Consider the following 57671-nt stretch of genomic DNA (forward strand, 5'->3'; position numbering starts at 1 on the left):
GCCCGTGGCCTGCAGAGCTGGCAGGGCTGATGCGTTTTTCTCCTGCCCTTGAACAAGGTCGGCTGCTGCGCCGGTACAAGCGCTTTCTGGCCGACATCGAACTGCCCACTGGCGAGCAACTGACGATTCATTGCCCCAACACCGGCTCCATGCTCAATTGCATGCACGAGGGTGGCCTGGTGTGGTTCAGTCGCTCCAGCGACCCGAAACGCAAGCTGCCAGGCACCTGGGAAATCAGCGAAACCCCACAAGGGAGGCTGGCCTGCATCAACACCGGCCGTGCCAACGCGTTGGTGGAGGAGGCGCTGCGTGCGGGCATCATCACCGAATTGGCAGGCTTCACCGCACTCAAGCGAGAAGTGGCCTACGGTGAAGAAGGCAGTCGTATCGATTTTCGTCTGGAATTCGACGGTGCACCGGCTTATGTGGAAGTCAAAAGCGTGACCCTGGGCTACGCCGACAGCACCACGGCAGCGTTTCCGGACGCCGTCACCCAGCGCGGTGCCAAGCACCTGCGCGAGCTGGCCAAGCTGGCGCGCCAGGGCATACGGGCGGTTCAGCTGTATTGCGTGAACCTGACGGGTATCGAGGCCGTGCGACCGGCCGACGACATCGATATGGCCTATGCCCAGGCCCTGAAGGCTGCGGCGGCCGAGGGGGTCGAAGTGCTGGCCTATGGGACCCGGCTGGATGCCGAGGGCATCGTCATCGACCGACGGCTGCCGGTGATCCTTACGCCTTGAGCCAGATGCCCTGGCTGTCTTCGAGGCAGTCCAGGGCCTGCAGCGCCTCGCCTTCGCACGGCCCGGACACGCATTCGCCTGTTTCGATCAGAAACAGCGCGCCGTGGTGGCTACAGTGAATAAGGCTGTTGCTGTCGTCCAGAAAACGTTCCTGCGGCCCGTTCAAGGCAATGCCACGGTGCGGGCAGCGGTTGCGGTAGAGATAAACGCTACCTTGGCGGCGAACGCCCAGCAGGAGTACGCCGTCTACGTCGAACGGGCGGCTCTGGCCTTCGGGCAAGCCGTGGGAGGGGCAAAGAAAGTGCATGGCAGGCCTGACTCTGGGTGCGGTGATCGACTTGACGCGTCAATGCGAACAATTATCAAATGGCTGTCATTCGCTGCGCCTGGCTTTGCATGGTGCGCAGTTCTGCCGCCCGCTACAAGGTGTGGGGGCCAAACCGATGAAGGAAATCCAATGATGCGTCGCCTTGCCGCCGTGCTTGTTCTCGCCGCCAGCCCACTGCTCTGCGCCAAGGCCCTGGCAGCCGACCAGCCGAGCCGTTGGGTCAGTGCGGGCGGCGCCTTGAGCGAGTGGGTGGTGGCGTTGGGCGCTGAGCCGCGGCTGGTCGGCGTCGATACCACCAGCCAACACCCAGCCTCATTGAAAGCGCTGCCCAGCATTGGTTATCAGCGCCAGTTGTCCGCTGAAGGCATTCTGAGCCTGCGCCCGGATAGGTTGATAGGTACGGATGAAATGGGCCCGGCGCCGGTGCTGGCACAAATTACCAGGGCCGGCGTGCCCGTCGAGGTGTTCTCCAGCCAGCCCGATATCGATGCCGTCGGACAGAACCTCAAGCGCCTGGGCGAGCTGCTGGGGGCCCAGGCACAGGCTGCACGTGCGACCGCAGACTTTCGCCATCAGCTCGACCAGCTGCACGACAACGTACGCCAGGCACAAGCCGGGCAGCCCGCGCCCGGCGTGGTGTTGCTGGTAGGTCATGCAGGTGCCAGGCCGCTGCTGGCAGGCGCCGGCACGGCAGGGGACTGGGTCTTGAAGCAGGCCGGGGGACGTAACCTTGCAACCCATCAGGGCTACAAGGACTTTTCCAGCGAGGCGCTCGCGGCGTTGGACCCGGATGTCATCGTGTTCTCGGACCGCGTGCTCGCCGATCAAGCCGCCTTGCAGGCGCTGTTGAAAGAAAATCCATCCCTGGCCGCCTCGCGTGCAGTGCGCGATCAGCGCCTGGTTCAGCTCGACCCGACCCTGCTGGTCGGAGGGCTGGGGCCGCGCTTGCCCGCCAGCCTTCAGGTGCTGGCGGCAGCATTCTATCCTTCGGCCAACATCCGCTTCGCGCCATGAGGCCGCGGGTCCGACCGCGCACGTTGTTCATCTGGCTGGGCTTGGCATGCATGCTCGCCATCCTGCTTTCGTTGTCGTTGGGGCCCGTAAGCCTGCCGTTGACCGATACGCTGCAGGCCAGCTTGCGGCTTGTGGGTGTGCCGCTTTCAGCGGAGGGTTTGCAGCAGGCACAGATGATCATTGGCCAGATCCGCCTACCGCGCACGCTGCTGGGGCTGGCTGTAGGCGCAGTGCTGGCCTTGTCCGGGGTGGCCATGCAGGGGTTGTTTCGCAACCCACTGGCAGACCCTGGGCTGGTGGGCGTGGCGGCCGGAGCGGCGGTTGGGGCGGCAGTCGCGATCGTTGGGGCTCGGTGGCTGGGTAACGTCCCCGAGGGTTTGTCACCGTATCTGTTGTCGCTGTGTGCGTTTCTCGGCGGACTGGGTGTGACCGCGCTGGTCTACCGGCTGGGCAGGCGCGACGGGCAAACCAATGTGGCTACCATGCTGCTGGCCGGGGTTGCCATGACCGCACTGGGCGGCGCGACCGTGGGGCTTTTCAGCTACCTGGCCGATGACGCCACCCTGCGCACCCTGACGTTCTGGAACCTTGGCAGCCTCAATGGCGCCAGTTACGCGCGGATCTGGCCTCTGCTGCTGGTCGCGACGGGCATCTCGCTCTGGCTGCCTCGCCGGGCGAGGGCGCTCAATGTGTTGATGCTGGGGGAGTCCGAAGCCCGGCACCTGGGTATCGACGTCGAGCGCTTGAAGCGGGAGTTGGTGTTCTGCACGGCATTGGGCGTCGGGGCGGCAGTGGCTGCAGCCGGCTTGATCGGGTTCGTTGGCCTGGTGGTGCCGCACCTGGTGCGACTGCTGGCCGGCCCTGATCATCGGGTGGTATTGCCTGCCTCGTTGTTGGCAGGGGGCGCTTTGATGCTGATGGCCGATCTGCTAGCGCGGCTGCTGTTGGCGCCTGCCGAACTTCCCATCGGTATCGTCACTGCCTTCATTGGCGCACCGTTTTTCCTGTACCTGCTGATCCGAGGACGCGCGTGATGCTGCAAGCCGAAGGCCTCTACCTGCGCCGTGGTCAACAGGACGTTCTGCGGGGTATCGACCTGCAGCTGGCGCCTGGGCAGATCGTCGGTGTATTGGGCCCTAACGGTGCGGGCAAGAGCAGCCTGCTGGGGGCGCTCAGTGGCGAACTCGTGCCTGCGCAGGGGCGGGTGACGCTGCAAGGGCGTCTGCTGTCGGACTGGGCCGGCCCCGAGCGCGCGCAACGGTTGGCGGTGTTGCCGCAGGTGGCCAGCCTAGGCTTTGCCTTCCAGGTGCAGGACGTCGTGGGCATGGGGCGCATGCCACACGCCACCGGGCGCCAGCGTGACGCGCAGATTGTGGAGGCGGCATTGCAGGCGGCAGACGCGACCCACCTTGCACAACGCAGTTATTTGGCGTTGTCGGGTGGCGAGCGCCAGCGGGTGCACCTGGCACGGGTGATGGCGCAGTTGTGGCCGGGGGGAGAGGGCGTGACGTTGCTGCTCGACGAGCCTACCTCCATGCTCGACCCTCTGCACCAGCATACAACCCTGGAGGCGGTGCGTCGTTTCGCGGACCGTGGCGCTGGCGTTTTGCTCATTCTGCATGACCTTAATCTTGCAGCACGGTACTGCGACCGGATCCTGTTACTGGAACAGGGACGCAGTTACGCCCTGGACAGCCCTGCCAGTGTGCTTACCCCAAAGGCGCTCAAGGCCGTCTTCGGAATCGACGTCATCGTGCAGGCGCATCCTGAGCGGGGGCATCCATTGGTCATCGCCCGCTGAAATAGCAGCAGGGTGTGTTCTTGAAGTCGATCGGACATTCGACCTGAACAGCGAGGCAAAAAAAGACCCGGCAAATTGCCGGGTCAATAACCGTGATTAGCCTGATGAGGAGATAATCTGAGAGTCCGAACCAAGGGCTCTGAGGTTATCCAACCAGTCTGGCGACCAGTTGTGATAATCATAACGATTCTCATTCATGGGTCAATAGCTTATTGCACTTAATTTTTCGCCTCGCGCTGAGTCGCGGATTCCAACTGTTCGAGCAGTGCCGCCTTGCGCGCATGCGGCAGTGCTCTCCAGTTCACATCCAGCAGGGCGCCCTCGATGGCGAACAGCAGGACATTGGTAGCGCGAAAGCCGCGAGCCTTCACCGCCAGGTAGGCCTGAACTGCGCCAAGCCGCCGCAAATCCGACGAGCTTTGCACCCCGGCAGCCCTCAGCCACTGGACTGAAGTCTTGCCAAGGTTTTTCAGGCAGTAAAGATCCTCGCTCATCACGCCTCCTTGCGGTGGTTGAGGAAAGAGCGGATGCCGCTAGAGGAAGTGTAGCGGGGCAGGACACGTGCGCGGCCTTTTAACAAGGCCGCAGGTCGAAGGCGCGTTGCTTGAAATGGCATCCTGCCGTGTCAGGCATCAGAGCCCGGGCAAGCGCTGACGGATTTGCTCGATGACACGGTCCATGCTGCTACTCGCCTGGGTATCTACCAACGTGCTCAACGCGACTTCCTCGGCAGCCAACGGCTCACGGCTTGCCTGCTGAGCCTGGACGACTTCCAGGGTGGCGTCCGACGGGTCCTGGCTTTGCGCCTGGCGTTGCTGCAACCAGCTGCTGATCACGGCATCCGGGGCATGGCAATCGAGGATCAGGAACGGTACGCCAGTTTGGCTGGCGACGTCGGCGGCAGCCTGGCGCTGTGCATGCTTGAGGTAGGTGGCGTCGAGCACCACCGGCAAGCCTGCCCGCAGCACGGTAGCCGCAATGTGATGAAGCCGCTGGTAAGTGGCTGCACTGGCCTCTTGGTCGTAGATGCCTGCGCTCAACTGGCCTGTCGCATCTTGCGCCTGCTCGCCGAACAGACGTTTGCGTTCCACGTCCGAGCGCACGCGCACGGCGCCCAGCGCTTCGACCAGGCGCATGGCCACGTGGCTCTTGCCGACAGCCGAAACCCCATGGGTAATGACCAGCAGGCGTGAAGGGATGGCGCTGTAGCTTTCTGCGAGATTGGCGTAGTTGCGGTAGGTGCGTAGGGTCGTGGCCTTCTGTACGCCATCGGCGTCGGCAGGCATGCTGAACAGCGCGACCTTGGCACGTACCAGTGCGCGGTAGGCCTTGTAGAAGTTGAGCAATTCCAGCCCTTCATAGTCCCCGGTCAGTTCCAGGTACTGGCTGATGAAACGCCGGGCCAGGCACTTGAGCCCACGGTCCTCCAGGTCCATGGCCAGGAAGGCGGTGTCGGCATAGACGTCGGTCAGGCGGAAGGGCTCATTGAACTCGATGCAATCGAAGATCACCACCTGGCCATCAATCAGCGTGGCATTGCCCAGGTGAATGTCACCGTGGCATTCGCGAATGAAACCTTCGGCCTTGCGGCGTTCGAGCAGCCCATGCAAACGGTCAAAACTGCTGCGCGCCCAGGCTTGTAGGGCGTCGAGCTGTTGCAGGTCGGCCTTGTCGCTCAGAAACGGACGGATTTGTTCGAAGTTCTGTTCCACCGGTGCCATCACGCTCTCGGGCGTACCCAGCGGGTGCTCCACGGGGACGCGAGGCGCCTGCAGGTGGAATTCGGCGATCTGGCGGGCCATCTGGTCGACATGGGCAGCGGTCAGCTCACCGTTGGCCTGAAGTGTGGACAGCATCTGTCCCTGTGGGAACTGACGCATTTTCAAGGCGAACTCGATTGCCTGGCCCTCTCCACCGATCTGCGGGGCGTCGGGGCTGCCGGTGATCGGCAGCACCTCCAGGTACAGACCGTCGGTCAGGCGCTGATTCAGGCGCAGTTCTTCGTTGCAGAAGTGCTGGCGCTGATCCAGGTGGGTGAAGTCGAGGAAGCCGAAGTTCATCGGCTTCTTGATCTTGTAGGCATACTCACCCGTGAGCAATACCCAGGAGATATGCGTCTCGATGAGGTGGAACCCATCCACGGGGTGGGGGTACAGGGCAGGGTTCTGCAACGCAGTGATGAGGGCTTGGCTCACGGGAAATCCTTCCGGGGGCAGGGAATTCGAATCGGCCATTATGGTCAATGGTGCCGTCCCTGCCTACCGCCGGGCCGCCTGCCCAGCCTCAGTAAAGTGCGTATAATCCGCCGCCATGACTCGATCTCGAAATTCCCGTACCCCTAAAAAACGCCCGACCGGCCGCTCCCGTGCCTGGCTGGGCTGGGCTTTGAAGCTCAGTCTGGTCGGCTTGGTGATCATCGCCGGCTTCGCGGTCTACCTCGATGCCGTCGTGCAGGAAAAGTTTTCCGGCAAGCGCTGGACCATCCCTGCCAAGGTGTATGCCAGGCCGCTGGAGCTGTTCACCGGCCAGAAACTGAGCAAGGACGATTTCCTCACCGAACTCGACGCGCTGGGTTATCGCCGTGAAAGTGCCGCCAACGGGCCAGGCGCGGCAGCGGTGAACGGCAACACGGTGGACCTCAATACCCGTGGCTTCCAGTTCTATGAGGGCATGGAACCTGCCCAGTTCGTGCGTGTACGGTTTTCCGGTGATTACGTGGCAGGGCTTGCGGGCGCCAATGGCAAGGCCTTGGATGTGGTCCGGCTGGAGCCGCTGATGATCGGCGGCATCTACCCCAAGAACCTCGAGGATCGCATCCTGATCAAGATCGACCAGGTGCCCAAGTACCTGCTCGAAACCCTTGTGGCCACCGAAGACCGTGATTTCTACAGTCACATGGGCGTGTCGCCCAAATCCATCGCGCGGGCCATGTGGGTCAATACCTCATCCGGATCGATGCGCCAGGGCGGCAGTACCCTGACCCAGCAGCTGGTCAAGAACTTCTACCTCACCAGTGAGCGCAGCCTGAGCCGCAAGCTGACCGAGGCGATGATGGCGGTCTTGCTGGAACTGCATTACGACAAGCGCGAGATTCTGGAGGCCTACCTCAACGAGGTGTTCGTCGGCCAGGACGGCCAGCGTGCCGTGCATGGTTTCGGCCTGGCCAGCCAGTTCTTCTTCAGCCAGCCGTTGTCTGAGCTCAAGCTGCACCAGGTCGCATTGTTGGTTGGCATGGTCAAGGGCCCGTCCTACTACAACCCGCGCCGTTACCCGGAACGTGCGTTGGCCAGGCGTAACCTGGTACTGGACCTGGTCGCCGAGCAGGGCGTGGCCAGCCAGGCCGAAGTGGATGCGGCGAAGAAGATGCCCCTGGGCGTCACCAAGCGCGGCAGCTTGGCCGACAGCTCGTTCCCGGCCTTCCTGGACCTGGTCAAGCGCCAGCTGCGCCAGGACTACCGCGACGAAGACTTGACCGAAGAGGGGCTGCGAATTTTCACCAGCTTCGACCCGATCCTGCAGATGAAAGCCGAAACCTCGATGAACGAGACGTTCAAGCGCCTGGCCGGGCGCAAGGGCGCCGACGAGGTGGAATCGGCGATGGTCGTGACCAACCCTGAAACCGGCGAGGTGCAGGCCCTGATCGGCAGCCGCCAGTCGGGCTTCGCCGGTTTCAACCGCGCCATCGATGCCGTGCGCCCGATTGGTTCGCTGGTCAAACCGGCGGTGTACCTGACGGCCCTCGAGCAGCCGAGCAAGTACACCCTGACCAGCTGGGTGCAGGACGAACCGTTCTCGGTCAAGGCTGCCAACGGGCAGGTGTGGCGCCCGCAGAACTACGACAGGCGTTCGCACGGCACCATCTACCTGTACCAGGGGCTGGCGCATTCGTACAACCTCTCCACCGCCAAGCTTGGCCTGGAAGTGGGTGTGCCGAACGTGATCAAGACCATTGGGCGACTGGGTGTGGACGTGGACTGGCCGGCGTTCCCATCGATGTTGCTGGGTGCAGGCGGGATGTCGCCGATGCAGGTCGCGACCATGTACCAGACCCTGGCCAACGGTGGCTTCAACACGCCGATGCGCGGTATTCGCAGCGTACTGACGGCCGAAGGGGAGCCGCTCAAGCGCTATCCGTTCCAGATCCAGCAGACGTTCGACCCTGCGGCCATCTACCTGGTGCAGAACGCCATGCAGCGGGTCATGCGGGAAGGCACCGGGCGCTCGGTGTACAACACCTTGCCGCGTACCCTCACCCTGGCGGGCAAGACCGGTACCAGCAACGATTCGCGTGACAGCTGGTTCTCAGGCTTCAGCCAGGACCTGCTGGCGGTGGTCTGGATGGGCCGCGACGACAACGGTAAAACGCCCTTCACCGGCGCTACCGGCGCGCTGCAGGTGTGGACCAGCTTCATGAAAAAAGCCGACCCACTGCCGCTCGACATGCCCCAGCCCGACAACGTGGTGCAGGCCTGGATTGATCCGTACAGCGGCCAGGGGTCTGACAGCAGCTGTCCGGGCGCCGTGCAGATGCCGTATATTCGCGGGAGTGAACCGCCTGCCGGCGCGACCTGTGGCGGCGAGCAGAATCCAGCTGAATCGGTCATGGACTGGGTCAAGGGCTGGATGAATTAAGCACAGGCTGCATTGAAGAGGTGTGACGTGAACAAGTGGCTGTTTCCTGCCGTGACGGCGCTGGCGGTGCTCCAGGGGTGCTCCAGCGTGCCTCGCGGCAATATCCCGGTGGTCGACTCCAGTACCCGCGTGTCCAACAGCGAGCGCGTCACGGCCAAGCGCCAGGCCCCTGGCATCAATGCCGGCACGCCCCAGGCGCAGACCCTGCCGGAAGACTCCGGCGTTACTGTGATGATTCCCCAGGGGGCCGGGGCGTCCGGCATCCAGACGTTCCCTGCCGGCAATGGCGCGGCGCCTATCAGCACGACGCCGATCACCACCGAGCCAGTCAACACCCAACCGATCACCACCGACCCGAATCCCATTGCCGACGAGCCTTTCGATATTGCGTCGATGAACAGCGCATCGGCCCCCAAGGCCAGCAGCGCGCCAACCGGTATCCCGCGTAGCGGCGCTGGCGGCGGGTTGTCTGCTGACGAACAGCTCGATGGGCCGGTGCTGGCACTGCTGACCACCGCCCAGACGCAGCAGGGCAGCGGCGATTTCAACGGCGCTGCCTCGAGCCTGGAGCGGGCCCAGCGGATCGCGCCGCGGGAGCCGCAGGTACTCTACCGGTTGGCGCAGGTCAGGCTGTCCCAGGGTGACGCCCCGCAGGCCGAGCAGTTGGCGCGTCGTGCGCTGACCTATGCCAATGGGCGGCCGAGTCTTCAGGCCGAGTTGTGGAACACGATCGCCCAGGCGCGTGAAAAGCAAGGCGACAGTGCCGGGGCAGCGCAGGCGCGGCAAAAAGCACGGGTGAGCTCGTGACGGTGCAGCCGCGGGTACTGGCCATTGCCGACCACCTGATGCTGATTGAGCGTGAGTTGCAGGTGCAAGGTTGGTGGGACGACGAGGCGCCTGAGGACGATGCACTGGAGAGCACGGTGCCCTTCGCGGTCGACACCCTGCGTTTCGAGCAGTGGCTGCAGTGGATTTTTCTGCCGCGCATGAAGATCATCATCGAGTTGGGTCACCCATTGCCCAACGCGTCGGGGATTCTCACCATGGCTGAAACCGTATTCGTGGACCGGCCGGAGCAGAGCCGGGAGCTGCGCCGGCTGTTGGCAGCATTCGACCAATTGATCGCCCCGACCGCCTGATTTCTTCCAATTTTCCTTCAAGGGCCGCAGATTGTGGCCCTTTTTTATGGAAATCTTAATTTTTCTGCTGCTTTAGTGATTTTTAGTGGTGCCAGGAATTCATCTTGGCTGAAAATTGGCAATAATTTTTCTTGACTTGTCGCCGCCAAATCACAAGAATCCAACTTCCGCTGTAGTGGGACTGCCAGAAGCAGACCCGCTAAGCAGATCATGAGGCGCACACCCGCGCCGACCTGTTACACCCCGCAACGCGTTACCTCGCGCTGGGTGGGAAACCCCCGCAACACTCTGGGGAGCTCCCAATACTTGCTCAGTCAGTGCTGACGTTCGCTCATGCTCTGCTTGGCAGTAAACCTATTAAGACCCGCCTGTTGGGGCGGTATTCTGGCGTTTTAGAGGTGAACAACGTGGAGCTTTTATCTGGCGCTGAGATGGTCGTCCGCTTCTTGCGTGACGAAGGCGTTAAGCACATCTACGGGTACCCTGGTGGTGCTCTCCTGCACGTTTACGACGCGCTGTTCAAGGAACCGGAAGTCGAGCACATCCTGGTTCGCCACGAACAGGCGGCGACGCACATGGCTGACGGCTACGCCCGCGCTACCGGCAAGGCCGGCGTGGTGCTGGTGACGTCCGGCCCGGGTGCGACCAATGCCATCACGGGCATTGCCACTGCCTACATGGACTCCATTCCGATGGTCATCCTGTCCGGCCAGGTGCCTAGCACCATGGTAGGTACCGATGCCTTCCAGGAAACCGACATGATCGGTATCTCCCGGCCTATCGTGAAGCACAGCTTCATGATCAAGAACCCGACCGAGATTCCGGAAATCCTGAAAAAAGCATTCTACCTGGCGCAATCCGGCCGCCCAGGCCCGGTGGTGGTCGATATCCCCAAGGACATGACCAACCCGGCTGAAAAATTCGAGTACGTGTACCCCAAGAAGGTCAAGCTGCGCTCTTACAGCCCGGCGGTGCGCGGGCATTCCGGGCAGATTCGCAAGGCGGCAGAAATGTTGCTGGCCGCCAAGCGCCCGATCGTCTACGCCGGCGGCGGCGTGATCCTGGGTGGTGGGTCCGAGTCCCTGACCGAGATCGCCAAGTCGCTGAACCTGCCAGTCACCAATACCCTGATGGGGTTGGGCTGCTTCCCGGGTACCGATCGCCAGTTCCTTGGCATGCTGGGTATGCATGGCAGCTTCACTGCCAACATGGCCATGCACAACGCCGATGTCATCTTCGCCGTCGGTGCGCGTTTCGACGACCGTGTGGTCAACGGCCCGGCCAAGTTCTGCCCGAACGCCAAGATCATCCATATCGACATCGACCCGGCTTCGATCTCCAAGATGATCAAGGCCGACGTACCGATCGTTGGCCCAGTGGACAGCGTGTTGTCCGAGATGATCGGCATTCTCAAGGAAATCGGCGAACAGCCTGAGAAGGCGTCGCTAGATGCCTGGTGGAAGCAGATCGATGAATGGCGTGGCGATGGCGAACTGTTCCCTTATGACAAGGGCGACGGCAATGTCATCAAGCCGCAGAAAGTCATCGAGACGCTGTGCGAAGTCACCAACGGCGATGCCTTCGTGACCTCGGACGTGGGCCAGCACCAGATGTTCGCTGCCCAGTACTACCGCTTCAACAAACCCAACCGCTGGATCAACTCCGGTGGCCTGGGCACGATGGGCTTCGGCTTCCCGGCAGCGATGGGCATCAAGCTCAATTTCCCGGATCAGGACGTTGCCTGTGTAACCGGCGAAGGCAGCATCCAGATGAATATCCAGGAGCTGTCGACCTGCATGCAGTACGGCCTGCCGGTCAAGATCGTCAACATGAACAATGGTGTGCTGGGCATGGTTCGCCAGTGGCAGGACATGGCCTACAACGGCCGTCACTCGCACTCTTATGTCGAGTCGCTGCCTGACTTCATCAAGCTGGCCGAGGCCTATGGCCATGTGGGCATCCGCATCACCAGCCTGAAGGACCTCAAGCCCAAGCTTGAAGAGGCCTTCGCGATGAAGGATCGCCTGGTGTTCATCGACATCGCGGTTGACCGCAGCGAGCATGTCTATCCGATGCAGATCAAGGACGGCTCGATGCGTGACATGTGGCTGAGCAAGACGGAGCGTACCTGATATGCGGCACATCATTTCCCTGCTGCTGGAAAACGAACCGGGTGCCTTGTCCCGTGTGGTCGGCCTGTTCTCCCAGCGCAACTACAACATTGAAAGCCTGACCGTGGCGCCGACCGAAGACCCGACCCTGTCGCGCCTGACGTTGACCACCGTTGGCCATGACGAAGTGATCGAACAGATCACCAAGAACCTGAACAAGCTGGTCGAAGTGGTCAAGCTTGTCGACCTGTCGGAAAGCGCTCATATCGAACGCGAGCTGATGCTGGTCAAGGTCAAGGCCACCGGTGCCCAGCGTGCCGAGATCAAGCGCACCACGGATATCTTCCGTGGCCAGATCGTCGATGTGACTGCCAGCGTGTACACCGTGCAACTGAGCGGCACCAGCGACAAGCTGGACAGCTTCATCCAGGCCATCGGCACTGCATCGATTCTCGAAACCGTGCGCAGCGGCGTTACCGGCATTGCCCGTGGCGACAAAGTGCTCAGCATCTGAATTCAACAATAAATTAGCGATGGCTCCATTGGGGCCGGGATATAACCAGGGGTATTTCATGAAAGTTTTCTACGATAAAGACTGCGACCTTTCCATCATCCAGGGTAAGAAAGTCGCCATCATCGGCTACGGCTCCCAGGGCCACGCTCAGGCGTGCAACCTGAAAGACTCCGGTGTGGACGTCACTATCGGTCTGCGTAAAGGTTCGGCCACCGTTGCCAAGGCAGAAGCCCACGGCCTGAAAGTGACCGACGTAGCTTCGGCAGTCGCCGCTGCCGACCTGGTCATGATCCTGACCCCGGACGAATTCCAGGGCCAGCTGTACAAGCAGGAAATCGAACCGAACATCAAGAAGGGCGCTACCCTGGCGTTCTCCCATGGCTTCGCGATCCACTACAACCAAGTGGTTCCACGTGCCGACCTCGACGTGATCATGATCGCGCCGAAAGCCCCGGGTCACACCGTGCGCTCCGAGTTCGTCAAAGGTGGCGGTATCCCTGACCTGATCGCCATCTACCAGGATGCTTCGGGCAACGCCAAGAACGTCGCCTTGTCCTACGCCTCGGGTGTAGGCGGTGGCCGTACCGGCATCATCGAAACCACTTTCAAGGACGAGACCGAAACCGACCTGTTCGGCGAGCAGGCCGTGCTGTGTGGCGGTACCGTCGAACTGGTCAAGGCTGGTTTCGAGACCCTGGTCGAAGCTGGCTATGCCCCGGAAATGGCCTACTTCGAGTGCTTGCACGAGCTGAAGCTGATCGTTGACCTCATGTACGAAGGCGGTATCGCCAACATGAACTACTCGATCTCCAACAACGCCGAATACGGTGAGTACGTGACCGGTCCGGAAGTCATCAACGAAGAATCCCGTAAAGCCATGCGCAATGCACTCAAGCGCATCCAGGACGGCGAGTACGCGAAGATGTTCATCTCCGAAGGCGCTACCAACTACCCATCGATGACCGCCAAGCGCCGTAACAACGCCGCGCACGGCATCGAAGTCATCGGCGAGAAGCTGCGTTCGATGATGCCGTGGATCTCGGCCAACAAGATCGTCGACAAGACCAAGAACTAAGGTTTATCGAACGATGAAAAACGCGGCTTAGGCCGCGTTTTTTCGTTCTGGCAGCCAGCTTCTGGTATAAAGCAGACCAGTGGCCCGCCGTCAGAACCTGTTTAGCGGGCCCGTGTCGAACTTTTTCCATCCTGTTGCAAGGTACCCTCCATGAGCGAACGTCCCGAAGAGCCGAACAAGCCCTCCGACGCCGAAAGCCTGCTACCTGTCGATGAGCACATTGAAGAGGGGCATGACGACGAAGGGCGCAAGGTGCGTCATCGCGGCATTTATCTGCTGCCCAACCTGTTCACCACCGCGAACCTGTTCGCTGGTTTCTATTCCATCATCAGTTCGATGAACGCACAGAGCGCCCTGAGCGCTGGCGACCCGCGCGAAGCGAGCAAGTATTTTGCCTTTGCTGCCATCGCCATCTTCGTGGCCATGGTGCTCGATGGCCTCGATGGCCGGGTAGCGCGCATGACCAATACCCAGAGCGCCTTCGGCGCCGAGTACGATTCGCTGTCGGACATGGTCGCCTTCGGCGTGGCCCCCGCGCTGCTGGCCTTTGGCTGGGCGCTGGGTGACATGGGCAAGGTCGGCTGGATGGTGGCCTTCATTTATGTGGCCGGTGCTGCGCTTCGTCTGGCGCGTTTCAATACACAGGTGGGCACCGCCGACAAACGCTACTTCATCGGCCTGGCCAGCCCGGCTGCAGCCGGCGTGGTGGCCGGTACGGTATGGGCGTTCAGCGACTATGGTATCCAGGGCTCGAAGCTCTCGTTCCTGGTGGCGCTGTTGGTGGCGGCTGCGGGCATGCTGATGGTCAGCAACATCAAGTACAACAGCTTCAAGGAACTTGACCTCAAGGGGCGCGTGCCTTTCGTGGCGATCCTTGCCGTGGTGCTGGTGTTCGCAGTGGTCTTCAGCGATCCACCGCGCATTCTGCTGCTGGCTTTCCTGGCCTATGCGGCTTCCGGCCCTATCCAGTTCCTGCTGCGCTCGCGTCGTCGCAAAGGGTGACAACCCCTTAATTGTGGAATAACCCTCCGGCTCCATAGTCTTACTGGTACATCCGTTACCTAGTGCTATGGAGCCGCTCATGCTTATCAAGCTTCCCAGGTCTTGCGAATGCAAGGCGTCGGAGATCACCCCTGAAGGCCTCTATCTCTCGCGCCGCACCCTGATGGGCGGCTCGCTCGCGGGTCTGGCACTGGGTACGCTGCCGGGCAACGTTCTGGCCGGCGAGCCGTCTCGCTACCCTGAAGTACAGGCTGGCAAGGCGCCTGCCTGGTTTGCCGAAAAGCTGCCCGGTACCCGTTGGCAGGCGGTGACGGTCCAGAACGAAGCCGTGACCCCCTTCAAGGATGCCACCCACTACAACAACTTCTATGAGTTCGGGCCCGACAAGGGCGACCCGGCTGCCAACGCAGGCAGCCTCAAGACCGAACCCTGGAGCGTTGTCATCGATGGGGAAGTGGGTAAACCCGGTCGCTATGCACTGGAGGACTTCGTCAAACCCTACCAACTCGAAGAGCGTGTCTATCGACTTCGCTGCGTGGAAGCGTGGTCGATGGTCATTCCGTGGCTAGGCTTCCCATTGGCGCACGTGCTCAAGCAGGTCGAACCCACCTCCAAGGCCCGTTACGTCCGTTTCGAAACCCTCGAGGATCCCAAGAGCATGCCCGGCCAGCGTTCTGGCTTTGCATTGATCGATTGGCCTTATGAAGAGGGGCTGCGCCTGGACGAGGCGATGCATCCGCTGGCCATCCTGGCAGTCGGTATGTATGGCCGGGAGCTGCCGAACCAGAACGGGGCCCCGCTCAGGTTGGTCGTGCCCTGGAAGTATGGCTTCAAAAGCATCAAGTCGATCGTGCGCATCAGCCTGGTGGCAGAGCAACCGAAAACCACTTGGCAGGGGTTGGCTCCGGATGAGTATGGCTTCTATGCCAACGTGAACCCGACCGTCGACCACCCGCGCTGGAGCCAGGCTCGTGAACGCAGGTTGCCTAGCGGGCTGTTCAGTCCCAATGTGCGAGAGACACAGATGTTCAACGGCTATGCCGATGAGGTGGCGTCGCTGTATGACGGGCTGGATCTGCGGAAGAACTACTGATGAGATATCCCTGGTTTCGTCTAGGTATATTCATGGCAGGCTGCTTATTTCCGGCCTGGTGGCTGTATGAGGCATCGGCCAGCCTGTTGGGCCCTGATCCGGGCAAGGTGTTGATGGACCGGTTGGGGTTGGGCGCCTTGGTGTTTCTGTTAATCAGCCTGTGCATGACGCCATTGCAGCGGGTTACCGGTTGGCCGGGCTGGATCGTGGTGCGACGTCAGCTCGGGCTGTGGGTGTTTGCCTACATCGTGTTGCATGTGCTGGCGTACCTGTTCTTCATCCTGGGGTTGGACTGGGGGCAGTTCACGGTAGAACTGCGCAAGCGACCGTACATCATCGTGGGTGCCCTTGGTTTGCTGGGTTTGCTGGTGTTGGCGGTCACGTCCAATCGCTACAGCCAGCGCCGCCTGGGCGCGCGGTGGAAGAAGCTGCATAGGCTGGTCTACGCAGTACTGGGCCTGGGGCTGCTGCATTTTCTGTGGATCGTGCGATCTGACCTGCGGGAGTGGGCTGTCTATGCCTTTATTGGGATGTTGTTGATGGTGCTGAGGATACCGGCTGTTGCGCGTTCGCTTGCGCGCGTGAACCGCAGCAAGGGGAGGGCGGCTTGAGGTGGCATTGGAAGGTGACAGGCACTTATCTCACGATTTCTGAAATTAATGGTTGACGCGGTTTCGAATCCCCTTATAATGCGCCCCACTTCCAGCGACATCGGAACGCGAAACTCCTTGAAATTCAATGGGTTAGCTAGTTCGGGTGATGCTGTAAAGGCTACGATCGAACAGATCGGCAGCGGTTGAGAAGAAGGTTGACAGCGTGTTGAAATGCTGTAGAATTCGCCTCCCGCTACGAGAGATCGAAGCGAGTCAAGTGTTTGAAGTTGAACGAGTTTCTCGAAACAAACTTCAAAATAAACGCTTGACAGGCAATGAGGAAAGCGTAGAATGCGCGCCTCGGTTGAGACGAAACACGCTCAGCCAAACGCTCTTTAACAAATCGAATCAAGCAATTCGTGTGGGTGCTTGTGAGTACGGACTGATAGTCAAAAAGATTATCAGCATCACAAGTGGCCATGCGAGAAATCACATAGTCATTTGAGATTGCTGAGCCAAGTTTAGGGTTTCTTAAAAACCCAAGCAGTATTGAACTGAAGAGTTTGATCATGGCTCAGATTGAACGCTGGCGGCAGGCCTAACACATGCAAGTCGAGCGGATGACGGGAGCTTGCTCCTGGATTCAGCGGCGGACGGGTGAGTAATGCCTAGGAATCTGCCTGGTAGTGGGGGACAACGTTTCGAAAGGAACGCTAATACCGCATACGTCCTACGGGAGAAAGCAGGGGACCTTCGGGCCTTGCGCTATCAGATGAGCCTAGGTCGGATTAGCTTGTTGGTGAGGTAATGGCTCACCAAGGCGACGATCCGTAACTGGTCTGAGAGGATGATCAGTCACACTGGAACTGAGACACGGTCCAGACTCCTACGGGAGGCAGCAGTGGGGAATATTGGACAATGGGCGAAAGCCTGATCCAGCCATGCCGCGTGTGTGAAGAAGGTCTTCGGATTGTAAAGCACTTTAAGTTGGGAGGAAGGGTTGTAGATTAATACTCTGCAATTTTGACGTTACCGACAGAATAAGCACCGGCTAACTCTGTGCCAGCAGCCGCGGTAATACAGAGGGTGCAAGCGTTAATCGGAATTACTGGGCGTAAAGCGCGCGTAGGTGGTTTGTTAAGTTGGATGTGAAAGCCCCGGGCTCAACCTGGGAACTGCATCCAAAACTGGCAAGCTAGAGTACGGTAGAGGGTGGTGGAATTTCCTGTGTAGCGGTGAAATGCGTAGATATAGGAAGGAACACCAGTGGCGAAGGCGACCACCTGGACTGATACTGACACTGAGGTGCGAAAGCGTGGGGAGCAAACAGGATTAGATACCCTGGTAGTCCACGCCGTAAACGATGTCAACTAGCCGTTGGAATCCTTGAGATTTTAGTGGCGCAGCTAACGCATTAAGTTGACCGCCTGGGGAGTACGGCCGCAAGGTTAAAACTCAAATGAATTGACGGGGGCCCGCACAAGCGGTGGAGCATGTGGTTTAATTCGAAGCAACGCGAAGAACCTTACCAGGCCTTGACATGCAGAGAACTTTCCAGAGATGGATGGGTGCCTTCGGGAACTCTGACACAGGTGCTGCATGGCTGTCGTCAGCTCGTGTCGTGAGATGTTGGGTTAAGTCCCGTAACGAGCGCAACCCTTGTCCTTAGTTACCAGCACGTTATGGTGGGCACTCTAAGGAGACTGCCGGTGACAAACCGGAGGAAGGTGGGGATGACGTCAAGTCATCATGGCCCTTACGGCCTGGGCTACACACGTGCTACAATGGTCGGTACAGAGGGTTGCCAAGCCGCGAGGTGGAGCTAATCTCACAAAACCGATCGTAGTCCGGATCGCAGTCTGCAACTCGACTGCGTGAAGTCGGAATCGCTAGTAATCGCGAATCAGAATGTCGCGGTGAATACGTTCCCGGGCCTTGTACACACCGCCCGTCACACCATGGGAGTGGGTTGCACCAGAAGTAGCTAGTCTAACCTTCGGGAGGACGGTTACCACGGTGTGATTCATGACTGGGGTGAAGTCGTAACAAGGTAGCCGTAGGGGAACCTGCGGCTGGATCACCTCCTTAATCGACGACATCAGCCTGCTGATGAGCTCCCACACGAATTGCTTGATTCATTTGCTGATGAGAAATCAGAAATGAGCATTCCAGCGTGAATGTTGATTTCTGACTTTTGTCAGATCGTTCTTTAAAAATTCGGATATGTGATAGAAATAGACTGAAGACCAGTTTCACTGCTGGAATTCAGGCTAAGGTAAAATTTGTGAGTTCTGCTCGTAAGAGCAACGTGCGAATTTTCGGCGAATGTCGTCTTCACAGTATAACCAGATTGCTTGGGGTTATATGGTCAAGTGAAGAAGCGCATACGGTGGATGCCTTGGCAGTCAGAGGCGATGAAAGACGTGGTAGCCTGCGAAAAGCTTTGGGGAGTCGGCAAACAGACTGTGATCCAGAGATCTCTGAATGGGGGAACCCAGCCAGCACAAGCTGGTTATCTTGTACTGAATACATAGGTGCAAGAGGCGAACCAGGGGAACTGAAACATCTAAGTACCCTGAGGAAAAGAAATCAACCGAGATTCCCTTAGTAGTGGCGAGCGAACGGGGACCAGCCCTTAAGTTGATTTGAGATTAGTGGAACGCTCTGGAAAGTGCGGCCATAGTGGGTGATAGCCCCGTACACGAAAATCTCTTATCAATGAAATCGAGTAGGACGGAGCACGAGAAACTTTGTCTGAATATGGGGGGACCATCCTCCAAGGCTAAATACTACTGACTGACCGATAGTGAACCAGTACCGTGAGGGAAAGGCGAAAAGAACCCCGGAGAGGGGAGTGAAATAGAACCTGAAACCGTATGCGTACAAGCAGTGGGAGCCTACTTTGTTAGGTGACTGCGTACCTTTTGTATAATGGGTCAGCGACTTATATTCAGTGGCGAGCTTAACCGAATAGGGGAGGCGTAGCGAAAGCGAGTCTTAATAGGGCGTTTAGTCGCTGGGTATAGACCCGAAACCGGGCGATCTATCCATGGGCAGGTTGAAGGTTAGGTAACACTGACTGGAGGACCGAACCGACTACCGTTGAAAAGTTAGCGGATGACCTGTGGATCGGAGTGAAAGGCTAATCAAGCTCGGAGATAGCTGGTTCTCCTCGAAAGCTATTTAGGTAGCGCCTCATGTATCACTGTAGGGGGTAGAGCACTGTTTCGGCTAGGGGGTCATCCCGACTTACCAAACCGATGCAAACTCCGAATACCTACAAGTGCCGAGCATGGGAGACACACGGCGGGTGCTAACGTCCGTCGTGAAAAGGGAAACAACCCAGACCGTCAGCTAAGGTCCCAAAGTCATGGTTAAGTGGGAAACGATGTGGGAAGGCTTAGACAGCTAGGAGGTTGGCTTAGAAGCAGCCACCCTTTAAAGAAAGCGTAATAGCTCACTAGTCGAGTCGGCCTGCGCGGAAGATGTAACGGGGCTCAAACCATGCACCGAAGCTACGGGTATCATCTTATGATGATGCGGTAGAGGAGCGTTCTGTAAGCCTGTGAAGGTGAGTTGAGAAGCTTGCTGGAGGTATCAGAAGTGCGAATGCTGACATGAGTAACGACAATGCGAGTGAAAAACTCGCACGCCGAAAGACCAAGGTTTCCTGCGCAACGTTAATCGACGCAGGGTTAGTCGGTCCCTAAGGCGAGGCTGAAAAGCGTAGTCGATGGAAAACAGGTTAATATTCCTGTACTTCCAGTTATTGCGATGGAGGGACGGAGAAGGTTAGGCCAGCCTGGCGTTGGTTGTCCAGGTTTAAGGTGGTAGGCTGAAATCTTAGGCAAATCCGGGATTTCAAGGCCGAGAGCTGATGACGAGTTGCCTTTAGGCGATGAAGTGGTTGATACCATGCTTCCAAGAAAAGCTCCTAAGCTTCAGATAACTGGGAACCGTACCCCAAACCGACACAGGTGGTTAGGTAGAGAATACCAAGGCGCTTGAGAGAACTCGGGTGAAGGAACTAGGCAAAATGGCACCGTAACTTCGGGAGAAGGTGCGCCGGCGAAGGTGAAGGGCTTGCCCCGTAAGCTTTTGCTGGTCGAAGATACCAGGCCGCTGCGACTGTTTATTAAAAACACAGCACTCTGCAAACACGAAAGTGGACGTATAGGGTGTGACGCCTGCCCGGTGCCGGAAGGTTAATTGATGGGGTTAGCGCAAGCGAAGCTCTTGATCGAAGCCCCGGTAAACGGCGGCCGTAACTATAACGGTCCTAAGGTAGCGAAATTCCTTGTCGGGTAAGTTCCGACCTGCACGAATGGCGTAACGATGGCGGCGCTGTCTCCACCCGAGACTCAGTGAAATTGAAATCGCTGTGAAGATGCAGTGTATCCGCGGCTAGACGGAAAGACCCCGTGAACCTTTACTATAGCTTTGCACTGGACTTTGAATTTGCTTGTGTAGGATAGGTGGGAGGCTTTGAAGTGGGGACGCCAGTTCTCATGGAGCCATCCTTGAAATACCACCCTGGCAACTTTGAGGTTCTAACTCAGGTCCGTCATCCGGATCGAGGACAGTGTATGGTGGGTAGTTTGACTGGGGCGGTCTCCTCCCAAAGAGTAACGGAGGAGTACGAAGGTGCGCTCAGACCGGTCGGAAATCGGTCGTAGAGTATAAAGGCAAAAGCGCGCTTGACTGCGAGACACACACGTCGAGCAGGTACGAAAGTAGGTCTTAGTGATCCGGTGGTTCTGTATGGAAGGGCCATCGCTCAACGGATAAAAGGTACTCCGGGGATAACAGGCTGATACCGCCCAAGAGTTCATATCGACGGCGGTGTTTGGCACCTCGATGTCGGCTCATCACATCCTGGGGCTGAAGCCGGTCCCAAGGGTATGGCTGTTCGCCATTTAAAGTGGTACGCGAGCTGGGTTTAGAACGTCGTGAGACAGTTCGGTCCCTATCTGCCGTGGACGTTTGAGATTTGAGAGGGGCTGCTCCTAGTACGAGAGGACCGGAGTGGACGAACCTCTGGTGTTCCGGTTGTCACGCCAGTGGCATTGCCGGGTAGCTATGTTCGGAAGAGATAACCGCTGAAAGCATCTAAGCGGGAAACTTGCCTCAAGATGAGATCTCACTGGGATCTTGAATCCCCTAAAGGGCCGTCGAAGACTACGACGTTGATAGGTTGGGTGTGTAAGCGCTGTGAGGCGTTGAGCTAACCAATACTAATTGCCCGTGAGGCTTGACCATATAACACCCAAGCAATTTGCTTCTGCAGATTGCGGTGGTGAAGATGGCATGAACCGAAAGTTCGCAACGCATCGCAAACATCACATATCCGAATTCGCTGGGCTGTCCAACAGGACATTCTGGCTACAGAATTTCTTGACGACCATAGAGCATTGGAACCACCTGATCCCATCCCGAACTCAGTAGTGAAACGATGCATCGCCGATGGTAGTGTGGGGTTTCCCCATGTGAGAGTAGGTCATCGTCAAGATTCATTTCGCAAAACCCCTATCTGCGCACGCAGGTAGGGGTTTTGTCTTTGGGCTGAAAAAACTTACGTATCAGCGTCGAGGTCGTCAAACGAGCAACCGCCTTGAGCAGCAGGTGTGGACACGCGACTGCTATGCCTTGGAGCATTAAATACCCCGCATCAACGCTTCCACACCTTGCTACGGCCCCGCCCTTGACCCGCGCCGTGATATCGTTCCTGCCCAAGTCAACTCGCCCTTAAAGAGACCTGCCGATGTCCAGTACTCACCTCCAGCCTGGCTTCATGATCGTCCACGGCAATCGCCCCGACGACCTGCGCAGCCTGGTGGTGAGCTGGATGCGCCGTTACCCCCTTGCGCCTCTAGAGAACGAAATCGCGCTGGTTCAGAGCAATGGTATCGCCCAATGGCTCAAGCTCGCTTTGGCCGAAGACCCCCTAGAGGATGACCAGGGCGGTTGTGGCATTGCCGCTGCCATCGAGATGCAGCTCCCGGGTAGTTTCATGTGGCAGCTGTACCGCACCGTGTTGGGCCGCGATCAGATACCGGAAGTGTCGCTGCTCGACAAGGCACCGCTCACCTGGCGCTTGATGCGCCTATTACCCGAGCTGATCGAGCGACCGCACTTCGAGCCGTTGCGGCGTTTTCTGACTGACGACAGCGATCTGCGCAAACGCTATCAGCTCGCCGAGCGCCTGGCCGACCTGTTCGACCAATATCAGGTCTACCGCGCCGACTGGTTGAAAGAGTGGGCCGCAGGACGGCATGTGCTCAATACTGCCCGCAGCGAACGCAAGCCACTGCCTGTCGATAACTGCTGGCAAGCAGAGCTGTGGCGTGCCTTGTTGGAGGACGTAGGCGAGGAGGGCATGGCCCAGAGCCGTGCCGGCGTCCATCAGCGGTTCATGGCCTGCATCGACGAGCTGAAGCAGGCCCCGTCAAACCTGCCCGCGCGGGTCATCGTGTTCGGTATCTCCTCGCTGCCTGCCCAGACGCTTGAAGCGCTGGCCGGTCTCGCCCGTTACAGCCAGGTGCTGTTATGCGTGCACAATCCTTGTCGCCATCACTGGGCCGATATCGTGGCCGACAAGGACTTGCTGCGGCACCAGTACAAGCGTCAGCAACGCCGGCCCGGCATGCCATTGGAACTCGATGACCAGTCACTGCACCAACACGCGCATCCCTTGTTGGCAGCCTGGGGCAAGCAAGGCCGCGACTACATCAATCTGCTCGACAGCTACGACGACCCAGGAAGTTACCAGGGTGTCTTCAGCGATGGACGCATCGACCTGTTCACCGAAGGCTCACCCGTAACGCTGCTCAACCAGCTACAGGACGACATCCTTCAATTGCGCCCGCTGGCCGAATCCCGTGAGCAGTGGCCGCCGGTCAATGCACGCCGCGACCGTTCGGTGCGCTTTCACGTTGCGCACAGCCCGCAACGGGAAGTCGAGATTCTCCACGATCAGTTGTTGGCTCGCTTCAGCGCAGATCCCACACTGCGTCCACGCGACGTCATCGTCATGTTGCCCGACGTGGATAGCTACGCACCGCACATTCGGGCCGTCTTCGGCCAGGTGCAGCGTAAAGACCCTCGCTACATCCCTTTTACCTTGACCGACCAGGGCCAGCGTGGCCGCGAGCCGCTGCTGATCGCCCTGGAGCACCTGCTCAAACTTCCCGAAAGCCGCTTTGCCGTCAGCGAAGTGCTGGACCTGCTGGACGTGCCGGCAGTACGGGCTCGGTTTGGCATTCGCGAAGGTGACTTGCCCACCCTACACCGCTGGATCGAAGGAGCCGGCATTCGCTGGGGGCTCAATGCCGAGCAACGGGCCAGCCTGGGCTTGCCGGAAGGGCTCGAGCAGAACTCCTGGCGCTTTGGTTTGCGGCGGATGTTGCTGGGGTATGCCGTGGGTGTGGGTGATGCCTGCGATGGCATCGAGCCTTATGACGAGATAGGCGGGCTGGACGCTGCGCTGATTGGCCCGCTTGTCGCGTTGCTCGATGCGCTGGAAGTGGCGTGCCAAACCTTGTCATCCCCGGCCAACGCAGGCGAGTGGAGCGAACGCCTCAATGCCCTGCTGCACGTCTTCTTCCTGGCCGAGGATGAGCAGGACGAGTTCTTGCTGATCCAGTTGCAAGACCTGCGCGAATCGTGGCTGGATGTCTGCGAAACCGTGGACCTGCAAGATCCACTGCCCCTTACGGTGGTGCGCGAGGCCTGGTTGTCGGGCCTGGATCAAGGCAAATTGTCCCAGCGCTTTCTGGCAGGCTCGGTGAATTTCTGTACCCTCATGCCCATGCGGGCCATCCCGTTTCGCGTGGTCTGCCTGCTGGGCATGAACGACGGTGACTATCCACGCGCGCAGCCACCGCTGGATTTCGACCTGATGGCCACCGACTATCGCCCAGGTGATCGTTCGCGTCGGGAAGATGATCGCTACCTGTTGCTCGAAGCCCTATTGTCGGCCCAGGACCAGCTCTACGTGAGCTGGGTGGGCCGCAGTATCCGCGACAACAGCGAGCGTCCTGCCTCGGTACTGATCGGCCAGCTTCGCGATCACATCGCGGCGGGATGGCAACTGGCCGATGCGCAAGCCGACACCAAACACGATCCGGGCCAGCAACTGCTTCACGCCCTGACCCAGGAACACCCGTTGCAGCCGTTCAGCCTGCGCTATTTCGAACAAGGCAGCGTGCTGTTCAGTTACGCGCACGAGTGGCAAGTGCTACACCAGGCCCACAGCGACGACCCTCACGACCTGTCCGAACTGACGCCCTACCAGGATGATGAGCCGCTGACATTGAACCAGCTGGCCGATTTTCTCAGGCACCCAGTGCGGCACTTCTTCAGTCAGCGGCTCAAGGTCTACTTCGAAGCGCTCGAAGCGCCCACGCCGGACGAAGAGCCTTTTGTACTCGACGCCTTGCAACGTTATGGCGCAAGTGAAGCATTACTCAGCGCAGCCTTGAGCGCACCCGAGGATGCCCAGCGTGCCCTGCATCAGCAAGCACGCCGCCTGCAGGCCCAGGGCCTGTTGCCCTTGGCCGGTTTTGGCGAGCTCTTGCAGCACGACCTCATCGAGCCGCTGCCTGACTTGCTGCAACGCCATGGGCAGTTGCTCGAACGCTGGCCGCGGCAGGTTGAGGGCGCACTGCCCGTGCATTTCGAACACGGTCCTCATCGGCTGGAGGGCTGGCTGGGCCGCGTGTTCCAAGGCGATGACCAGAGCGTGCTGAGCATCACCACGGTCCCCAACACCATCAGTGCAGGGCGCAACAGCCTCAAATGGCATCGCCTCATCGCGCCATGGGTGACACACCTTGCCGCCTGCGCCGCAGGATACGCCTATCACACTGCGCTGGTAGCCAGTGACGTGACCCTGCTACTGGCGCCAGTCGGCCAGCAAGCGGCAGCACAGCTGTTGGGAGAACTGCTGGTGGCACGCCAGGCGGGCATGTGTGCACCGCTGCCAGTGGCGCCTAAGACGGCATTCGCCTGGCTCGCCCAGGACGAGCCGGACAAAGCCATGGCTGCCGCTGCCCGTGCTTACGAAGGCGATGAACGCACGGGTGCCGGCGAGCGCGGTGAAAGCGTTGCCCTGGCCCGGCAGTTCCGCGATTTCGCCGCGCTCACGGCCGACGAAACCTTCGAGGGATGGTGCGAGGCCTTGTACCGTCCCCTGTTCGACGCCCCCTGGCAAACCCTGGGCAACCCGGAGAAAAACGCATGACCCAGGCTCGGCCATTGGCACTGAATTTCCCCTTGCATGGCAGTCAGCTGATCGAGGCCAGCGCGGGAACCGGCAAGACATTCACCATTTCGGCCTTGTACCTGCGCCTTATCCTCGGCCATGGTGGCGAGCGGGGTTTCGAACGAGAGCTGCTGCCGCCGCAGATTCTGGTGGTCACGTTCACCGACGCTGCCACCAAGGAGTTGCGCGAGCGTATCCGGACTCGGCTGGCCGAGGCGGCGCGGTTTTTCCGCGGTGAACTCGAAGCCGTCGACCCGCTGCTGGCGCAACTGCGTGACGATTATCCAGAGCACGCTTGGCCAAGCAGCGCCGCCCGGCTGGAAACGGCTGTGCAGTGGATGGACGAGGCCGCCGTATCGACCATTCATGGCTGGTGCCAGCGCATGCTGCGTGAGCACGCATTCGACAGCGGTAGCCTGTTCACCCAGACCCTTGAAACCGACCACAGTGAACTGCTGGGGCAGGTGGTGCGCGATTACTGGCGGCGTTTCTGCTACGGCATGCAAAGCCAGGCCCTGGCGTGGGTACGTAGGCACTGGGTCAGCCCTGCCGCGCTCTTGCCCCGCATTCGCCCGTTGTTTGGCAGGGTGCGTGCCGCCCACCAAGGGCCTGAGCCCGAGACATTGATCCTTGAGGCGTTGCAGGCCCGCGATGAGCAGTTGGCCCGGCTCAAGAGGCCCTGGGCTGCCTGGGCACCGGAGCTGCGACAGCTCTGTCGCGACGCCGTGGCCGCCAAGCACGTGGATGGCAGGAAGATGCAGGCCCGCTATTTCGAACCCTGGTTCGACAAGTTGTGCCTGTGGTGCAACGACGAGCAGTGCGTAGAACTTGACCTGGGCACAGGCTTCACCCGTTTGACCCCTGCGGGCCTGGCCGAGGCCTGGAAAGTCGGCGAGCCGCCAGCGCACCCTGCATTCGATGCCATGCAAACCCTGCAACAGGACCTGCAGGGCCTGGCCAGTCCGGATGCAGCGCTGCTCGAACATGCCGCCAGTTGGGTTTCGGCGCAGTTCGAAGTGGAGAAGCGGCGCCGCGCGGAAATGGGCTTTGATGACATGCTCCTGCGGTTGCAGCAGGCACTGCACAGCGAGGCAGGCGAGCGTCTGGCCGGATTGATCCGCGAGCAGTTCCCGGTGGCGATGATCGATGAATTCCAGGACACCGATCCGGTCCAGTACGGCATCTTCGAACGCATCTACCGCATCGGCGAGAACCACGGCGACACCGGCCTGTTCATGATCGGCGACCCCAAGCAGGCGATCTACGCCTTCCGCGGTGCCGATATCTACACCTACCTCGCTGCCCGGCGCGCGACCCAAGGGCGCTTGCACAGCCTGGACACCAACTACCGCTCCAGCGAAGGCATGGTCGCGGCGGTCAACCAGGTGTTCCAGCAAGCCGAGGCGCGTCCCGGCGGGCGTGGCGCCTTCCTCTTTCGGGAGGCGCACGATAACCCTCTGCCCTTCGTTGCCGTGCGCGCCCAGGGCCGCAGCGAGCAACTGATGCTTCAAGGGCAACCCTGCGTCCCACTTCAGTGCTGGCAACTACCCAGCGACGAGCCGGTTTCGGTGGGCGTTTACCGGCAGCAGATGGCCGCCAGTTGCGCGAGCCACATCGTGGGCCTGCTTAACGCCAGTCAACGCGGCGCGGCAGGCTTTGCGCACGCCAATGGCCAATTGCGCCCGTGCCTGCCTTCGGACATCGCCATCCTGGTGCGCGATGGCCACGAGGCGCAACGCATCCGCACGGAGCTCGCTGCCCGAGGTATGCGCAGCGTCTACCTCTCCGACAAGGACTCGGTGTTCGCCGCCCAGGAAGCCCATGACCTGCTGGCCTGGCTCAAAGCCTGCGCAGAGCCGGACTCCGAGCGTCTGCTCAAGGCGGCGTTGGCCAGCTTGACGCTCGACCTGTCGCTGTCGGCGCTTGATCGCCTGAACCAGGACGAACGGGTGTGGGAAAGCTGGGTGATGCGGTTTCGCGCCTACCGCGACACGTGGCAGCGCCAGGGCGTACTGCCCATGCTGCGCCAGTTGCTGCATGACTTCGAACTGCCGCGAACGCTCATTCGCCGCACGGACGGCGAGCGAGTGCTCACCAACCTCTTGCACCTGGCCGAGTTGCTCCAGCAGGCCGCAGGCGAGCTGGACGGTGAACAGGCGCTGATCCGGCATCTGGCCGATCATCTGGCCAGTTCAGGCCAGGCTGGCGAGGAGCAGATCCTGCGCCTGGAGAGTGACGAGCAACTGGTCAAGGTGGTGACCATCCACAAGTCCAAGGGCCTGGAATACCCCTTGGTGTATCTCCCGTTCATCTGCTCCAGCAAACCGGTGGACGGTAGCCGTCTGCCGCTCGCCTGGCATGACAGCCAAGGCAATGCGCACTTGACCCTGACGCCGGACGCCACGCAGATCGAGCGCGCCGATGACGAACGTTTGGCCGAAGACTTGCGCCTTTTGTATGTGGCGCTTACCCGTGCCCAGCACGCCTGCTGGCTGGGGGTGGCCGACCTCAAGCGCGGGAATCACAAGCGCTCGAACCTGCATCGCTCGGCGCTCGGCTACCTGCTGGGCGGCGGCACTGAGCTTGCCGACTCCAAGCAACTGGCAGACTGGTTGCAAGCACTGGCCGATACCAGCGCGCACATTACCTGCCCAGGGCTTCCGGAGGCGGACCGGGCAGCCTACCAGACACCGCAGTTGCAGCATCAGCTGGTTCCAGCCCGTATGCCCCGCCGCGCGGCGGCCGAACAGTGGTGGATCGCCTCTTACAGCGCCCTGCGGATCGGCGAACAGGCGCTGGGCGTCGACAGTTCCCTGGCGCAACAACTGCTCGATGATGAGCGCGTCGATACCCAGGTTCTGCGCGAGGTCCCGGCCGATAGCGGAGACATCCACCGTTTCCCGCGCGGTCCCAACCCCGGCACGTTCCTCCACGGTTTGCTGGAGTGGGCCGGGCGCGAAGGCTTTGCCCAAGTGCGCGACAACCCGCAAGCGCTGGCCCGCACCGTGGGCCAGCGCTGTAACCGGCGCGGCTGGGAGGGCTGGATACCGACGCTGACCCAGTGGCTCACAGGCCTGCTCGACACACCGATGCCAGTGGCGCAAAACGGCCTGACCGTGACCCTCAGCCAGCTCACCCACTATCAGGTCGAGATGGAGTTCTGGTTTGCCAGTCACCAGGTCGATGCCCAGCAGCTCGACCGCCTGGTGGCCCACTACACCCATCCAGGGCTACTGCGTCCAGCCGCGCAGCCGACGTTGCTCAACGGCATGTTCAAGGGCTTCATCGACTTGGCGTTCGAGCTGGAGGGGCGCTACTACGTGACCGATTACAAATCCAACTGGCTGGGCCCGGACATCCAGGCATATGACCCTGCCGCGATGCAGCGAGCCATTCTCGAGCATCGTTACGACCTGCAGTACGTGCTGTACCTGTTGGCCCTGCATCGACAGCTGCGCGCCCGCCTGCCGGACTATGACTATGACCTTCATGTCGGCGGGGCCCTTTTCATTTTCCTGCGAGGGGCCAACAGCAGCGGGCATGGCATTTATCACGCCAAGCCCCCACGCGAGTTGATCGAAACCCTCGATGCGTTGTTTCGCGGCGAGCACGCGCCTGTTCAGCATGATTTGTTCGCCGGAGACACCCCATGAGCCGAAGCCTCCTCGACCTGCTGCCCACCCCTCTGCAAGCCGAGCATCTGCTGGCCCTGGCCCCTCAGCACCGCAGCAGTGACCTGTTGCAACTGCTCGATCGCTGGGTCGAACGCGGTTGGTTGCGGGCGCTGGACCGTGCTTTCGTGTCATTTCTGGAGACGCTTGCGCCGGGCAGTGACCCGCTGTTGCTGTTGGCCGCCGCCCTTGCCAGCCATCAACTGGGGCATGGGCACGTCTGCCTGGACTTGCAGCAGACCTTGGCCGAACCTGACTTCGCGCTCTCGTTACCGCCTGAGGGTGATGCATTGACCGGCCCGCTGCTGTTGCCCTCCCAACTGCTGGCCGGCCTTGACCTGGACGCCTGGCGCCAGCGCATTGCCGCAAGCCCGCTGGTGGCAGCCGCCGATGCGCCCGGGCAGCACACACGGCCTTTGGTCCTTAGCGGCGAACGCCTCTACCTGCGCCGCTACTGGAGTTATGAACGGCGTATCGACAGCACCTTGCGCCAACGCCTGACCCAGGCCGATGCCGTACCCCCAGACCTGGCGGCGCGTCTGGACGCCCTGTTCGAGGGCGGCAGCCTCGCAGGGCAGGTGGACTGGCAGAAGCTTGCCTGCGCCCTGGCCACGCGCGCCGGGTTCAGCATCATCACCGGTGGGCCTGGCACCGGCAAGACCACCACCGTGGTACGCCTGCTTGCCTTGCTCCAGGCCCCGGCAGTGGAAGCGGGCAGGCCGTTGCGCATCCGCCTGGCGGCGCCCACGGGCAAGGCCGCTGCTCGCCTGACCGAATCCATTGGCCAGCAAGTCGAGCGTCTGCAGGTCAGCAGCGCCGTGCGTGGTCATATCCCCACTGAAGTCAGTACCGTGCACCGCCTGCTCGGCAGCCGTCCAGGCTCGCGACATTTCCGTCACAATGCCGCCAACCCGCTGCCCCTGGACGTACTGGTGGTCGATGAAGCCTCGATGATCGACCTGGAGATGATGGCCAACCTGCTCGATGCCATGCCGCCAAAGGCACGGCTGGTGCTGCTGGGTGACAAGGACCAGCTGGCCTCGGTGGAGGCCGGTGCGGTGCTGGGTGACTTGTGCCGGGATGCCGAGCAGGGCCGCTACTCCCCAGCGACCCAAGCATGGCTGGAGCATATTGGCGGGCAATCGCTGTCTGAAAGCGGTCTTGAGCCAGGTGATGAACAGCGCCACCCACTGGCTCAGCAAGTGGTCATGCTGCGCTTTTCCCGGCGCTTCGGCGAAGGCAGCGGCATCGGCCAGCTCGCCCGGTTGGTCAACCGCCAGCAAAGCCATGCGGCGCGCAACCTGCTGGCCATGCCGCCGCCCGACGTCCACAGCCTGGCCCTGAAACAGGAGCATGACCGCGCCTTCGATCGCCTGCTGCTCGACGGCCTGGACCGTGGCGCAGAAGGCCCCCAGGGCTATCGCAGCTACCTGCGTACACTGGGCAGCCAGCGTCCGGCGCTGGACACTCCCTTTGACGACCCTGCGTGGGAGCGCTGGGCTGCCAAGGTCTTGCACAGTTTCGAGGATTTCCAGCTGTTGTGCGCCGTGCGCCGCGGCGCCTGGGGCGTTGAAGGGTTGAACGAGCGCGTGGCGCGGGTGCTGCACAACGCCCGCCTGATCGACAGCCAGCAGCCTTGGTACGAGGGCCGCCCGGTGTTGGTCACGCGCAACGACTATGGGCTGGGTTTGATGAACGGCGACATCGGCATCGCCCTGTGCCTGCCGGACGAACAGGGCAAGCCATTGCTGCGCGTGGCCTTTCCCCGCAACGATGGCAAGGGTGGCGTACGCTTTGTACTGCCCAGCCGCTTGAACGAGGTGGAAACCGTGTTCGCCATGACCGTGCACAAATCCCAGGGCTCGGAATTCGGCCATACCGCACTGGTCCTGCCCGACGCACTCAATCCGGTGCTGACCAAGGAGCTGATCTACACCGGCATCACCCGTGCCAAGCACTGCTTCAGCCTGGTCGAACCTCGCCAGGGCATCTTCGAGGAAGCCGTGGAGCGCAAGGTTCGACGTATCTCGGGGTTGATGCTCGAGCAGGTGTGAGGGCGAGCGCCGTCAGGGCTGAGTGCAGGCCTTGGCGAAGCGCATCACCGTATCCTGCCCCATCATCAGTGGGGCATTGGCTTCGGTCACCTCGCGGATGTAGTCCCACAACAAGGTGATGCGCTTGAGTTTGCGCAGGTCTTCGCGGCAATACATCCAGAATTGCCGCGTCACCTCCACCTGATCGGGCAGCACCGTCACCAGCCGCGGGTCCTGCGCGGCCAGAAAACACGGCAGAATGGCCAGCCCCCGACCTTGAAGCGCTGCGGTGTACTGGGCAATCACGCTGGTGCTGCGCAGGTGGGCCGTGGCCCCCGGGATCAGGTTGGCCAGGTACAGCAGCTCGGAGCTGAAAGCCAGGTCGTCGACATAGCTGATGAAGGGATGCCCGGCCAGGTCGGCAACGGCCTGGATCGACGCGTGGCTGTCCAGGTAGGCCTGGGTGGCGTACAGGCGCAGCCGGTAGTTGCACAGCTTGCAGCATACATAGGGCCCGTGTTCCGGGCGTTCCAGGGCGATGACGATGTCTGCCTCGCGCTTGGACAGGCTGATGAAGTGCGGCAGCGGCAGGATATCCACTGAAATCGCCGGGTATGCATCGACGAAGTGGCTCAGCTGCGGGGTGATGAAGAAGCTGCCGAAGCCTTCGGTGCAGCCCATGCGCACATGCCCCGACAGCGCCACCCCGGAGCCTGATACCTGCTCGCACGCCATGTGCAGCGTACTCTCGATGGCCTCGGCATAACCGAGCAGGCGTTGGCCTTCTGCCGTCAGCACAAAACCGCTGGTGCGCGATTTTTCGAACAACAAGGTGCCAAGCGCGCCCTCCAGCGAAGTGATGCGCCGCGAGACGGTGGTGTAGTCCACGCTCAGGCGTTTGGCCGCGCTGCTGGCCTTGCGGGTGCGGGCTACTTCAAGAAAGAACTTCAAGTCGTCCCAGTTGAGCGCACTCAGGGATGTGAGGTCTTTTTGCATGATGATCCGGAATTTTTATGCGTTCTTGTAGGATGTTTGCACATCTATACTCGAAACATGCCCTCTCACGCCACCCCGCGTTAGCGACGGCGCTGGCGATCTCGTCCTGACAATAATTCCAAGGAGAACGCAGATGAACGCACCCCAGTCCCCTGACCAGACCAAGGTCGAGCAGGCCAAGCTGCTGATCGATGGCCAATGGGTGGAGTCCCGAACGAGCGAGTGGCGCGATATCGTCAACCCGGCCACCCAGGCCGTGCTGGCGCGTGTTCCGTTCGCCACCACCGAGGAGGTGGACGCCGCCGTGGCAGCGGCCCAGCGCGCCTTCTTGACCTGGCGCCATACGCCGATTGGCGCGCGCATGCGCATCATGCTCAAGCTCCAGGCGCTGATTCGTGAGCACAGCAAGCGCATTGCCCAGGTGCTGAGCGCCGAGCAGGGTAAAACACTGGCCGACGCCGAGGGCGATATCTTCCGTGGCCTGGAAGTGGTTGAGCACGCGGCTTCCATCGGCACCCTGCAAATGGGCGAATTCGCCGAAAACGTGGCAGGCGGTGTCGATACCTACACCTTGCGCCAGCCGATCGGGGTGTGCGCCGGCATCACACCGTTCAACTTCCCCGCGATGATCCCGCTGTGGATGTTCCCCATGGCCATCGTCTGTGGCAATACGTTCGTGCTCAAGCCCTCCGAGCAGGACCCGTTGTCCACGCTGTTGCTGGTCGAACTAGCCGTGGAGGCCGGGGTGCCTGCCGGTGTGCTCAACGTCGTCCATGGGGGCAAGGCCGTGGTCGATGCCCTGTGCACGCACCAGGACATCAAGGCGATTTCCTTCGTCGGCTCGACCGAAGTGGGTACCCATGTCTACAACCTGGCCAGCCAGCATGGCAAGCGCGTGCAGTCGATGATGGGCGCCAAGAACCATGCCGTGGTGCTGCCGGACGCCAACCGTACGCAGACCGTGAATGCCCTTGTAGGGGCGGCCTTTGGTGCCGCGGGCCAGCGCTGCATGGCCACCTCGGTCGCGGTGCTGGTGGGCAAGGCCCGCGAATGGCTGCCGGACATCAAGCAGGCGGCGAGCAAGCTCAGCGTCAACGCTGGCTGCGAGCCGGGTACCGATGTGGGGCCGGTGGTGTCCAAGCGGGCCAAGGAGCGTGTACTGAGCCTGATCGAGAGCGGCATCCGAGAAGGCGCCACGTTGGAGCTCGATGGCCGCGACGTCAAGGTGCCGGGCTATGAGCAAGGCAACTTCGTCGGCCCTACCTTGTTTTCGGGCGTGACCACCGACATGCAGGTCTATACCCAGGAAATCTTCGGGCCGGTGCTGGTCACGCTCGAGGTTGATACCCTCGACGAGGCCATCGCACTGGTCAACGCCAACCCGTTCGGCAACGGGACCGGTCTGTTCACCCAGAGCGGCGCGGCGGCGCGCAAGTTCCAGAGCGAGATCGACGTTGGGCAGGTGGGCATCAACATCCCGATCCCGGTGCCCGTACCGTTCTTCAGCTTCACCGGCTCGCGCGGCTCCAAGCTGGGAGACCTGGGGCCGTACGGCAAGCAGGTGGTGCAGTTCTACACCCAGACCAAGACGGTTACCGCCCGCTGGTTCGATGACGACAGTATCAACGACGGCGTGAACACCACCATCAGCCTGCGCTAAGGAGCACGACATGCGTATCGCATTCATTGGCTTGGGCAACATGGGCGCCCCCATGGCCCGCAACCTGATCAAGGCCGGTCACCACCTTGCCCTGTTCGACCTGAACAAGGAGGTACTGGCAGAACTCGGCGCCCTGGGTGGGCAGGCCAGCGCCTCACCACGCGAGGCGGTGGCCGAAAGCGACCTGGTGATCACCATGTTGCCGGCCGCCGCGCACGTGCGCAGCGTCTACCTCGATGACGATGGGGTATTGGCCGGGATCCGAGCTGGCACGCCTACCGTCGATTGCAGCACCATCGACCCGCAAACCGCCCGCGAGGTGTCCAAGGCGGCGGCCGCCAAGGGCGTGGACATGGGCGATGCACCGGTCTCAGGGGGCACGGGTGGGGCGGCGGCCGGTACGCTGACGTTCATGGTCGGGGCCAGCGACGCACTGTTCGCAGCGCTCAAGCCGGTGCTCGAACACATGGGCCGCAACATCGTGCACTGCGGCGAAGTGGGGACGGGGCAGATCGCCAAGATCTGCAACAACCTGCTGCTGGGCATTTCGATGATCGGTGTGTCCGAGGCCATGGCGCTGGGCCATGCCTTGGGTATCGAAACCCAGGTGCTGGCAGGCATCATCAACAGCTCCACCGGACGCTGCTGGAGCTCCGACACCTATAATCCCTGGCCTGGCGTGATCGACACGGCGCCGTCCTCGCGTGGCTACACCGGCGGCTTCGGCGCCGAGTTGATGCTCAAGGACCTGGGGCTGGCCACCGAAGCTGCGCGTCAGGCCCGCCAGCCTGTGATCCTTGGCGCCGTTGCGCAACAGCTGTACCAGGCCATGAGCCTGCGCGGGGAGGGAGGCAAGGACTTCTCGGCCATCATCGAGGCCTACCGCAAGCCACAGTGAGCAAAGGGGGCACGTCATGAACGTGCAGGGGGCGGCTCATTGCGCCCCCTGCGCCTGCGAATCAGGCGAAGACGAAGTACTTGCGCACCGTCTCGACCACCTCCCAGGTGCCCTTCATTCCTGGCTCGATCACGAACACGTCACCTGCCTTGAGGTGCTTCGGTTCCTCGCCTTCCGGGGTGACGATGCAGTAGCCATCGAGAAAGTGGCAGTATTCCCACTTGTCATAGTTGACTTCGAACTTGCCTGGGGTGCAGATCCAGGTGCCCATGATCTTGCTGCCGTCGGCTGACAGGTAGGCGTTCAGGTTCACGGTGTGCGGGTCGCCGCCGATACGTTTCCACTTGGTAGCGTCCACGACCGGGGTGGGGCAGGTTTCACGCAGCACGGTGATGAAATCGGACATGGCACAACTCCTGTGACTGGTTGAATGACCCGTCACCATAGGTGTTGAAGCGCCCGTGCAGTTGCCTGAAGTCGACGTCCAGGTGCCTGGTCGCGCTGTTCATGCAGATTCAGCTCAGGCTACAGGCTAGTTCGCTACCAGGCCTTGGCGCCGCTTCAAGCCCACCAGTAACGCACGAAGTGGAAAAACACCGGTGCAGCGAAGCAGACCGAGTCGATGCGGTCGAGCATGCCGCCATGGCCTTCGATCATGTGCCCCCAGTCCTTCACGCCACGGTCGCGCTTGATCGCCGACATCACCAGCCCACCAAAGAAGCCCATGGCATTGACTGCCAGGGCCATCAGGGCAGCCTGCCAGAAGCTGAACGGCGTGATCCAGCACAGCAGCGCGCCGATCAGCGTGGCCAGTGCCACGCCGCCCACCAGGCCCTCGAGGGTTTTGGAGGGCGAGAGGTTTGGCGCCACCTTGCGCTTGCCGAACAGCTTGCCGCACACGTACTGCAGCACATCACTGAGCTGCACCACCACGATCAGCCAGGCGATAAGCAGCAGGTTGCGCCCTTCAAAACCGGGAATCTCCAGGGTCATCAGCGCCGGTACCGCCGACACGCAGTACACCGCGATCATCAAGCCCCACTGCACCTTGGAAGCCCGCTCCAGAAAGCGCGTGGTGTCGCCCCCCAGGCTTGCCAGGATCGGCAGCAACAGGAACAGGTAGACCGGAATGAAGATGCTGAACAGGCCATACCAGTCCATGGCGATCAGCACGTACTGGACGGGCAGCGCAATATAGAACGCCGCTGCCAGGGCGGGGTAGTCACTGCGCCGGGTGGGGGTGAGGGTCATGAATTCGCGCAAGGCGTAGAACGACACGCCGTAGAACAACACGATCACGCCGTATTTGCCGAAGACGAAGGCGATGCCGATCACCAGCACCATGACCCACCAGGCATTGATGCGGGCGTTGAGGTTGTCGATCACCGCATGGGGCCCGGGGCCTGCGCGCCATTTCAGGACACGGCCGATCACACTGGCGAGCAGCAGCAGGGCGCCGATGCCGGCGAACAGCGCGAAGGTATTGTCGTGCATGTCAAACGTCCTTGGGGGCTAGATCGAGCAGGGCCTGGCCAGCCCGCTCCAGAAAGGCTTGCTTGCTTTCGTCGGCCTGCAGGTGCAAGGGTTCGCCGAAACTCAGGGTGCACAGCAACGGTAACGGCAAGGCGCGTCCCTTGGGCATCACACGATTGAGGTTGGCGATCCACACCGGCACCAGCTCGACCTGTGGGTGGGCCGCCGCCAGGTGATACAGGCCACTTCGCAACGGCAACAAGGGCTCATCGCTGAGGTTGCGTGTGCCTTCGGGAAAGAAGATCAGCGAATCGCCCTGGGCCACGGCATCGAGCACCGGTTGCAAGGGGTGACCCTGGCCTTCGTCGCGTTGTCGCTGGATCAGCACGCCATTGAACACCTTGCGGATGAGAAAATCGCGAATACCCGGCTTGGCCCAGTAGTCGGCGCCAGCTACCGGCCGAGTGCGACGCCGCAGCGTCTGGGGCAGCGATGCCCACAGCAGGACAAAATCGCCGTGGCTGCTGTGGTTGGCAAAGTACAGGCGCTGCACCGGAAGGGGCGTGCACCCCAGCCAGAGGGCTCGCGCCCCGGTAATCAGGCGTGCGGCCGAAGTGATCAGGTAGGCGGTCAGGTTGGCGAGCATGGAGCGTTCATCATCCTTTGATAGACAGTATCAGCAGGGTAGCCAAGGCCACCGTGAGTTGCAGGCCAAGGCACAGGGCCTGGCGACGCAGCAGGCCGAGCGCAGCCCGGCTGCGCAGCGGCCAGGTACGCGCATCGGTCGGCTGCGGCTTGAGCCCATGGTCGAACAACGCGCGGTCCAGCGCCTGGGTGTCTGCCGCCAGGTCCTGGCTTTGGGCCAGGTGCGCGAACAGCTCGGCATCGAGCGCAACGCGAATGGCCCAGTACTTGTGCAGCATGCCCAGGCCAACGAGCAGCAGGCACGGCACAACCGACCAGGGCGACAGCGCCGCGCCAAGCAACGGCACCAGGCCGAACCCGAGCGCCAGCAGGGTCATGCCGTCCGAGAGCCCTGCCAGTTGCCGGCCCCGGCGCAACAGGCTGGCGACCAACACAAGGTCCACTCAGCGCACCCGTTGAGCGAGGCTGACACTGAAAATCCCCCACTCGTCGATGCGTTGGGTCACCTTGCGAAAGCCCGCTGCTTCAACCAGCTGGTCCATTTCTGCCTGGCTGCGGCGACGCATCACCCAAGCCTGGCCACCCCGGTGGCTGGTCAAGGCGCGCGCAATCATCTCCAGTTGCGGATGCCACGGTTGACCGGTGTAGACCAGGTAACTGCCATCCTCCATCGTCTGGGCCAGGCCAGCCAGTGAATGGCTCACCAGGGTGTTGCTGGCGAACAGTTCGTACAGGCCTGACACCACTGCCAGCGTCGGAGGCTGTTCCAGCGTCGCCAGGCTATGGCGGTCGAAGGCATCGCCCTGAACGAAACGTGCAATGTCACCCAGGCCCTTTTCCTGGATCAGTGCGGCGCCTTGTTGCACGTTGAGCGGGCTGTAGTCGCGCAGCAGGATTGACTCAGGGCGCTGATCGACCTGTTGCAGGGCTTCGAGAATGTAGCGACCATGGCCGGCTGCGATATCCACGATGTGCACTGGGCGACCGGCATCGCGCAGACGATCCATGGCCAGGCGCAGCAGCGCTTCGACATGCACCTTGCGCTGACGAATGCCACGCCAACCGATGGCATTGAGGTAGTTCTGGTCGACCAGACGGCCCAGCCCGCCTTTGCCCGCAGGCTGGTTGCGGTACACATAATCCAGTGTGCTGCCCGAATCGAAACCCGTGTCGAAGCCAAGCCGCACGCCGTCCGCTACCTTGCTGCCCAAGCGCAGCCCGGCACGGGTGGCGCGCCAGTAAAGCCCGCGCAGCGAGTGGCGGGGCAAGGGCGCGGCCAGGCTCTCGGCCTCGGCGCAACTGGCGCCGGTCTTGTCCGCATCGAGCAGCGAACGCCGTTCGACCGGGCAGGCGAAGCAGTGCTCGACGAATCGCTCGATACGGCGTAAGGCGTGTGCCCGCTCGCGCTCGCCCAGGGTGTCGTGGAAGAACCCCGGCAGCACGTGCATCTCCTTGCGCGCACTGCCCAGACGGTCGAAGAAGCGCTGCTGAGGTGCGCGCTCGACCACCAGGTCTGCACCGGAGACCAGCAGTTGCGTGGGTAGCTGAATCGCCTGGGCGTCGGCCACCACTCGGTCGGCGGCATCAAACAGGCCTAGCAGCATGGTCACCGAAATGGGCCGGCTGATCAGCGGGTCTGCCTTGTACGACATGACCCGTTCCGGGTCATGGGTCAGCAGTTGTGGCTTGACGTAGCTGTTGACGAAGAAATTGCCGCGCACGGCCTTGAGCAGCTTCAGGCCAGGGCGTGCAAAAGGTACATACAGCTTGACCTTGAACGCCGGAGACGCCAGCACCAGGCAACGTACCTTGGGTGCGTAATCATGCGCCCAGGCGGCCACCAGCACCGCGCCGACACTCTGCGCCAGCACCACCAGGTCCTGTTCGGCCAGCCCGTGGCGGGCCTGAATGTGCTCGATGAACGTCTGCACATCGCGCACGCTGGTCGCAAAGCCTGGGCTGTCCCCGCGTGCGCCGGGCGACAGGCCGTGGCCGCGGGCATCCCAGGCAAAAAAGTCATAGCCCGGCATGTCCAGCTCATCGGCCAGGTGGGCCATTCGCCCGCCGTGTTCATGGCCGCGGTGGAACATCACCACTGCCCGACGCGGCTGATGTTCATTGCGCGTGGCAGCCCAGTGACGGTAGTGCAGCTCGACACCGTCATGGGTGGAAAAATGCAGGCTTTGCGCTTGGCGCATGGTCGATATCCTTATGCGACGGGCGAAGACTCAGCGGGTTTCAGCCAGCCCGCGACGCACCCGGTTGTAGAGGGTATAGAGGCAGAGCGCCAGGACCACAAGCAGCAAACCATTGATCCAGGTGCCGTCAAGCAAACCCAGGGCGACACCGGTACCCAGTACGCCGAAGGCGAAAGCGCGGTCGCTCTTGCCCATGGGCCCGTCGTAGCGGCGCGAGGCACCTGCCAAAGGGCCCATTACGCCCGCGTATTCGCTGATCGTCGCCAGCAGCACCACCATCACCACCAGCGCCGGCCACACGCCCACCAAGAGCGCGAACGGCAGGTACAAGGCGGCATCGGCGATCACGTCGCACAGCTCGTTCAGATAGGCGCCAAGGGTGGATTGCTGGCCAAATTCGCGCGCCAGCATACCGTCGATGGCATTGAGTGCCATGCGCAGCAGCATCCATATTGGCACCAGAATGAACAAACCGTGGAGGTGAGGCAGGGCCGCTAGCAACAACCCTAGCGCAACGGAGATGACGGCAGCGGCGAGCGTGACTTGGTTGGCCGTGATGCCCCGGTCATACAGGCGCTGCACCAGAGGCCGCAGCAGGGCCTGGAAACGGGGTTTGAGCTGGTAGATCGATGCCACTGGCAAGTCCTTTTTGGTGGGGCGTTGTCGCGCATTCTGGTGCAGTCCTGGTGGCCGGTAAAGCCGCAGGTACCGGCGCTCTTGCCACTGACATGACTGCGCTGCAAGAAGTTTCAGGTCCGCTCGGTGAATACCCCCACCAATGCCGCTGCATAGCCTGGCAGGGCCGCGAAGTCCCGCGCGCACAACAGCAACCTCCGGTTAGCCCAGGGTTCCTGCAGTGCCATGGCCCGCAGCGGCAACACCCCTTGCCAGCGCTGCACCGCCGCCAGGGGTACGACGCCGACGCCGGCACCGCCTGCGACCATGCGCAACACGCCCTCCAAGCCCTCGGCACGGACCCTGACGCGCATGCGCTGGCCTGCACGCAGCGCCTGCTCCTCCAGGTAAAGGGCCAGGGCACTGGCCGGCCCGAGACCGACATGACCATGGGCCAGGCTGTCGACGAAGCGCGGCGTGGGAAGGTTGGCGAGCGGGTGATCATTCGGCGTCACCAGTACCAACGGATCGTCACGAAAGGGTCGTGTCTGTAGATGCTCGCTAGGGGCTGCGCTGGAGATGATACCCAGGTCGGCCATGCCCTGGGTGATGGCCTGCACGATGCGCAGGCTCGGGTGCTCCTGCACATCCACGCTCATCCCAGGGTTCTCGGCCAGGTAGGCCGCCAGCAGTTCGGGCAGGTATTGGGTCAGGGCCGCGGTGTTGCACAGCAAGCGCACCTGGCCCTGATGCCCCTGCGCGTACTGACCCAGGTCGAATTGCAAGCGCTCGACCTGTTGCGCGATGAGCCGGGCATGTTGCAGCAAGGCCTGCCCCGCAGGCGTGGGGCAGACACCCCGGCGATTGCGCAGCAAGAGTGCAACGCCCAGGGACGCTTCCATGGCACGAATCCGGGCGCTGGCTGCCGGTAGCGAAAGGTGGCTGCGCCCAGCGCCGGCGGTGATATTCCCGCACTCAACGGTGTGCCGGAAAAGCGTCAGGTCAACGAGGTCAAAATGCATGAGGCTCTGTCTGGGCAATAGGCTGACCACGAATATGACAGATGTTCAGCACGTCATGCATTCGCCATGATGGGCACATGATGACCTTCACAGCGTTTTACCAAGACCTTGGCCCAGTGTTGACTGCGCTGGTATTTGCCACCTTTCTTGTGGCAGGTGCCGTCAAAGGCGTGATCGGGCTCGGCCTGCCAACCGTTGCCATGGGGCTGCTGGGCCTGGCTATGCCACCTGCGCAGGCTGCTGCGTTGCTGATCGTCCCCTCCACGGTGACCAACCTCTGGCAACTGGCGGTAGGGGGGCATTTGCAGGCGTTGCTGCGCAGGCTGGGCCCGATGCTGGCCATGATTTTCATCGGCACCTTGCTGGGCAGTATGTGGCTGGGCATCAGCAGTGGCCCCTGGGCCGCGCATGCACTGGGGGGCGCACTGATGCTCTATGCCATTTACGGGCTGGCTGGGCCGGCCTTGCGCGTTGCGCGGAAACGGGAAGGGTGGCTAGGTCCTGTCTGCGGCCTGGCTACCGGTGTGATCAGTGCGGTCACAGGCGTGTTCGTGATGCCGGCAGTGCCTTACCTGCAAAGCCTTGGGCTTAACCGTGACGAGATGATTCAGGCCCTTGGGCTGGCATTTACGGTGTCCACCCTGGCGCTGGCCTTCGGCCTTGCCGGGCAGGGTGTGCTCGGCGGCCCGACGCTGGGTGCCTCTTTACTGATGGTGGTGCCCGCCCTGCTTGGCATGCAGGCGGGCCAGTGGCTGCGTCGGCGCGTCAGCGCTCAGGTGTTTCGCCGCTGCTTTTTCGTGGGCCTGATGCTGCTAGGCGTGCATTTGCTGATCAACGGTTAGCGGATGAGCCGCTGAGCATGTCGACCCGTTGGATTTCGAAGTCGCGCTCCAGGTAATCCATGCGCCGGTCGAAAAAAGCGGCCATGTGCGGCAGGGCCGAGTGCACATCCAGTGCCGCCTTGTTCGCCCAGACTTCGAAGAACACGAACAGGCTCGGGTCCTGCTGATCGCGCAGCATGTGGTATTCGATACAGCCAGGTTCGCGGCGGCTGGGCTCGACATAGGGCCGGAACAGTTGCTCGAAGGCTTCTGCCATTTCCGGGCGTGTCTTGGCTTTGAGAATGAAGGCGTACTGCTCGTTCATGACGTTCTCCTGCTTCGGGAGTGTTAAAGATTAAAGCAATAATCCCTATCGATTCGTGAGCTTGAGGCAAATGTATTTTGCCGTTGATTGGCTGTTTCCCAACCGGGCCTGACTTTAACCTGCTTGCCTGCAATCAGTGTCCAGGTCCGGGAGGCCCCTATGAAAAATATCCTGCTACTCAACGGCGGCAAACAGTTTGCCCATTCCGCCGGGCAGCTCAATACCACCCTGCACGAGGCCGCACTGGCGCACCTTGACCGTGCAGGTTTCGACGTACGTCAGACCTTCATCGACGGGGGCTATGATGTGCAGGAGGAGGTGGAGAAATTCCTCTGGGCTGACGTGGTGATCTATCAGATGCCAGGCTGGTGGATGGGCGCGCCCTGGACCGTCAAGAAGTACCTCGATGAGGTCTTCACTGCCGGGCATGGCAGCTTGTATGCCAGTGATGGTCGTACTCGCTCGGATCACACGCAAAAATACGGCAGTGGCGGGCTCATTCAAGGCAAGCAGTACATGCTGTCGCTCACGTGGAATGCTCCGCAGCAAGCGTTCGACGAGGCTGACGACTTCTTCGAGGGCAAAGGTGTGGATGCGGTGTACTTCCCTTTCCACAAGGCGCAGCAGTTCCTGGGCATGAGCGGCTTGCCGACCTTCCTGGCCACCGACGTCATGAAGCGCCCGGATGTCCCGGCCGCGTTAGCGGCCTATCAAGCGCACCTGGACCACGTGTTTGGCAAGGCTCAGTAGGCCTCTGCCTTGTGGGCATCGCTGGACTTCCCTCGCGCAAGCGGCTATCTAGACCCAGGCAACTCTATCCACAGGCCTTGATGTGAAAACCCGATCCGAAGAACTCCAGGTGTTCGTCGCCGTCATCGACGGTGGGTCGATCTCTGCAGCGGCCGCGCAGATGGGCCAGACGCCCTCGGCAGTCAGCCGAACCCTGGCGCGCCTGGAGGCCAAGCTGGGCACCACGCTGGTCAACCGCACCACCCGGCGCATGGACCTGACCGAGGAAGGACGGTTCTTTCTCGAACAGGCAAGGCAGGTGCTGCGGCAGATGGACGAGCTGGAAGAGCGCCTGGCGATGAACCGGCAGACGCCCACCGGTCGCCTGCGGGTCAACGCGGCCACGCCATTCATGCTTCACGCCATCGTGCCCTGGATAGGCGAGTTCCGGCAGCAGTACCCCGGCATCGAGTTGGCGCTCAACACCGATGACCTGATCATCGACCTGCTTGAGCACAGTACCGACGTGGCCATTCGCATCGGCGAGCTGGCCGATTCCAGCCTGCACGCGCGCAACCTGGGTTGCAGCCCGGTGCAGGTACTCGCCAGCCCGGCTTATCTGGCGCGTCACGGCACACCGCAGCGGGTCGAGGATCTGGCCGATCACTGCCTGCTTGGCTTCAGCCAACCCGAGACGCTGAACCAATGGCCTCTGCGCCATGCTCAGGGCGAGCACTGGACCATTCGGCCCACGCTGGTCGCGTCCAGCGGCGAGACGCTGCGCCAGCTGGCGCTGGCCGGGGAGGGCATCGTCAGCCTGTCGCACTTCATGACCCACGAAGACATTCGCAGCGGCCGTCTTCAGGTCGTGCTGCCCCAGGCCAATAACGGCCACCGTCAGCCCATCCATGCGGTGTACTACCGCAATACCCAACTGGCCCTGCGCATTCAATGCTTCCTGGATTTCATCCAGCGCAAGTTGGCGATCTACGCCTGTTCAGTTGCCTGAACGCGACATCTGCTGCCTAGGGGCGGCGCGTTCTCGACGGTGAGATTGCACAGGCCTGACGCTTGGGTCTTACTGACGGTCCCACAAGAACAACACCCAAGGAATGTGTCATGCGTAGCGTCCCTTTCCAGTACTTGGCTCTGGCAGCCGCGCTGTTGGGCAGCTCATCGGTGTACGCCGTTGCCCTGGAGGGCGGGGCTGTCGCCGCGCCTGATCAGTACGGCGCCCAGGTAGCCGCCGATATCCTGAAAAAAGGCGGCAACGCGGTCGATGCCGCGGTAGCCACCGCATTCACGCTGGCAGTCACTTACCCCGAGGCCGGCAACATTGGCGGTGGTGGTTTCATGACGTTGTTCGTGGACGGCAAGCCCTATTTCCTCGACTACCGCGAAGTGGCGCCCAAGGCGGCCACGCGCAACATGTACCTGGATGACAAGGGCGAAGTGATCGAGAACCTGAGCCTGGTGGGGGCCCGTGCTGCGGGCGTACCAGGCACGGTGATGGGCTTGTGGGAGGCCCATCGCAAGTTCGGCAAGCTGCCATGGAGCGAGCTGCTGACACCGGCCATCGGCTACGCCAAAAACGGCTTCAAGGTCGCGGACAAGCAGTATCAGTACCGCAACGATGCCCAGGGCATGTTCAAGACCGCCACCAACTTCAACGACTACTTCGGCAGCATGAAGGTCGGTGAGCTGTTCAAACAACCCGAGATGGCCCAGACCCTCGAGCGCATCGCCGACAAGGGCGTGAGCGAGTTCTACCAGGGCAAGACCGCCGACCTGCTGGTGGCGCAGATGCAGGCCGACAAGGGGCTGATCACCAAGCAGGACCTGAAGGACTACAAAGCCGTTTGGCGTGAGCCAATGGCCGTCAGCTGGCGCGGCAATGTGGTGTACACCGCGCCCCCGCCCAGTTCCGGTGGCGTCGCCCTGGCCCAGCTGCTGGGCATCAAGGAGGACCGTGCCGCCGATTTCAAGGGTGTGGCGCATAACTCTGCGCAGTACATTCACCTGTTGGCCGAGATTGAAAAGCGCGTCTTCGCCGATCGGGCCGACTACCTTGGCGACCCGGCTTTTACAAAAGTGCCCGTGGACCAGTTGGTGGCCAAGGATTACCTGGCTAAGCGCGCAGCGCAGGTCAATCCCAAGGCCATTTCCGCCACCGATCAGGTCAAGCCAGGGCTGGAGCCGCACCAGACCACGCATTTCTCCATCGTCGACAAGGCCGGCAATGCAGTCAGCAACACCTACACGCTCAACCTCGATTATGGCAGTGGCGTGGTGGTCAAAGGGGCCGGGTTCCTGCTCAATGACGAGATGGACGACTTCAGCGCCAAGCCAGGTGCTGCCAATGCGTTCGGCGTAATCGGTGGCGATGCCAATGCCATCGAGCCTGGCAAGCGCATGCTGTCTTCCATGAGCCCCAGCCTCATGACCCGTGACGGCAAGGTGGAGCTGGTGATCGGCACGCCGGGTGGGTCGCGTATTTTCACCTCGATTTTCCAGGTGATGAACAACCTGTACGACTACGGCATGCCGCTGGACAAGGCAGTGGCTGCGCAGCGGGTGCACCACCAGTTGCTGCCCAAGGACACGATCTATTTCGACAGCTATGCGCCGCTGACCGGGCAGGTGGCCGCTGATCTGAACAAGATGGGTTATGTGTTGGAGGACCAAGGCTGGGAGATGGGCGACATCCAGGCCATTCGGGTCAATGGAAAGACGCTTGAGACCGCGTCCGACCCGCGTGGTCGTGGGGTAGGGATGGTAGTGAAGTGAAAGGGCTGATGGCGCGCCGCTCGCTGGCGCGCCGGAGTGCTGGCATTCAGCCAATGGCTGGGGACCGCAACAAAAGCTGAGGCCGCTGTGCGGCCTATCGCGGCACAAGGCCGCTCCCACAGGATTCGGGTAGCCTCTGGATACGCAAAACCTGTGGGAGCGGCCTTGCCGGGGCGCCGGACCGGCCGCGATGGGCCGCAAAGCGGCCCCAGGTAACCAGCTCCACGACAGGCTGCACAAACTGCTACGGCGCCTCTGCTACGGCCCACCGTCCAACCCTCTGCTTCAGGTCAAACCCGGAACCGGCTGACCAGCATCTGCAACTCACCCCCAAGCCGCGCCAGCTCAACGCTCGACGCCGCCGTCTCGTCGCTGGCCGAGGCCGTCTGCTCCGACACATCGCGCACATTCAGGATGCTGCGGCTGATCTCTTCGGCCACCGCGCTCTGCTGCTCGGCCGCAGCGGCAATCTGCTGGTTCATCGACTGGATGCTCGACACGGTGCCTGTGATGTTCTCCAGCGACTCACCCGCCTTGCGCGCCAGTTCGACGCTGCTGTCGGTCAAGGCGCGGCTGCCCTGCATGGCATTGGCCACCTGCTGGGTGCCATGCTGCAGGCTGGCGATCAGCTCCTCGATTTCCTCGGTCGACTTCTGCGTACGCTGAGCCAGCCCGCGCACTTCGTCTGCCACCACGGCAAAACCGCGCCCGGCTTCACCCGCACGCGCCGCCTCGATGGCCGCGTTGAGGGCCAGCAGGTTGGTCTGCTCGGCCACCGACTTGATCACGTCCATGACGCTGCCGATCTTCTGGCTTTCCTGCTGCAACGCGGTCATGGCCTCGGTGGAGCGGTGCATGTCCTGCGCCAGGCGCTCGATCTGGCTGATTGCCTCGCCCACCACCCGATCCCCGGCCCGTGCTTCGCCATCGGCACCTGTGGCCGCCTGCGAAGCCTGCTCGGCATTGCGCGCCACTTCCTGAACCGTGGCGGCCATCTCGTGCATCGCCGTAGCCACTTGATCGGTTTCGACTTTCTGGCTGTTGGCACCGGCACTGGTCTGTTCTGTCACGGCCGACAGCTCCTCGGCAGCGCTGGCGATCTGGGTTACGCCATCGCGAATGCCGCCGATCAGCTCGCGCAGGGTCGTGCCCATGCGGGCAATGCCTTGCTGCAGCACCCCCAGCTCGTCGCGGCGGGTGACATGCAACTGCTGGGTCAGGTCGCCGCTGGCGATTTTCTCAACCGCGGCCAAGGTGTCCTGCAATGGCCGGGTGATCTGCCGAGTGATCAGGACAGCGGCCACGATGCCCACCAGCAACGCCAGCAGGGTGGCGATGGTCTGCAAGGTGCGCGCCTGGCTGCTTTCGACGTCGCGACGCTCCAGCTGGATCTTGTACAGCGCATCGCTGTGCTTGACGATGTCCGCGCCCTGGACCGTCATCTCGGCGCGAGCACCGGTAATGGTGGCCACGGCATCGCGGAATTGACGCGTAGCTTCACGGTAATCGGTAACTGCGCGCTCGAGCTGTTGCACTCGCTCGCTTGGGCCGGACAGTTCACGCTTGAGGCTATCGACCACCGCGAGCGCCGCATCGAGCTGGCGCAGAGCCGCCTGTTCATTGTCTGCCGTGTTGTCGGCGATGTAGCCGCGCACATCAATGCGCACCTGCATCAGCTGCTGGCGGGCCTTGCTGATCAGCTGGTACTGCGCAAGGCGCACGCTGTCGGCCTCTGGGCGAGCCATGACTTCCTGGCTCAATGCCTCCATGGCTTGGTCAGCCTCGCTACCGGCGCGGGTCATGGCGGCGCGGGCGGCACGGCTGGCGTCGTAGCCCTGGCGCATCTTGGACAGCGACACCTTGTAGGCGCTGATGATGTCGCCCAGTTCGCCCAGCAACTTGACGTTTTCAGGGCTCTTGAACGTGTTTTCCAGGTAAGCCTGCTGCTTGCTGAAGGTGTCGAGTTTGGCCAAGGTGTTGGCAGCAGCGGCGTCATCGCCGTTGGCGATCATGTATTGCAGGCGGGCAATACGCAGGTCGGTAAGGTCCTTGTTCAACTGGCCGATGTCGCTCATCCAGTTGCTGCGGTCAATGAGACCGCCCAGGCTCGTCCAGCCCACCAGAGCCAGCAGGCCGGTCAGGATCAGCACCAGGCCGAAGCCCAGGCCGAGTTTGAGGTTGACGCTGATATTGGCAAACCAGCTGTTCATGCACGCACTCCAGAAGTTGTTTTCGCTCTCTTGATCTCCGATAGCAAGGCGTTGTTATTCTGGATGCCCGCTCAATCGTGCTGGAGTTATCGGCCGTTGGCCAGGAAGCTGAAACGCTTTTTCAGCCGTAAGGGGCGATACGGCGCGTTTCAGCGACCACAGGTGGTGTAATGGTCGAATCAATCAGGGCGCAACGTTGAGCACCTTCAAAGATTACGCGCGCTGAAGGTGTCGCAGCTGTCAACGTCGCCTTGAGCGAACCCGGCCTTGAACCAGCGCACGCGTTGCGCCGAGGTGCCGTGGGTGAACGAGTCCGGCACCACGCGCCCTTGGCCCTGCTGCTGCAGTCGATCGTCACCGATGGCGTTGGCGGCATTGAGCGCTTCCTCCACATCGCCAGGTTCCAACCAGTTCAGGCGTTTTTGTGCCTGGTAGGCCCACACGCCAGCAAAACAGTCAGCTTGCAGTTCCTGGCGTACCAGCAGGCCATTGCTGCCTTCCATGCGCTGGCCGCTGCGTCTTGCCGCATCCACCTTGGCCGAGACGCCAAGCAGGGTCTGCACGTGGTGGCCGATTTCATGGGCGATCACGTACGCCTGGGCGAAGTCGCCGGCAGCCGAGAAGCGTGTTTCCATTTCCCGGAAGAACGACATGTCCAGGTACACCTGCTGATCCGCCGGGCAGTAGAACGGCCCTACCGCCGCCGTGGCAAAGCCGCAGGCAGAATTCACCTGACCACTGAACAGCACCAGCTTGGGGTCCCTGTACTGTTTGCCGGACTGGGCGAACAGGGCTTGCCAGGTGTCTTCGGTGTCGCCCAATACGGAGGCGACGAATTCGGCCTGCTGGTCATTGGCCGGTGGCGCCTTGCCATCGGTCACGGCAGGCGCTTGCTGCTGCATCTGGCCAGTCAGTTGACCGAGGATCTGCAAGGGATCCTGGCCCGTCAGCCAGCCGATCCCGACAATCAGCAAGATGGCGCCAAGCCCCAGCCCTTTGCCACCGCCAAAACGCATGCCACCGCCACCTGCGCCCCGTGCATCGACCACATTGTCGCTACGCCGGCCTTTTCGCCATTCCATGAGTGCTCTCCAGAGCGTGAAACAAGAAGACAAATATTAGTTCAACACAGCCTCAGGTGTCAGAGCACCGGCAGCTGTCTAGCGCATTGGAGATTGCCGGGGCGGCTGAATTCAATTTCATCGGCCCCGACCTGCACAGGATCCAGGCTCAGCGCCGCACCAGCAGCACACCGCTTTCCATGTGGTGGGTGTAGGGGAACTGATCGAACAACGCGCAACGCTCGATCCGGTGGGTATCGTGGAGCTGGGCAATGTTCGCCGCGAGTGTTTCCGGGTTGCACGAAATGTACAGGATCCGCTCGAAGCGCCGGGTCAGCTCGCAGGTGTCCGGGTCCATGCCGGCGCGCGGCGGATCGACGAAGACCGTGCCGAATGCGTAGCTTTTCAGATCGATGCCTTCCAGGCGGCGGAACGGGCGCACCTCGTTCAGCGCCTGGGTCAGCTCTTCAGCCGACAAGCGCACCAGCCGCACGTTATCCACAGCGTTTTCGGCCAGGTTGCTCAGTGCAGCATTGACCGAGGTCTTGCTGATCTCCGTGGCCAGCACCTGGCGCACCCGGGTGGCCAGCGGCAAGGTGAAGTTGCCGTTGCCGCAGTACAGCTCGAGCAGGTCGTCATCGCGCTCGCCAATGGCCTCGAAGGCCCAGCTCAGCATCTTTTGGTTCACGGCGCCGTTAGGCTGGGTGAATGCACCTTCAGGCTGGCGATAGCTGAACACACGGCCGGCCACGTCGAGCTTTTCAACCGCATAGTCACGGCCGATGACCAGGCGCTTGCCCTTGGAGCGGCCGACAAGGCTCACCCCCAGGTCTTCAGCCAGTTGCCGCGCAGCCACTTCCCACGCTTCGTCCAGCGGGCGGTGGTAGCACAGGGTGACCATCGCATCACCGGCCAGGGTGGTGAGGAATTCCACCTGGAACAGTCGATTGCTCAATGCCTCGCTGGCCTGCCAGGCCGCCTTCAGGCGCGGCATCAGGTCGTTGATGCGCTCGCTGGCAATCGGAAAATCGTCGATCAGGATAGCCTTGTGCTTCTCGCCAGGGGCGAACATCGCATAGTGGCGCTGGCCGTCCTCGCGCCACAGGCGGAACTCCGCACGCAGACGATAGTGCGCGCGCGGCGAGTCGAACACGGCAGGCTCTGGCGCACCAAAGGGGGCCAGCAGCGCACGCAGGCGGGCGGCCTTATCCTGCAGTTGCGCGTCGTAGGCGCTAGGGTCGAATGCAGCACTCATGCGTTGAACCAACCCAATTTGATGACGAACAGGATGGAAAGAATCACCAGGGCCGCGTTCAGGTCATGGCGACGCCCGGAAATAAGCTTCACGGCGGTCCAGGCGATGAAGCCGAAGGCAATGCCGTTGGCAATCGAATAGGTCAGCGGCATGGCCAGCGCGGTGACCACCACCGGGGCGGCTTCGGTGACATCGTCCCAGTTGATTTCCGCCAGGCCCGAGGCCATCAGCACGGCAACGAACAGCAACGCCGGCGCAGTGGCGAATGCCGGTACGCTGCCGGCCAGCGGCGCGAAGAACAGGGCCAGCAGGAACAGCACGGCGACCACGATGGCCGTAAGGCCCGTACGGCCCCCGGCGCTCACGCCAGCCGCGGACTCGATGTAGCTGGTGGTGGTCGAGGTGCCCAGCAGCGAGCCGGCCATGGCGGCGGTGCTGTCGGCAATCAGGGCACGGCCCATCTTCGGCATGTGGCCGTCCTTGCCCATCAGCCCGGCGCGCTTGGCTACGCCAATCAGGGTACCGGAGTTGTCGAACAGGTCGACGAACAGGAAAGCGAAGATGACGCTCACCAAGCCCACATCCAGCGCCCCGGCGATGTCCAGCTGCAGGAAGGTCGGCGCCAGCGAAGGCGGCATGGACACGATGCCCCCGAATGGCGTCACGCCCATGGCAATGGCGGCCACGGTCACGGCCAGGATGCCGATCAACACGGCGCCGCGCACCTTCAGCGCTTCCAGGCCTACGATCAGGAAGAAGCCCAGGGTGGCCAGGATCGGTGCCGGCTGGCGCAGGTCACCCAGGCCAACCAAAGTCGCAGGGTTATCCACAACGATGCCCGCGTTGTGCAGCGCGATCAACGCCAGGAACAACCCGATACCCGCCGCAATGGCCGAGCGCAGGGGCAGGGGAATGCTGTTCACGATCCATTCCCGGATCCGGAAGATCGACAGCAGGAAGAACATCACCGCCGACAGGAATACCGCGCCCAGGGCCACCTGCCAGGTGTGCCCCATGTGCAGCACCACGGTGTAGGTGAAGAACGCGTTCAGGCCCATGCCCGGCGCCAAGGCGATCGGGTAGTTGGCGATCAGGCCCATGGTGGTCGAGCCAATGGCCGCCGCCAGGCAGGTGGCGACGAACAGCGCACCCTTGTCCATGCCCGTCTCGCCGAGGATGCTCGGGTTGACGAAGAGAATGTAGGCCATGGCCAGGAAGGTGGTGACGCCCGCCAGTATCTCGGTGCGCACATTGGTGTTGTGTGCTTTTAGTTGAAACAGCCTTTCCAGCATGCCCGCTCCCCGAGGCGCCCCCGGCGCCATGAATATGTCGACCCCATCAGCAAAGCACAGACCGTACCGGCTGCCGTGATTTCTATGGGGCAGAAAAAAAGCCGCGCATCATACCAGCATGCCGGGCGGGGGCCTATGGCCGTCTGGGAATAGGCCGGCCCCGCCCGGTGCGCCTGGCGTGCAGGACCGCTGGGGTGGATTTTCAGCCTTCGTGCAAACGGTCCCGGTTGGCCAAGGTAGGGAACAGTTTTATCCACACCCCCGTCACCACCAGGGTCCCCACCCCACCCATGACGACGGCCGGGACCGTACCAAACCAGTGCGCGGTGACCCCCGATTCGAATTCGCCGAGCTGATTGGAGGCACCGATGAACAGCCCGTTGACGGCGCTGACGCGCCCGCGCATTTCATCCGGGGTATGCAACTGCACGAAGGCGCCTCGAATGACCATGCTGATCATGTCGGCAGCGCCCAGCACCACCAGGACCGCCAGGGAAAACCAGAAGGACGTCGACAGGCCGAACGCAACAGTGGCCACGCCAAAGACGCCCACTGCCGTGAACATGGTTCGGCCCACCTTGCGCTCGAAGGGAAAGCGCGCCAACCACACCGACATGAGCAACGCGCCCACCGCGGGCGCCGAACGCAGCAGCCCAAGGCCCAGCGGGCCTGTCAGCAGGATGTCCTTGGCAAATACCGGCAGCAGCGCCGTGGCCCCGCCCAGTAGCACGGCGAACAAGTCCAGCGAGATGGCGCCCAGGATATCCGGTCGGCTGCGAATGAAACGAATGCCGGCCAGCAGCGACTCGACGGTGGCACGGCCGCGTTGAACGACCTGTCCTCGCGCGTGCAGGCTCAGGGTCAGCCCACAGGCTATTGCATACAGCACCACGGTCGGGCCGTAGACCCAGCCGCTGCCGAAGGCATACAGGAACCCACCCACGGCGGGGGCCACGATGGTGGCCGACTGAGTCGCAGAGGCCGAAGCGGCGACCGCCCGTGGAAACAGGCCCGCGGGCACGACGTTGGGCAACAGCGCCTGGGTCGCCGGCATCTCGAACGAACGGGTGGCGCCGAGCAGAAACGCCAGCACGAAAATCAACTCGCGGCTGACCTGGTCCGTGGCGCTGCCCAGCGCCAGGGCCAGTGCGATCAGCCCTTGCAGGCATTGGCACAGGGCGGCGACCTTGCGCCGGTCATAGCGGTCGGCAACATGGCCGGTATGCAGCATGAACAGCACACGGGGTGCAAATTCCACCAGCCCCACAAGCCCCAAGTCCAGCACGTTGCCGGTCAGCTGATACAGGTGCCAGCCAATCGCCACGGTCAACATCTGGAATCCGCTGGCGGTGAAGACCCGTGCCAGCCAGAACGCCAGAAAAGGGCGATGGTGACGCAACAGCAGCGGTTCAGTCTCGGACATCGGACACCTGTGACCTCGATGCAAAGGAAGCTCCGCAGCCTATCATCTGTATGTAACAAATAGTTGCTGTTTACCGTGTTCGACACAGTTTCCGTGCCGCTGAACAGGGGGTGGGGCAACCAGTCACGCGGCAAACAACCACACCTCGCACCGGCCTGTTCGGGGCTATGCTTGACTCATATCGTTGACCTGGATCAATCGTTACGTTTGCAACGATCCCCGACGATTTCGGCCTTTGGCCGCAATCCCTGCACATCGAACAGAACAATTCCAACACGCCGTACTCGACTATGTGGGGGCAGTGGGCGAAAGGGCCGAGTGCCCGACCGCCGGATTATCTGATGAGGTAGCACCTATGTTCGGTCTGGAGGCACTGGATCTTGCCCGGATCCAGTTCGCGTTTACCGTATCCTTCCATATCCTGTTTCCTGCCATCACCATCGGCCTGGCCAGTTACCTGGCGGTGCTCGAAGGGCTGTGGCTGAAGACAGACAGGCAGGTCTATCGAGACCTGTACCACTTCTGGTCGAAAATCTTCGCAGTTAACTTCGGCATGGGCGTGGTCTCGGGCCTGGTCATGGCCTATCAGTTCGGCACCAACTGGAGCCGTTTCTCCGAGTTTGCAGGTTCGGTCACCGGGCCCTTGTTGACCTACGAAGTGCTGACCGCCTTCTTCCTCGAAGCAGGTTTCCTGGGAGTGATGCTCTTTGGCTGGAACCGCGTGGGCCGTGGCCTGCATTTCTTCGCTACCTGCATGGTGGCGCTCGGAACGCTGGTTTCCACGTTCTGGATCCTGGCCTCGAACAGCTGGATGCATACCCCGCAAGGTCACGAAATCATCGATGGTCGCGTGATCCCGGTCGACTGGTTCGCTGTCATTTTCAACCCTTCGTTCCCGTTCCGCCTGATGCACATGGCCACGGCGGCGTTCGTCGCCACCGCCTTCTTCGTGGGCGCGTCGGCCGCCTGGCACCTGCTGCGGGGGCGCGACAACCCTTCAGTGCGTAAGATGCTCTCCATGGCCATGTGGATGGCGTTGATCGTCGCGCCGATCCAGGCAGTGATCGGCGACTTCCACGGCCTCAATACCCTCAAGCATCAACCGGCGAAGATCGCCGCTATCGAGGGGCATTGGGAGAACCGTCCCGGCGAGCCTACTCCATTGATCCTCTTCGGCATCCCGGACATGCAAGCTGAAACGACACGGTTCAAGATCGAGATCCCGGTGCTCGGTAGCCTCATCCTCACCCACAGCCTGGACAAGCAGGTGCCGGCCTTGAAGGAGTTCCCGCCTGAAGACCGGCCCAACTCCACCATCATCTTCTGGTCCTTCCGCATCATGGTGGCGCTGGGCATGTTGATGATCGCCGCTGGCGTGTGGAGCCTTGTATTGCGCAAGGGCGGCAAGCTGTACACCTCGCGGCCGTTCCTGCACTTCGTGACCTGGATGGGGCCTTCCGGGTTGCTGGCAATCCTCGCCGGCTGGTTCACCACCGAAATCGGCCGCCAGCCCTGGGTGGTCTACGGGCTGATGCGCACAGCCGACGGCGTTTCCAACCACAGCTATGCCCAACTGGGGTTCACCCTGGTGGCGTTCGTGGTGGTGTACTTCGCCCTGTTCGGCACCGGGTTCGCCTACATGATGCGCCTAGTGCGCAAGGGCCCGCATACCGGCGAAGGCGATCAGCAGCGTCCGGGCGGTCCTGGCCGCAAACGCACGCCGGCGCGGCCATTGTCCGCCGCCGACGAAGGCAGCGATGCCACCACTGCAGACCTGAGCAAGGGGAACTGAGCCATGGGTATCGATCTTCCACTGATCTGGGCCGTCATCATCATCTTCGGCGTCATGATGTACGTGGTGATGGACGGTTTCGACCTGGGCATCGGCATGCTCTTCCCCTTCGTCAAACAAGAGCGTGACCGGGACGTGATGATGAACACGGTCGCACCGGTCTGGGATGGCAACGAGACCTGGCTCGTGCTGGGTGGCGCGGGGCTGTTCGGCGCGTTCCCGATGGCTTACGCGGTCGTGCTCGAAGCGCTCTATCTGCCGCTGATCCTGATGCTGATTGGCCTGATCTTCCGTGGCGTGGCCTTCGAATTTCGCTTCAAGGCCACCGATGCTGGCCGCCATCTGTGGGACAAGGCGTTCATCTGGGGTTCTCTGGTGGCGACGTTCTTCCAGGGCGTAGCGCTGGGCGCTTTCATCGAAGGTTTCAAGGTGGTGGACCGCCATTACGCCGGTGGCTCGCTGGACTGGCTGACACCCTTCAGCATGTTCTGCGGCCTGGGGCTGATTGTGGCCTACGCGCTGCTGGGGTGTACCTGGCTGATCATGAAGACCGAAGGGCCGCTTCAGGAGCAGATGCACAAGCTGGGGCGGCCCCTGGCACTCGTGTTGCTGGCCGTAATGGGTGTCGTCAGCCTGTGGACGCCAATCGCCTATCCGCAGATTGCCGACCGCTGGTTCAGCATGCCCAACCTTGTGTGGTTCATGCCGGTGCCGATCCTGGTGCTGTTGACCTTCTACAACCTGTTCAAGGCAGTAGCCCGCAGCGCGAACTACACACCATTCCTGCTGACGCTGGGGCTGATTTTCTTGGGTTACAGCGGCTTGGGCATCAGCCTGTGGCCCAATATCATCCCGCCGTCGATCTCGATCTGGGAGGCTGCCGCGCCGCCGCAAAGCCAGGGCTTCATGTTGGTGGGAACGCTGTTCATTCTCCCGCTGATCCTGGGTTACACCTTCTGGAGCTACTACGTGTTCCGCGGCAAGGTCACCCATGACCAGGGCTATCACTAGGAGGCTGTACCATGACCCGTGATCAGGACGTGGCAGGCAAGAAACCGTTGTGGCAGCGCCTGGGCTGGCTGGTGCTGATCTGGGCGTTGAGTGTGGCCGCGCTGGGTGTGGCGGCTTGGTTGATGCGCCTGTTCATGAGCGCAGCCGGCTTGACCGCCCACTGAACCCCGGCATCAGCCGGTAGTACGCCGAACGCGCCTGCTCACCCAGGCGCCGTACGGTGCTCCACCCAGTCGACAGTTACTTGCGCGCCTTGAGCACCACGAACTTGGGCGTTGCCGCCACCTGCTCCACGCCCCGGAACAGGCGGGCAAGCTTGCTGTGATAGCCAAGGTGGCGGTTACCCACGATGTACAAGGCGCCGCCGACCACCAGCGCCTCGCGGGCCTGCTGGAACATGCGCCAGGCCAGCACGTCACCCACCACCTGCTGCTGGTGGAAGGGTGGATTGCACAGCACCACATCCAAGGACTGTTTTTCGATGCCGGCCAGGCCGTCTGCTGCCAGGAATTCGGCTGGCCGATCACCCAGCGCAAGCTGCCAGTTTTCCCGTGCCGATTGCACGGCCATGTACGACTCGTCCACCAGGGTGTACTGGGCGTCTGGATTTTTCAGGGCGCTGGCGATGGCCAGCACGCCATTGCCGCAACCCAGGTCCGCGACCCGGGCGTTGCCCAGGTTATCCGGCAGATGCGGAAGAAATGCCCGTGTGCCAATGTCCAGGCCTTCACGACAGAAGACATTGGCATGGTTGAGCAGCTCCAGCGCTGGCGATTCGAGGCGATAGCGGCTGGGGTAGGGCGATGTGAAGGCAGGGCGCGCATCCACCGTGGCGCTCAGCAGACGGGCTTTTTTACGTGCCAGCGAGGCTTGCACAGGGCCGACATACTTTTCCAGCAAGTCGCCGGCAGCACGGGGAAGGTGCTTGATCATGGCCCCGGCAATCACCTGCGCCTGCGGCGCCAGGTGCCCTTGCAGCCGAATGAGTTGCTCTTCGAGCAAGGCAAGCGTCTTGGGCACCCTGACCACTACCCGATCGAAGGGGCCTTGCCAGGGGTGACAGGCAGGCACGAACGAAACGCTGTCTGCAGGCAGGCCGTTACGTGCCAGGTTCTTGGCCAGCGCGAGTTGAGCAAGGTAGGAGTCGCCGCTGCTGGTCACCTGCAGGTGCCTGGCAAGGCTTGCCGCCAGCGCCCCGAAACTGTCGTTGAGCACTAGCACACGGCTGCCGGCTGGCAACGCCTGGGCATGCAATTGTTCGAGCAGGTACTCATCGGCGGCGTCAAAGGCCTGCAAGAGATCGTTGGCCTGGTCCGGCTGGCGGATCAGATCGAGTTCGGCGAAGGGCGTGGTCAACAGGGGCATGGCAATCTGGCTCGGGTACAAAGCTGCCCGCAACCGTTCGCTGCAGGCCTGGTCGAGCGATTCTACAGGGCTTTGGCAGGACTCGCAGGCCCGGCATCAGATCCAGCCGCGCAACGCGGCGATGGCGACAGCGCCCGCTTTGTTGGCGGCGTTGGTCTTGGTAATCACGCTGCGAATGTGAAAGTTCACCGTACTCTGCGACAGTGACAGGATGCAGGCGACATCAGCAGCAGTCTTGCCTGCCGCCGACCACTTCAGCACTTCCAACTCGCGTTCGCTCATTTTGGGCTGGGAGGGGCACAGTGCATCGAGATGATGCGCGCTCAGCACCGCATGTACGGTATGGCACAACCACTGGATGGCCCCGGCTTTTTCGAACAGCTCGGCGGTCTCGACGGTGCGCAGCGGCCTGGACACGCTCATCTGGCTTTCGTTGTGCTGCAGATCATGCAAGGACTGGGTCCAGCCATGACGCAGGCCATGCTCGCAGGCTGCCTCGCGAAAATGCGGTGCCTCGCGGTAGAGCTCATCGCTCCATACCACAGGATTGGTCGAGCTGTGGCTGAGCGCGGCCGCTGCGTCCTGCTTGTAGAATTCTTCGCGCTGGTAGCGCTCGATCCATGCCCTGGGGTAATTGCTGTACAAGTAATGCCGTGGTGTCTGGGTAGCAATCTGGATGCGCAGCTTAAGTCCCACATACTCGAAACCCAGGTCCTGCACCAGATGCACCGCGATGTCGAACAGCTTCCGAGGATTACGCTCACTCACCAGGGCGTGTAGGTGCTCGGGGTTCCAGTGAAACATGTGAGTCTCCAAGGGCGACGCGGCCCAGTCCGTATGGGTTCGAAGGCAGTGTAGATAGATTCAAATAGGTGTGTCCGTCTTTTTCGCTATAACTGTGCTGCAATTCTGCATGTCTTTGTACAACTTTCGAAGCCGTAAAAACCCAGTGGTTTTTATCGCGGGCGCTTTGCGCGACACTGTAGGGACTCAAGACATGGAGCCCGACATGACCGCCAGCGACGAAAAATTCACCCGCCAGACCTTGCTCGAGGTTCAGCCGCTCACGCCGAACCTCTTCA

The 57671-nt window shown here is 61.7% G+C and carries 47 protein-coding genes, 3 rRNA genes and 1 pseudogene (2 of these 51 only partly in view); 31 read left to right on the plus strand and 20 right to left on the minus strand.

Features of this window, described 5'->3' with window-relative positions:
* Both CWR53_RS03835 and sfsA read left to right on the plus strand, forming a co-directional pair.
* Window positions 1-30, plus strand: partial view of a pyridoxal phosphate-dependent aminotransferase gene (locus CWR53_RS03835; protein ID WP_100850862.1) — the 3' end only. The gene continues 1143 nt to the left of window position 1, outside the view; the window shows 30 of its 1173 coding nt (coding positions 1144-1173); its start codon lies off the left edge, out of view; its stop codon occupies window positions 28-30.
* Window positions 30-743, plus strand: a complete 714-nt coding sequence (sfsA, locus tag CWR53_RS03840) for a DNA/RNA nuclease SfsA (protein ID WP_100850863.1) — start codon at window positions 30-32, stop codon at window positions 741-743. Before CWR53_RS03835 ends, sfsA begins: the two co-directional genes overlap by 1 nt.
* Here the strand turns inward: sfsA and CWR53_RS03845 are convergent.
* Window positions 733-1050, minus strand: a complete 318-nt coding sequence (locus CWR53_RS03845) for a Rieske 2Fe-2S domain-containing protein (protein WP_058604741.1) — start codon at window positions 1048-1050, stop codon at window positions 733-735. The genes sfsA and CWR53_RS03845 overlap by 11 nt on opposite strands.
* On the opposite strand from CWR53_RS03845, the gene CWR53_RS22905 reads away from it, so the two are divergent.
* The 4 genes from CWR53_RS22905 to CWR53_RS03860 are packed head-to-tail and all read left to right on the plus strand — an operon-like array spanning window position 1049 to window position 3886.
* Window positions 1049-1204, plus strand: coding sequence for a hypothetical protein (locus CWR53_RS22905; protein ID WP_153302481.1), 156 nt, complete (start codon window positions 1049-1051; stop codon window positions 1202-1204). The genes CWR53_RS03845 and CWR53_RS22905 overlap by 2 nt on opposite strands.
* Window positions 1201-2085, plus strand: coding sequence for a hemin ABC transporter substrate-binding protein (locus tag CWR53_RS03850; RefSeq protein WP_100850864.1), 885 nt, complete (start codon window positions 1201-1203; stop codon window positions 2083-2085). Before CWR53_RS22905 ends, CWR53_RS03850 begins: the two co-directional genes overlap by 4 nt.
* A gap of 50 nt (window positions 2086-2135) precedes the next feature.
* Entirely contained in the window at window positions 2136-3119 is a 984-nt protein-coding gene (locus tag CWR53_RS03855; protein WP_181405463.1) for an iron ABC transporter permease, read from the plus strand.
* Window positions 3119-3886 carry a heme ABC transporter ATP-binding protein gene (locus CWR53_RS03860; RefSeq protein ID WP_100850866.1) on the plus strand — a complete coding sequence of 256 codons (768 nt, stop codon included), beginning with the start codon at window positions 3119-3121 and terminating at the stop codon, window positions 3884-3886. Before CWR53_RS03855 ends, CWR53_RS03860 begins: the two co-directional genes overlap by 1 nt.
* A gap of 218 nt (window positions 3887-4104) precedes the next feature.
* Here the strand turns inward: CWR53_RS03860 and CWR53_RS03865 are convergent, their stop codons facing one another.
* Together CWR53_RS03865 and CWR53_RS03870 are read right to left on the minus strand one after the other, a co-directional pair.
* Entirely contained in the window at window positions 4105-4380 is a 276-nt protein-coding gene (locus CWR53_RS03865) for a TfoX/Sxy family protein (protein WP_058604737.1), read from the minus strand.
* Window positions 4381-4518: 138 nt separating this feature from the next.
* Entirely contained in the window at window positions 4519-6081 is a 1563-nt protein-coding gene (locus CWR53_RS03870; protein ID WP_100850867.1) for a bifunctional aminoglycoside phosphotransferase/ATP-binding protein, read from the minus strand.
* A gap of 115 nt (window positions 6082-6196) precedes the next feature.
* Between CWR53_RS03870 and mrcB the strand changes: the two genes are divergently transcribed.
* From mrcB to recD, 15 genes are all read left to right on the plus strand, one after another.
* A complete protein-coding gene (mrcB, locus tag CWR53_RS03875) occupies window positions 6197-8518 on the plus strand; it encodes a penicillin-binding protein 1B (protein WP_100850868.1) in 2322 nt (773 codons plus the stop codon).
* 27 nt (window positions 8519-8545) lie between these two features.
* Entirely contained in the window at window positions 8546-9325 is a 780-nt protein-coding gene (locus CWR53_RS03880) for a tetratricopeptide repeat protein (protein ID WP_100850869.1), read from the plus strand.
* Between the two features lie 2 nt (window positions 9326-9327).
* A complete protein-coding gene (locus tag CWR53_RS03885) occupies window positions 9328-9657 on the plus strand; it encodes a YqcC family protein (RefSeq protein WP_375335481.1) in 330 nt (109 codons plus the stop codon).
* A gap of 407 nt (window positions 9658-10064) precedes the next feature.
* Window positions 10065-11789 carry an acetolactate synthase 3 large subunit gene (locus CWR53_RS03890; protein WP_100852582.1) on the plus strand — a complete coding sequence of 575 codons (1725 nt, stop codon included), beginning with the start codon at window positions 10065-10067 and terminating at the stop codon, window positions 11787-11789.
* Window position 11790: 1 nt separating this feature from the next.
* Window positions 11791-12282 carry an acetolactate synthase small subunit gene (gene ilvN / locus CWR53_RS03895; protein WP_003250040.1) on the plus strand — a complete coding sequence of 164 codons (492 nt, stop codon included), beginning with the start codon at window positions 11791-11793 and terminating at the stop codon, window positions 12280-12282.
* 58 nt (window positions 12283-12340) lie between these two features.
* Window positions 12341-13357 carry a ketol-acid reductoisomerase gene (gene ilvC, locus CWR53_RS03900; protein WP_058604733.1) on the plus strand — a complete coding sequence of 339 codons (1017 nt, stop codon included), beginning with the start codon at window positions 12341-12343 and terminating at the stop codon, window positions 13355-13357.
* A gap of 150 nt (window positions 13358-13507) precedes the next feature.
* The gene (gene pssA, locus CWR53_RS03905) at window positions 13508-14359 is read left to right on the plus strand and encodes a CDP-diacylglycerol--serine O-phosphatidyltransferase (protein ID WP_023533151.1); all 852 of its coding nucleotides are present in this window, start codon (window positions 13508-13510) and stop codon (window positions 14357-14359) included.
* A 79-nt stretch (window positions 14360-14438) separates the two neighbouring features.
* On the plus strand, window positions 14439-15452 hold the full coding sequence (gene msrP / locus CWR53_RS03910) for a protein-methionine-sulfoxide reductase catalytic subunit MsrP (RefSeq protein WP_058604732.1): 1014 nt from the start codon (window positions 14439-14441) through the stop codon (window positions 15450-15452).
* Window positions 15452-16063 carry a protein-methionine-sulfoxide reductase heme-binding subunit MsrQ gene (msrQ, locus tag CWR53_RS03915; RefSeq protein WP_100850870.1) on the plus strand — a complete coding sequence of 204 codons (612 nt, stop codon included), beginning with the start codon at window positions 15452-15454 and terminating at the stop codon, window positions 16061-16063. Before msrP ends, msrQ begins: the two co-directional genes overlap by 1 nt.
* A 533-nt stretch (window positions 16064-16596) precedes the next feature.
* A 16S ribosomal RNA gene (locus CWR53_RS03920) occupies window positions 16597-18133 on the plus strand.
* A gap of 278 nt (window positions 18134-18411) precedes the next feature.
* Window positions 18412-21304, plus strand: a 23S ribosomal RNA gene (locus CWR53_RS03925).
* A 134-nt stretch (window positions 21305-21438) separates the two neighbouring features.
* A 5S ribosomal RNA gene (gene rrf, locus CWR53_RS03930) occupies window positions 21439-21554 on the plus strand.
* Together the 16S, 23S and 5S rRNA genes form the textbook arrangement of a ribosomal RNA operon.
* A 252-nt stretch (window positions 21555-21806) precedes the next feature.
* Window positions 21807-25286 (plus strand): exodeoxyribonuclease V subunit gamma, encoded by a 3480-nt coding sequence (gene recC, locus CWR53_RS03935; RefSeq protein WP_100850871.1) that lies wholly within the window; start codon window positions 21807-21809, stop codon window positions 25284-25286.
* Window positions 25283-28960: an exodeoxyribonuclease V subunit beta gene (recB, locus tag CWR53_RS03940; RefSeq protein WP_100850872.1), complete on the plus strand. Its 3678-nt coding sequence runs from the start codon at window positions 25283-25285 to the stop codon at window positions 28958-28960. Before recC ends, recB begins: the two co-directional genes overlap by 4 nt.
* On the plus strand, window positions 28957-31032 hold the full coding sequence (gene recD / locus CWR53_RS03945) for an exodeoxyribonuclease V subunit alpha (RefSeq protein ID WP_100850873.1): 2076 nt from the start codon (window positions 28957-28959) through the stop codon (window positions 31030-31032). Before recB ends, recD begins: the two co-directional genes overlap by 4 nt.
* A gap of 12 nt (window positions 31033-31044) precedes the next feature.
* Here recD and CWR53_RS03950 read toward each other — a convergent pair whose 3' ends face one another.
* Entirely contained in the window at window positions 31045-32007 is a 963-nt protein-coding gene (locus tag CWR53_RS03950; RefSeq protein ID WP_100850874.1) for a LysR family transcriptional regulator, read from the minus strand.
* 133 nt (window positions 32008-32140) lie between these two features.
* Here CWR53_RS03950 and CWR53_RS03955 point away from each other — a divergent pair, with 133 nt between their 5' ends.
* On the plus strand, window positions 32141-33667 hold the full coding sequence (locus tag CWR53_RS03955; protein ID WP_058639893.1) for a CoA-acylating methylmalonate-semialdehyde dehydrogenase: 1527 nt from the start codon (window positions 32141-32143) through the stop codon (window positions 33665-33667).
* A 10-nt stretch (window positions 33668-33677) separates the two neighbouring features.
* On the plus strand, window positions 33678-34565 hold the full coding sequence (mmsB, locus tag CWR53_RS03960; protein ID WP_100850875.1) for a 3-hydroxyisobutyrate dehydrogenase: 888 nt from the start codon (window positions 33678-33680) through the stop codon (window positions 34563-34565).
* 61 nt (window positions 34566-34626) lie between these two features.
* Here mmsB and CWR53_RS03965 read toward each other — a convergent pair whose 3' ends face one another.
* From CWR53_RS03965 to CWR53_RS03995, 7 genes are all read right to left on the minus strand, one after another.
* Window positions 34627-34971 carry a cupin domain-containing protein gene (locus CWR53_RS03965; RefSeq protein ID WP_023534343.1) on the minus strand — a complete coding sequence of 115 codons (345 nt, stop codon included), beginning with the start codon at window positions 34969-34971 and terminating at the stop codon, window positions 34627-34629.
* Between the two features lie 155 nt (window positions 34972-35126).
* Window positions 35127-36059, minus strand: coding sequence for a phosphatidate cytidylyltransferase (locus tag CWR53_RS03970; RefSeq protein WP_058639891.1), 933 nt, complete (start codon window positions 36057-36059; stop codon window positions 35127-35129).
* A 1-nt stretch (window position 36060) separates the two neighbouring features.
* On the minus strand, window positions 36061-36684 hold the full coding sequence (locus tag CWR53_RS03975) for a lysophospholipid acyltransferase family protein (RefSeq protein WP_058604849.1): 624 nt from the start codon (window positions 36682-36684) through the stop codon (window positions 36061-36063).
* A 10-nt stretch (window positions 36685-36694) separates the two neighbouring features.
* Window positions 36695-37126 carry a hypothetical protein gene (locus CWR53_RS03980; RefSeq protein ID WP_100850876.1) on the minus strand — a complete coding sequence of 144 codons (432 nt, stop codon included), beginning with the start codon at window positions 37124-37126 and terminating at the stop codon, window positions 36695-36697.
* Window positions 37127-38881, minus strand: a complete 1755-nt coding sequence (locus CWR53_RS03985; RefSeq protein ID WP_100850877.1) for a bifunctional alpha/beta hydrolase/class I SAM-dependent methyltransferase — start codon at window positions 38879-38881, stop codon at window positions 37127-37129.
* A 30-nt stretch (window positions 38882-38911) separates the two neighbouring features.
* The gene (locus CWR53_RS03990) at window positions 38912-39517 is read right to left on the minus strand and encodes a CDP-alcohol phosphatidyltransferase family protein (RefSeq protein ID WP_058604852.1); all 606 of its coding nucleotides are present in this window, start codon (window positions 39515-39517) and stop codon (window positions 38912-38914) included.
* A gap of 113 nt (window positions 39518-39630) precedes the next feature.
* Window positions 39631-40518: a LysR substrate-binding domain-containing protein gene (locus tag CWR53_RS03995; protein WP_058604853.1), complete on the minus strand. Its 888-nt coding sequence runs from the start codon at window positions 40516-40518 to the stop codon at window positions 39631-39633.
* A gap of 77 nt (window positions 40519-40595) precedes the next feature.
* Here CWR53_RS03995 and CWR53_RS04000 point away from each other — a divergent pair, with 77 nt between their 5' ends.
* The gene (locus CWR53_RS04000) at window positions 40596-41360 is read left to right on the plus strand and encodes a sulfite exporter TauE/SafE family protein (protein WP_100850878.1); all 765 of its coding nucleotides are present in this window, start codon (window positions 40596-40598) and stop codon (window positions 41358-41360) included.
* On the opposite strand, the gene CWR53_RS04005 is transcribed toward CWR53_RS04000, so the two are convergent.
* Window positions 41350-41664 (minus strand): putative quinol monooxygenase, encoded by a 315-nt coding sequence (locus tag CWR53_RS04005; RefSeq protein WP_058604855.1) that lies wholly within the window; start codon window positions 41662-41664, stop codon window positions 41350-41352. The two genes, CWR53_RS04000 and CWR53_RS04005, sit on opposite strands and share 11 nt — an antisense overlap.
* A 159-nt stretch (window positions 41665-41823) precedes the next feature.
* On the opposite strand from CWR53_RS04005, the gene CWR53_RS04010 reads away from it, so the two are divergent.
* The 3 genes from CWR53_RS04010 to ggt all read left to right on the plus strand — a co-directional run bounded on the left by CWR53_RS04010 (window position 41824) and on the right by ggt (window position 45180).
* Window positions 41824-42414, plus strand: coding sequence for an NAD(P)H-dependent oxidoreductase (locus CWR53_RS04010; protein WP_100850879.1), 591 nt, complete (start codon window positions 41824-41826; stop codon window positions 42412-42414).
* Window positions 42415-42496: 82 nt separating this feature from the next.
* The gene (locus CWR53_RS04015) at window positions 42497-43402 is read left to right on the plus strand and encodes a LysR family transcriptional regulator (protein ID WP_058604857.1); all 906 of its coding nucleotides are present in this window, start codon (window positions 42497-42499) and stop codon (window positions 43400-43402) included.
* 110 nt (window positions 43403-43512) lie between these two features.
* Window positions 43513-45180: a gamma-glutamyltransferase gene (ggt, locus tag CWR53_RS04020; RefSeq protein WP_100850880.1), complete on the plus strand. Its 1668-nt coding sequence runs from the start codon at window positions 43513-43515 to the stop codon at window positions 45178-45180.
* A gap of 290 nt (window positions 45181-45470) precedes the next feature.
* On the opposite strand, the gene CWR53_RS23430 is transcribed toward ggt, so the two are convergent.
* The 6 genes and pseudogenes from CWR53_RS23430 to CWR53_RS04045 form a co-directional block, all read right to left on the minus strand.
* Window positions 45471-46334, minus strand: coding sequence for a methyl-accepting chemotaxis protein (locus CWR53_RS23430; protein ID WP_375335482.1), 864 nt, complete (start codon window positions 46332-46334; stop codon window positions 45471-45473).
* A 39-nt stretch (window positions 46335-46373) separates the two neighbouring features.
* A pseudogene (locus CWR53_RS23435) lies at window positions 46374-47390 on the minus strand (methyl-accepting chemotaxis protein); the annotation flags it as partial.
* 206 nt (window positions 47391-47596) lie between these two features.
* A complete protein-coding gene (locus tag CWR53_RS04030) occupies window positions 47597-48472 on the minus strand; it encodes a neutral zinc metallopeptidase (RefSeq protein WP_058604860.1) in 876 nt (291 codons plus the stop codon).
* A 148-nt stretch (window positions 48473-48620) separates the two neighbouring features.
* Window positions 48621-49706, minus strand: a complete 1086-nt coding sequence (trmA, locus tag CWR53_RS04035) for a tRNA (uridine(54)-C5)-methyltransferase TrmA (RefSeq protein WP_058604861.1) — start codon at window positions 49704-49706, stop codon at window positions 48621-48623.
* Complete coding sequence (locus CWR53_RS04040; protein ID WP_023534351.1) at window positions 49703-50998, minus strand: NCS2 family permease; 1296 nt, start codon at window positions 50996-50998, stop codon at window positions 49703-49705. Before CWR53_RS04040 ends, trmA begins: the two co-directional genes overlap by 4 nt.
* A 202-nt stretch (window positions 50999-51200) precedes the next feature.
* Window positions 51201-52421 carry an MFS transporter gene (locus CWR53_RS04045; RefSeq protein WP_058604862.1) on the minus strand — a complete coding sequence of 407 codons (1221 nt, stop codon included), beginning with the start codon at window positions 52419-52421 and terminating at the stop codon, window positions 51201-51203.
* 355 nt (window positions 52422-52776) lie between these two features.
* Between CWR53_RS04045 and CWR53_RS04050 the strand changes: the two genes are divergently transcribed.
* Genes CWR53_RS04050 through CWR53_RS04060 form a run of 3 tightly spaced genes read left to right on the plus strand, consistent with a single transcriptional unit; the run spans window position 52777 to window position 55388 of the window.
* Window positions 52777-54213, plus strand: a complete 1437-nt coding sequence (locus CWR53_RS04050; protein WP_058604863.1) for a cytochrome ubiquinol oxidase subunit I — start codon at window positions 52777-52779, stop codon at window positions 54211-54213.
* Between the two features lie 3 nt (window positions 54214-54216).
* On the plus strand, window positions 54217-55224 hold the full coding sequence (cydB, locus tag CWR53_RS04055) for a cytochrome d ubiquinol oxidase subunit II (RefSeq protein ID WP_058604864.1): 1008 nt from the start codon (window positions 54217-54219) through the stop codon (window positions 55222-55224).
* Window positions 55225-55235: 11 nt separating this feature from the next.
* Entirely contained in the window at window positions 55236-55388 is a 153-nt protein-coding gene (locus CWR53_RS04060; protein WP_100850882.1) for a DUF2474 domain-containing protein, read from the plus strand.
* A gap of 76 nt (window positions 55389-55464) precedes the next feature.
* Here CWR53_RS04060 and CWR53_RS04065 read toward each other — a convergent pair whose 3' ends face one another.
* Window positions 55465-56589: a methyltransferase gene (locus tag CWR53_RS04065; RefSeq protein ID WP_100852583.1), complete on the minus strand. Its 1125-nt coding sequence runs from the start codon at window positions 56587-56589 to the stop codon at window positions 55465-55467.
* A 96-nt stretch (window positions 56590-56685) separates the two neighbouring features.
* The gene (locus CWR53_RS04070) at window positions 56686-57393 is read right to left on the minus strand and encodes an autoinducer binding domain-containing protein (RefSeq protein ID WP_058604866.1); all 708 of its coding nucleotides are present in this window, start codon (window positions 57391-57393) and stop codon (window positions 56686-56688) included.
* Window positions 57394-57598: 205 nt separating this feature from the next.
* Here CWR53_RS04070 and CWR53_RS04075 point away from each other — a divergent pair, with 205 nt between their 5' ends.
* Window positions 57599-57671, plus strand: the 5' end (the start) of a protein-coding gene (locus CWR53_RS04075) for a ferredoxin--NADP reductase (protein ID WP_058604867.1). The gene runs 704 nt beyond the window's last position; only the first 73 of its 777 coding nucleotides appear in the window; the start codon lies at window positions 57599-57601; its stop codon lies beyond the right edge, outside the window.

Source organism: Pseudomonas sp. SGAir0191, from assembly GCF_002812565.2.
In the GTDB taxonomy this organism is placed as follows: domain Bacteria; phylum Pseudomonadota; class Gammaproteobacteria; order Pseudomonadales; family Pseudomonadaceae; genus Aquipseudomonas; species Aquipseudomonas parafulva_B.

What these genes read in the sequence shown, in the direction of transcription:
- CWR53_RS04070 (WP_058604866.1), bottom strand. Translation starts at nt 57,393, where the DNA reads ATGTTTCACTGGAACCCCGAGCACCTACACGCCCTGGTGAGTGAGCGT.
- CWR53_RS04065 (WP_100852583.1), bottom strand. Translation starts at nt 56,589, where the DNA reads ATGCCCCTGTTGACCACGCCCTTCGCCGAACTCGATCTGATCCGCCAG.
- CWR53_RS03860 (WP_100850866.1), top strand. Translation starts at nt 3,119, where the DNA reads ATGCTGCAAGCCGAAGGCCTCTACCTGCGCCGTGGTCAACAGGACGTT.
- cydB (WP_058604864.1), top strand. Translation starts at nt 54,217, where the DNA reads ATGGGTATCGATCTTCCACTGATCTGGGCCGTCATCATCATCTTCGGC.
- trmA (WP_058604861.1), bottom strand. Translation starts at nt 49,706, where the DNA reads ATGAGTGCTGCATTCGACCCTAGCGCCTACGACGCGCAACTGCAGGAT.
- CWR53_RS03970 (WP_058639891.1), bottom strand. Translation starts at nt 36,059, where the DNA reads ATGCACGACAATACCTTCGCGCTGTTCGCCGGCATCGGCGCCCTGCTG.
- mrcB (WP_100850868.1), top strand. Translation starts at nt 6,197, where the DNA reads ATGACTCGATCTCGAAATTCCCGTACCCCTAAAAAACGCCCGACCGGC.
- recC (WP_100850871.1), top strand. Translation starts at nt 21,807, where the DNA reads ATGTCCAGTACTCACCTCCAGCCTGGCTTCATGATCGTCCACGGCAAT.
- CWR53_RS03850 (WP_100850864.1), top strand. Translation starts at nt 1,201, where the DNA reads ATGATGCGTCGCCTTGCCGCCGTGCTTGTTCTCGCCGCCAGCCCACTG.
- ilvN (WP_003250040.1), top strand. Translation starts at nt 11,791, where the DNA reads ATGCGGCACATCATTTCCCTGCTGCTGGAAAACGAACCGGGTGCCTTG.
- recD (WP_100850873.1), top strand. Translation starts at nt 28,957, where the DNA reads ATGAGCCGAAGCCTCCTCGACCTGCTGCCCACCCCTCTGCAAGCCGAG.
- sfsA (WP_100850863.1), top strand. Translation starts at nt 30, where the DNA reads ATGCGTTTTTCTCCTGCCCTTGAACAAGGTCGGCTGCTGCGCCGGTAC.
- CWR53_RS03955 (WP_058639893.1), top strand. Translation starts at nt 32,141, where the DNA reads ATGAACGCACCCCAGTCCCCTGACCAGACCAAGGTCGAGCAGGCCAAG.
- CWR53_RS23430 (WP_375335482.1), bottom strand. Translation starts at nt 46,334, where the DNA reads ATGGGCACGACCCTGCGCGAGCTGATCGGCGGCATTCGCGATGGCGTA.
- pssA (WP_023533151.1), top strand. Translation starts at nt 13,508, where the DNA reads ATGAGCGAACGTCCCGAAGAGCCGAACAAGCCCTCCGACGCCGAAAGC.
- CWR53_RS04005 (WP_058604855.1), bottom strand. Translation starts at nt 41,664, where the DNA reads ATGAACGAGCAGTACGCCTTCATTCTCAAAGCCAAGACACGCCCGGAA.
- CWR53_RS03855 (WP_181405463.1), top strand. Translation starts at nt 2,136, where the DNA reads ATGCTCGCCATCCTGCTTTCGTTGTCGTTGGGGCCCGTAAGCCTGCCG.
- CWR53_RS03845 (WP_058604741.1), bottom strand. Translation starts at nt 1,050, where the DNA reads ATGCACTTTCTTTGCCCCTCCCACGGCTTGCCCGAAGGCCAGAGCCGC.
- CWR53_RS22905 (WP_153302481.1), top strand. Translation starts at nt 1,049, where the DNA reads ATGGCAGGCCTGACTCTGGGTGCGGTGATCGACTTGACGCGTCAATGC.
- CWR53_RS03950 (WP_100850874.1), bottom strand. Translation starts at nt 32,007, where the DNA reads ATGCAAAAAGACCTCACATCCCTGAGTGCGCTCAACTGGGACGACTTG.
- CWR53_RS04045 (WP_058604862.1), bottom strand. Translation starts at nt 52,421, where the DNA reads ATGTCCGAGACTGAACCGCTGCTGTTGCGTCACCATCGCCCTTTTCTG.
- msrQ (WP_100850870.1), top strand. Translation starts at nt 15,452, where the DNA reads ATGAGATATCCCTGGTTTCGTCTAGGTATATTCATGGCAGGCTGCTTA.
- CWR53_RS03995 (WP_058604853.1), bottom strand. Translation starts at nt 40,518, where the DNA reads ATGCATTTTGACCTCGTTGACCTGACGCTTTTCCGGCACACCGTTGAG.
- mmsB (WP_100850875.1), top strand. Translation starts at nt 33,678, where the DNA reads ATGCGTATCGCATTCATTGGCTTGGGCAACATGGGCGCCCCCATGGCC.
- ggt (WP_100850880.1), top strand. Translation starts at nt 43,513, where the DNA reads ATGCGTAGCGTCCCTTTCCAGTACTTGGCTCTGGCAGCCGCGCTGTTG.
- CWR53_RS03975 (WP_058604849.1), bottom strand. Translation starts at nt 36,684, where the DNA reads ATGCTCGCCAACCTGACCGCCTACCTGATCACTTCGGCCGCACGCCTG.
- CWR53_RS04030 (WP_058604860.1), bottom strand. Translation starts at nt 48,472, where the DNA reads ATGGAATGGCGAAAAGGCCGGCGTAGCGACAATGTGGTCGATGCACGG.
- msrP (WP_058604732.1), top strand. Translation starts at nt 14,439, where the DNA reads ATGCTTATCAAGCTTCCCAGGTCTTGCGAATGCAAGGCGTCGGAGATC.
- CWR53_RS04000 (WP_100850878.1), top strand. Translation starts at nt 40,596, where the DNA reads ATGATGACCTTCACAGCGTTTTACCAAGACCTTGGCCCAGTGTTGACT.
- CWR53_RS03965 (WP_023534343.1), bottom strand. Translation starts at nt 34,971, where the DNA reads ATGTCCGATTTCATCACCGTGCTGCGTGAAACCTGCCCCACCCCGGTC.
- ilvC (WP_058604733.1), top strand. Translation starts at nt 12,341, where the DNA reads ATGAAAGTTTTCTACGATAAAGACTGCGACCTTTCCATCATCCAGGGT.
- CWR53_RS03865 (WP_058604737.1), bottom strand. Translation starts at nt 4,380, where the DNA reads ATGAGCGAGGATCTTTACTGCCTGAAAAACCTTGGCAAGACTTCAGTC.
- CWR53_RS03985 (WP_100850877.1), bottom strand. Translation starts at nt 38,881, where the DNA reads ATGCGCCAAGCGCAAAGCCTGCATTTTTCCACCCATGACGGTGTCGAG.
- CWR53_RS04060 (WP_100850882.1), top strand. Translation starts at nt 55,236, where the DNA reads ATGACCCGTGATCAGGACGTGGCAGGCAAGAAACCGTTGTGGCAGCGC.
- recB (WP_100850872.1), top strand. Translation starts at nt 25,283, where the DNA reads ATGACCCAGGCTCGGCCATTGGCACTGAATTTCCCCTTGCATGGCAGT.
- CWR53_RS04010 (WP_100850879.1), top strand. Translation starts at nt 41,824, where the DNA reads ATGAAAAATATCCTGCTACTCAACGGCGGCAAACAGTTTGCCCATTCC.
- CWR53_RS04050 (WP_058604863.1), top strand. Translation starts at nt 52,777, where the DNA reads ATGTTCGGTCTGGAGGCACTGGATCTTGCCCGGATCCAGTTCGCGTTT.
- CWR53_RS04040 (WP_023534351.1), bottom strand. Translation starts at nt 50,998, where the DNA reads ATGCTGGAAAGGCTGTTTCAACTAAAAGCACACAACACCAATGTGCGC.